Origin of the sequence: Mesorhizobium sp. M6A.T.Cr.TU.017.01.1.1, assembly GCF_004023115.1 — a bacterium.
Classification (GTDB): Bacteria; Pseudomonadota; Alphaproteobacteria; order Rhizobiales; family Rhizobiaceae; genus Mesorhizobium; species Mesorhizobium mediterraneum.
In genome coordinates this window covers 1-47,551 of sequence record NZ_RZTA01000041.1, presented here as the reverse complement: position 1 = coordinate 47,551, position 47,551 = coordinate 1, and the positions used below count along the sequence as shown (strand labels likewise).

The following is a 47,551-nucleotide window of genomic DNA, read 5'->3' as shown; positions in this document are numbered from 1 at the left end:
ACTTCGCCTGGATCCAGCTCGGTGGTCTGCGCGTCGGTAAGGACGAATCGGCCTTCGATACGTTCATCGGCTACGCCGGCAACGTCATGAACGATACGCTGGTTCCCTATGGCGGCTTCGACACCAATGTCGTCCAGTACTACTTCGATGCCGGCAACGGCTTCTCCGCCGTCGTCTCGCTCGAAGAAGGCTACGGCGACTTCACGATCGACAGCTACGTTCCGCATGTCGTCGGCGGCGTGAAGTGGACGCAGGGCTGGGGCGCGATCACCGGCGTCGTTGCTTACGACAGCAACTACGAAGAGGTGGCCGGTAAGGTTCGCCTTGACGTCACGCCGATGGAGAACCTGTCGCTGTTCATCATGGCCGGCTACGGCACGGACGACAACTACACGGATACGTCATATGTATTCGACGCCAACGGTCGCGGCATGTACAAGCTGTGGAGCGGCAATTGGGCAGTCTGGGGCGGTGGCACCTACACCATCAACGAGAAGACCTCGTTCAACACCCAGGTCTCGTATGACGAGGGCAAGAATCTCGGCGTCGTGGCGAACATCGCCTATGACATCGTCCCCGGCCTGACGATCACGGCGGAGGCCTCCTACTTCAGCTTAGGCGAGGATTCTGTCTCCAACTGGACCGGTGCGGACGACGACGACAGCTTTGGCGGCCAGCTCCGCTTCCAGCGCTCGTTCTAAGGGCTGGGCTTAAAACAAGTGAAATTCCAGCCCGGGCGCTTCAATGCCCGGGCTGTTTTGTTTCGTGACCTGGATCAAGGCAAACAGAAGGAACAGGGGGTAACGGTAGCTGAATAAGGTCCGTGGGAAGATTTCGTGGGATTCGTTGATGGCGGATGAAATCACAACTGCGTGATCAAAACTCTTGAAAGGACGCTCCCAGGCAGATAGGGCTGACCTATCCACTCCGGGGGTGTGGCAAGACAATGACAAACGAAGCGATTCAAGAGGGTGCTCCCTCTGACCATTTTTCGATGTTTTCTTCTCAAAACGCAAAAATAAAATACAGTTATAACAAGATCAGAGAAGTAAAGTCGTACAAGGTCGGGGAGCTGTTTTCAGCATACCGAGACATACTTTGGGATGATGGGCGGCATAAATACAATGTCAGCTCCTTCATCGGCGAAATAGACGAGATTCTCCTTGGGGAGCGTTTCAGCGCCTTTGACCAGAGTACCCTGGACAACCTTATCGGCACCTTGCGCCAGCGCGGCAACAGCAACGCAACCATCAATCGAAAGATGGCTGCTCTCAGCAAACTGCTGCGCAAGGCTCACAAGATGGGGGATATCCACAGCCTGCCCGAGTTCCGCCGCCAGAAGGAGCGGGCGGGACGGATTCGCTTCATCGAGCGGGATGAGGAAGCCCAGCTGTTCGCCGCCATAAAGAGACGCAGCGAGGACGCTTACCGGCTTTCGGTCTTTCTCGTCGACACCGGCTGTCGCCTCGGCGAGGCGCTGGGCTTGATCTGGAATGATATCCAGGAGCATCGCGTCAGCTTCTGGATCACCAAATCCGGCCGCAGCCGCACCATTCCACTCACTGCCCGGACCAAAGAGGTGATCAAGCTGCCGGTCACCGAGGGCCGTCGGCCCAAAGGTCCTTTCACCAAGCTCAGCCAGGCGCAGTTTCGCGCCATCTGGAACGATGCGAAGGCCGAGGTCGGTCTTGGCGCCGACGAACAGGTCGTGCCGCACATATTGCGCCACACCTGCGCCTCGCGTCTTGTCCAGGGCGGCATCGACATCAGGCGTGTGCAGATGTGGCTTGGCCACCAGACGCTTTCGATGACCATGCGTTACGCGCATCTTGCCACGAACGACCTCGACGGCTGCGTCGTCGTGCTGGAAACGCCTCGGTGCAATGGATCGGAGGCGGAAAGCCCTCTGTCTTCTGCGGAACCAAGGAGCGAGCCGGTCGCGGCGAAAGCCTCGTCCAAGGCGCCCCGGAAAAATTCGAAGTCCGCGTAAGCCAAATTCAAGTAAAAACCTCCAGGATCGAAGTCGATCCTGGAGGTTTTACTTTGAGCCGAATTGTTGTTCGGCCGTATCCAGAAAAGCGGCGATGGCGCCGGGCAGGCCGCCGGTCTCGAGGAAAGGCGCATGGCCCTGGTCCTCGACCGTGATCGTCTCGATACAAGGGTGACGCTTTCGCATCTGTTCGAGCGTCTCGGTGGACAGCAGCTTCGAATTGGCGCCGCGGATAGTGAGCATCGGCATGGCCGTCAGTGCCTCGAACTGTGGCCACAGTGCCGGCAACGGCTGGGTGAGATCGAGACCCGCCAGCGTGTCGACCAGCTTCGGGTCGAAATCCGGCACCAGCCCGTCATCCGTCTCTCGGTAGAGGGCCGATACCATGCGGTCCCAATCCGCCTCGGTCAGGGCTGGAAAGTCGCTGCCATGCGCGCCGCGCAGGGCGCCGACCGCCTCGGCATGGGTTTTCGGCTTTGGCGCGCGCTCGAGATAGGAGCGGATATGGGCGAGGCCGCCGGCCTCGACCACCGGGCCGATATCGTTGAGAACGATGGCCCTCAGGATGGTCGGTCGCATCGCGCCGAGCACATGAATGATCAGCCCGCCACGTGACGTGCCGATGAAGCCCGCTTCCTCGATATCAAGCGCCGCCAGCCCGGCGAGAACATCACCGGCCTCGACGCCGACATTGTAGTGGCCGATATCGGGGTCGTAGGCGGACTGCCCGCGCCCGCGATAGTCGAAGGCGACGATTTTGCGCGGATTTTTCGCTCGTCGCGACAGGTGCAGCGCCAGCTCATGAAAGTCGCGGCTATTGCGGGTGAGGCCGGGCAGGCAGACGACCGGCCAGCGTCCGGAGTTCGCTTCGCCGTAGATACGGGCGTGGAGTTGCAGCCCGTCCGGCGAAGCGTAGAAGAAGTCGGAAAAACCGCTCGACATTTGGACTCGATTCCTCGCCGTTGCCGGATCGTCCCGACTGCTACAGGCGAGGGCAGGTAGGGTCAAATCGACTTAGCCGTCGGCAGGACAGAGGGGGCGCGAAGGATCGCCAGCCTCTGGCTTAACCTGCCTTCCTTGGTTCAACTCCGCCCGTTCACCAGGTCGCCCACAATGTCGTATTTGCCGGAAATACGCATCTTGTAGACTTCGTAATTCTCCATCACGCGCTGGACGTAACTTCTTGTTTCCGTGTAGGGAATCCGTTCGATCCAGTCGACGACGGCGTCGATGTCCTTGCCGCGCGGGTCGCCGTATTTCGCCACCCACTGGGCGGCGCGGTTGGGGCCGGCATTGTAGCCGGCAAAGGTCAGCACGTAGGAGCCGTCGAAGCGGCCGAGCTGCTCGCCGAGGAAGGCGGCGCCCAGCGTCGCATTATAGCCGGCGTCGGTGGTCAGCCGCGCTTGCGAGAAAATCATTCCGGCCTTCTTTGCCAATTGCTTGGCGGTCCCCGGCATCAGCTGCAGCAGCCCGCGCGCGCCGGCGCTGGAGACGGCGCCGATGTTGAACTCGCTTTCCTGGCGGGCGATCGCATAGGCCAGCGCCTTGCCCGAGCCGGAAATGTTGGCGGTGTCGGGAATGACGCCGAGCGGATGCGACAGCGCGCCGACATCGATGCCGCGCGCGCCGGCGATCTTGCCGACTTTCAGCGCCAGGAAATGATTGCCCTGCTTTTCCGCCATCATGGCCAGCAGCGCCAGCTCTCCGGGACTGCTTAACTGTCCGGCGAGGTCGCGGTAAAGCGTGTCGGCATAGCGCTCATAGCCCGCCTCCTGCAGCCGCCTGATGGCGCTGACAGCTTCGCGGCCGGCGAAATTGCGGCGGTCGGTGGTATCAGGCGAGGGATAGGCGATGTTGAGCACCTGCCGGCCGACGCGCTCGCCGGCGAGTTGGCCGTAGAACGTCGTGCCATAGGCGGCGGCACGGGTGAAATGATCCTTCGCATTGCCGGGACCACCGACTTCGGCTGCACGGCCGAGCCAATAATAGGCGCGCGACAGCGATATCGGCCCCTGAGTGAGATCGGCGATCCGCGCGAAATGCTTGGCAGCGGTATTGGGGTCGTTGAGGCCGCGCAGCGCGTACCAGCCGGCATGGAACTCCGCATCCGCCGCATTGGCGGCACTTTCGGCGGCATGTGCTGCTACGATCCTGTAGGCGGTCTTCATGTCGCCCTGGTCGACCAGTTCGCGCGACAATACTCGACGCTCGGCCCACCAGGCATCCGGGTCGGCCAGCGCGTTGCGGTCGCTCGGCGCCTTCATCACCATTGCGACGGCGTCGGAAAGCTTGTCTTGCTTGCGCAGATATTGGGCTTGCGCAAAGAAATAGCCGGCCGAACGCTGCGCGGCGGGCACGGCCTTCAGCAGTTTGGCCGCGTTCTTGTCGCCCTTGGCCGCCGCCGCCCAGGCGTCGGCCAGTTGCTGGGCGTCGGCAAGGCCGGCGACGCGCAGCGCGGAATTGACCCGGTCGGCATAGAACATGCGCTCCATGCGGAAGCGGTGGTCGGCTGCGGGGATCAGCTTGCCGAATTCCTGGATGATGTCAGCTTCGTCCTTGGCTTCCAGTTTTTCGGTGCGCCAGAAAGGCGACAGCACCGAGCGCGCCGCCTTGACGTCGCCCCGCGACGCATACGAGCGGGCGAGGATCACCACGCCCTCGACTGTTTGCGGCTGGCTGCCGCCGAATGCCTGCACCACGATCTCAGGCGCGGGGTTCTCGCGATAGAGCGCGCGCTCGCTGTTCTTGCGCAAGGCGATCATGCCCGGCCAGTTCGGCAACATCTTCGCAGCATCGGCGATGTCGCCGCTTGGCACCTTGTCGCCGCCATAGAGCGCGATCGCCCAGGCAAGGATGTGCCGGTCGAGCGACTTGACCGGCAGAGCCTCGCGCACTTGACGCGCTCCGGCAACGTCGTTTGCCGCCAGCGCGTCAAGGCCGCTCTTCAGCCTGGCGACGCTGGCGGATGGGGATCTCGTATCCTGCAGGCCCGTACCCTGCAGGTGGGGCATCGGAATGGCCGACGTGACCTGCACATCGATCTTGCCGGCGGCCACGCCGCTCGGCATCAGCAGGAGGATTGCGCCAAGCAGCGCAAAAAAATGAGGCTGCTTGGTCGGCATGGTCTTCATCATTTCCTGTCTACACATTACCAACAGGCACAGATCAACTGAAGCCTAGTTGGCTGCTATGAAGAGGCCGTAAACAAAGCGCTACCAAGGTCGTTCAAATTGCGCTTGCTGGCACTACTGCCATGCTTGCCGCGCAACGGTGTCGAGACTATGGTGCGCCGCTTCGCTTTCGGCTAGAAGGCGCGCACGACAAACCCGAGAAGTCAAAACCCGAGAAGTCCCAAGGAGTTGGACGACATGCTGAGAGGCTCGCTTACCGCGCTCGTGACACCGTTCGAAAAGAGCGGTCGTTTCGACGAGAAAGCCTTTCGCGCCCTCGTTGCCTGGCAGATCGCCGAAGGCACGACCGGTTTGGTTCCTGTCGGCACGACAGGCGAGTCGCCGACCCTGTCGCATGACGAGCACCGCCACGTCGTCAAGGTGTGCATCGAGGTGGCCAAAGGCCGCGCTCCGGTCGTCGCCGGCGCCGGCTCCAACAACACCGAAGAGGCGGTTGGCCTGGTGCAATATGCCGAGAAGGCGGGCGCCGACGCGGCACTGGTCGTCACGCCTTATTACAACAGGCCGACGCAGCGCGGCCTCTATGAACATTTCGCCGCCGTCGCCAGGGCGACCAGTCTGCCGATCATCATCTACAACATCCCGCCGCGCTCGGTGATCGACATGATGCCCGAGACGATGGGCCGGTTGGCTCACGACTTCAAGAATATCGTCGGCGTCAAGGACGCCACCGGCAAGGTCGAGCGGGTTTCCGAGCAGCGTGCGACCTGTGGCAAGGATTTCATCCAGCTTTCGGGCGAGGATGCCTCGGCGCTCGGCTTCAACGCCCATGGCGGCGTCGGTTGCATCTCGGTGACGTCGAATGTCGCACCTAGGCTGTGCGCCGAATTCCAGGAGGCGACGCTTTCCGGCGACGGCGCCAAGGCGCTGGATTTGCAGGACCGCCTGCTGCCGCTGCACAAGGCGATCTTCATTGAACCCGGCGTGTCCGGCGCGAAATATGCGCTGTCGAAGCTCGGCAAGGTCGAGAACGTGCTGCGCTCACCGCTGGTCACCGTCGAGCAGTCGACCGCCGAAAAGATCGATGCGGCCATGAAGCACGCCGGCTTGATTAATTAGCGAGCCCGTTTGGAAATTCTACTCCTGCGGCCATCTGAAGGCGTCACCTGCGCTTCCGGTGCTCACGTACTATATGTACGCTCCGCTCCGGGTCTCGGTGCCACCATCATCTGACTCGCAGGAGCGAGTTTCGAAACGGACTCTAGACGTCATGAATCAAGTCAGAAAAGCCGATCCCAACAACAAGACCGTTGCGGAAAACCGCAAGGCACGGTTTTCCTATGAGGTGCTCGACACGATCGAGGCCGGCCTGGTGCTGACCGGCACCGAGGTGAAGTCGCTGCGCCAGGGCCAGGCCAACATCCAGGACAGTTACGCCTCGGTCGAGGGCGGTGAGATCTGGCTGATCAACTCCTATTTGCCAGAATATCTGCAGGCCAACCGCTTCAACCACGAGCCACGCCGGCGCCGCAAGCTGCTGCTCAACAAACGCGAGATGGCCAAGCTGTCGCAGAGCGTCGATCGCGAAGGCATGACGCTGGTGCCGCTAAAAATCTACTTCAACGACCAGGGCCGGGCCAAAGTGCTGCTCGCCGTTGGTCGCGGCAAGAAACTGCACGACAAGCGCGAGACCGAAAAGCAGCGCGACTGGTCGCGCGAGAAAGGCCGGTTGCTGAAGGAGCGTGGGTAGGCTGGGAACCACTCTTTTGAAGAACCGGATCGTTCTTTGGGGTGCGGCCAGCCTGATCCTCGTGTGCGTCGTCGCGGCCGTCGGCTATTTCTACTTCCAGACGTTTTCTCCGGACCGAAGCAAATATCCGGTCAGAGGTATCGACGTTTCCCATCATCAGCGGCAGATCGACTGGCGCCGTGTTGCCGCCGACGATGTCGCCTTCGCCGTCATCAAGGCGACCGAGGGCGGCGACCATGTCGACGACGCCTTCGCCGCCAATCTGCGTGAGGCGCGTGCGGCCGGGCTGGCGGTCGGTGCCTACCATTTCTTCACCTTCTGCAGGCCTGGCGCCGATCAGGCGCGCAATTTCATCTCCGTCGTGCCGCGCGATCAATCGCTGCTGCCGCCGGTGGTGGACATAGAATTTGTCGGCAATTGTCCGCGGCGGCCATCGCCCGAAGAATTGAATGTCGAACTCTCGGCTTTCCTGCGCCCTGTCGAGGCAGCTTTCGGCAAGACAGCGATCCTCTATGTGACCGACGAGGCTGCGCGGGTCTATGCCGGTCAGATCGTCGGCCGACCGCACTGGGTTCGTTCGCTGGCGCTGTGGCCAGGTCATGACGACTGGATCTATTGGCAGTACCACGACAGGGGTCGCGTCGACGGCATCAGTGGCGATGTCGATCTGAATGTCCTTCAGGGCGGGCAGGAGAAATTGGCCGAGCTGTTTGCGCCACCGCCCGAATCTATCTCTCCAGAAACGCGGCTATATCACTGAACACGTTGACGAACATCGTTTCCGTCAGCACGCCGGTGTTGGTGTTGTAGCGCGAGCAATGATAGCTGGAGAACAGCGTGACGCCATTGGTTTGCTGCTGTCCGCCGTGGCGGAAGGGATAAGCGGCAACACGCCCACCCAGCGCCCGCACGGTCGACTGGTGCGCGATCGAGCCCAGCGCCAGCACGGCGCGCAGGTTTTTAAACCGCGCGATCGTCGGCACCAGGAACGTCCGGCAGGTGGCAATCTCGGCGCCGACCGGCTTGTTGTCCGGTGGCACGCAGCGCACCGCATTGGTGATCGCCGTGCCGACAAGCTCCAGCCCGTCATCGGGCCGCGCCTTGAATTGGCCGCGCGCAAAGCCGTGCGCGATCAGCGTGTTGTAGAGCAGGTCGCCGGCGTAGTCGCCGGTGAAGGGACGCCCCGTCCTGTTCGCCCCACGCAGGCCTGGCGCCAGCCCGACGATCAACAGTTTAACGGCATCCTCGCCCTCGGGCGGCAGGAAGGTCGGCACCGGCGCATTGAACCAGGACGGCTCGCGCTGCCGCCATTGCGCGATAAAATCATGCAGCCGCGGGCAGAGCGGGCAGTCGCGATCAGGCTCGGGGGATGCGACCAAGGGAGCGGTCAAGACCGCCGCCGTCAATAGTCGTCCTCGTCGACTTCGGCCGGCTCGGGCCGGCGCACCGGCCGCTCGGACGGATCGCGGCCGACCTCGCTCTTCAGCGTCATCAGGTCGATGAAATGGTCCGCCTGGCGGCGCAGATCGTCGGAAATCATCGGCGGCTGTGAAGCCATGGTGGAGACGATCGAGACCTTGCGCCCGCGCCGCTGCAGCGCCTCGACCAGCGTGCGGAAATCGCCGTCGCCGGAAAAGATGACATAGTGGTCGACGACATCGGCAAGTTCCAGCGCATCGACCGTCAGCTCGATGTCCATATTGCCCTTGATCTTGCGGCGGCCGGTCGAGTCGGTGAACTCCTTGGCCGGCTTGGTCACCACCTTGAAGCCGTTATAGTCGAGCCAGTCGATCAGCGGCCGGATCGAGGAATATTCCTGATCCTCGACCAGCGCGGTGTAGTAGTAAGCACGCAGCAGGTAGCCGCGCTTCTGGAAGCTCGACAAAAGCTTGCGGTAGTCGATGTCGAAGCCGAGCGCGCGCGACGTGGCGTAAAGATTGGCTCCGTCGATGAAAAGAGCGATTTTTTCACGAGGGTCGAACATGGAAAATATTCCTTTTCGAAAATAAGCGGCCGTCTAAATGCGCGTGACTATCGGTCGGCTTGAAATAACCGGCTGACCTTCGTCATTCGAGATAACGCCGGTTTTACGGCAATCCAAGGATATGATGCTGCATAGCAAGCAATTGTGATCGGTGCCGTATCGTCGCAGGCGACGCGCGCCCAGACCACGCCTTGGCCGGCCCCGGACTTGACCCGGACCTGGCCCCGGACTGATATTGCCAAAAAGCTTGTATTTTGGCGGCGTTCAGGTTATGGACCGCGCCTGTTTTCCATTAAATCCAGGCATGAAAGGGGCAGCTCATGGCCCGCGTAACCGTTGAAGATTGCATCGACAAGGTCGACAACCGCTTCGAGCTCGTGCTCCTGGCCGGCCACCGTGCCCGTCAGATCAGCCAGGGCGCGCAGATCACCGTTCCTCGCGACAACGACAAGAATCCGGTCATCGCGCTGCGCGAGATCGCCGAAGAGACGCTGTCGCCCGACGATCTCAAGGAAGACCTGATCCACTCGCTGCAGAAGCATGTCGAGGTCGATGAGCCGGAAGCCGATGGCGAGGCGATCGCCGACCAGACCGGTGCCGCCGCTGTGGCTACCGATGCCGACGACACCGAGGACAACATCACCTTCGACCGCATGACCGAGGAAGACCTCCTGGCCGGCATCGAAGGTCTGGTACCGCCGGAAAAAAGCGACGATTATTAATCTTCGCAACGACTGCCGACACTTTCGCGTCGGCGGTTTCGTGGTTATCTATGACATGCGCCGTACGCCAGTGCGGCGCATGATTCATTTCAGCACTGCGAGATCCCGCCCATGATGCGTCAGTATGAGCTTGTCGAGCGCGTCCAGCGCTACAAGCCTGACGTCAACGAGGCGCTGCTCAACAAGGCCTATGTCTACGCCATGCAGAAGCATGGCCACCAGAAGCGTGCCTCCGGCGACCCTTATTTCTCGCATCCGCTCGAAGTCGCCGCCATCCTCACCGAAATGCACATGGATGAGGCGACCATCGCGGTTGCGCTGCTGCACGACACGATCGAGGACACCACGGCGACCAGGGCCGAGATCGACGAGCTGTTCGGTCCGGAAATGGGCAAGCTGGTCGAAGGCCTGACCAAGCTGAAGAAACTCGACCTCGTCTCCAAGAAGGCCGAGCAGGCGGAAAACCTGCGCAAGCTCTTGCTGGCGATCTCGGAAGACGTTCGCGTGCTGCTGGTCAAGCTTGCCGACCGCTTGCACAACATGCGCACGCTCGACCATGTGCCTGAAGCCAAGCGCCTGCGCATCGCCGAGGAAACGATGGATATCTATGCGCCGCTGGCCGGGCGCATGGGCATGCAAGGCATGCGCGAGGAACTCGAGGAGATCGCCTTCCGCTTCATCAATCCGGAAGCCTACCGCGCTGTCACCGCGCGGCTCGCCGAAATCTTCGAGCGCAACAAGGATGTGCTGTCCGAGATCGAGAAGGCGCTGTCCGCGCTGTTCGAGAAATATGCGATCAAGGCCGAGGTCAAGAGCCGCCAGAAGAAGCCGTGGTCGGTGTTCCGCAAGATGGAAGCCAAGGCGCTGTCCTTCGAGCAACTGTCCGACATTTTCGGCTTTCGGGTCGTCGTCGATACCGTCGAGGACTGCTACCGGGCGCTCGGCGCCATCCATACGACATGGTCGATGGTGCCAGGCCGCTTCAAGGACTACATCTCGACGCCGAAGCAGAACGACTACCGTTCGATCCACACCACCATCGTCGGGCCGTCGCGCCAGCGCGTCGAGCTGCAGATCCGCACCTACCAGATGAACAAGATCGCCGAATATGGCGTTGCCGCGCATTCGATCTACAAGGACAGCGGCGGCAAGGTGAACGGCACCGCCCATGCGATCTCGAAGGAGACCAACGCCTATGCCTGGCTGCGGCGCACCATCGAGCAGCTTGCCGAAGGCGACAATCCCGAGGACTTCCTCGAAAACACCAAGCTGGAACTGTTCCAAGACCAGGTATTCTGCTTCACGCCCAAGGGCATGCTGATCGCGCTGCCGCGCGGCGCCACGCCGATCGATTTCGCCTACGCCGTGCACACCGATGTTGGCGACACCTGCGTCGGTGCCAAGGTAAACGGCCGCATCATGCCGCTGATGACCGAACTGAAGAATGGCGACGAGGTCGAGATCATCCGTTCCAAGGCGCAGGTGCCGCCGGCGGCGTGGGAATCGGTCGTCGTCACCGGCAAGGCGCGCTCGGCGATCCGCCGCGCCACCAAGAATGCCATCCGCAAGCAATATTCGGGTCTCGGCATCCGCATACTGGAACGCGCCTTCGAGCGGTCCGGGAAGACCTTTACCAAGGAGAGCCTGAAGTCGGTGCTGCATCGGCTGGCGCGCAAGGACATCGAGGATGTGCTGGCTTCGGTCGGCCGCGGCGAACTTGCTTCCACCGATGTCATGAAAGCGGTGTTTCCCGACTACAAGGACGAGCGCGTCACGCTGGCCGCGCCCAAGCAGCGCGAGGAGGGCTGGTCGAAGATCCGCAACGCCGCCGGAATGCTGTTCCAGATTCCGGGACGCGCGGCACGCAAGGATAAGGACCAGCCAAGGGACGGCGCCGTGCCGATCCGTGGCGTGCGCGGCGACCTGCCGGTGCGCTTCGCGCCGGAAGGTGCTGTGCCCGGCGACCGCATCGTCGGCATCGTGCAGCCGGGAACCGGCATCACGATCTATCCGATCCAGTCGCCGGCGCTGCAGGCTTTCGACGACCAGCCCGAACGATGGATCGACGTGCGCTGGGACATAGACGAGCGCACCAAGGAGCGGTTTCCGGCGCGCGTCTCGGTCACCGCCATCAACGCGCCGGGCTCGCTGGCCGACATCGCGCAGGTCGTTGCATCCAACGATGCCAACATCCATACATTGTCGATGGTGCGCACCGCGCCTGATTTCACTGAAATGCTGATTGATCTCGAAGTCTGGGATCTGAAGCACCTGAACCGGCTGCTGTCGCAGCTCAAGGACAATTCGAGCGTCAGCGATGCAAGGCGCGTGAACGGCTAAAAATCACTAGCGTGCTGGAGACAAGCGTGTTGGAGACAGGGCAGAGATGAACACCGACGAAGTGCTGGGCATTTTCCGTGAAGCCGGTGCCGTTTTGGAAGGGCATTTCATCCTGACGTCGGGTTTGCGAAGCCCGGTCTTCCTGCAGAAGGCACGGGTCTTCATGCATGCCGACAAGACCGAGCGCCTGTGCAAGGCGCTGGCCGAAAAGATCCGCGCAGCTGTGTCCGGCAAGATCGACTATGTCGTCGGCCCGGCGATCGGCGGGCTGATCCCGGCCTACGAGACTTCGCGCCATCTTGGCGCACCGGCGATCTGGGTCGAGCGGGAAGGGGGCGAGTTCAGGCTCCGCCGCTTCGAGATCGCCAAGGGTTCGCGCGTCGTCATCGTCGAGGACATCGTCACCACCGGACTGTCGATCCGCGAGACCATCGATTGCCTGCGCGCGCTTGGCGCCGAGGTCGTTGCCGCCGCCTGCATCATCGACCGCTCGGCCGGCAAGACCGATGTCGGCGTGCCGTTGATAGCGCTCGCCGAATATGAGGTTCCGGCCTATCCAGCCGATAGCCTGCCGCCCGAGCTCGCCGCCATTCCGGCGATCAAGCCGGGCAGCCGCAACATATAACGGAGGCGCTGCCGTGATCGCCGGCATCGATCATTTCGTGCTGACGGTTCGCTCCGTCGATGACACCTGCGCCTTTTATCAGCGCGTGCTCGGGTTCAGGCGTCTCGACACACCGAACCTGCCGACGGCACTGCTTTTCGGAACGCAGAAGATCAACGTGCATGAGGTAGGGCGCACCTTCGAGCCCAAGGCGAAAGCGCCGACTCCGGGCACCGCAGATTTCTGCCTGGTCGCCGCCCGTCCGCTCGCCGAGATATGCGCCAGTCTGGAGGCCAATGGCGTTGCCGTCGAAGTCGGGCCGGTCGAGCGGATCGGCGCCCGTGGCCCGATGATGTCGGTCTATTTCCGCGACCCGGACGGCAACCTCGTCGAGGTCAGCGACTATGGGCTGTAGATAGCTTGCGGGTTGCTGCTGATCTCCGCGCCGAACTCGCCTCCTCAAATCCGCCGCGATTGTACTGTGTTCGAAACGGCGAAACGCCGGCGCCGCAAGGTCGCTGCAAGCGGGCGCCCGACGAGTTCCGGTTGTTCTGCGGCCGGCGTATCGCTATATCAAGGTCGTTGTTGCCTTTCGACGGCCGCAAAGCGCAAGATGTGGCTGTCACGCCCGGCCCGGGATGGTCAGAGCGGCAGCTTTGGATATCAGGACAGGAACAGAGTGCTTTTTCGACGCCGCAATCCTGATGGTTTTCTCGAGCGGGTGCGTACCTATCTGTGGCCACGCCGCTCTTTCTCGCGTTCGCTGCGATACTTTTCCAAGCGCATCCTGCGGCTGAAGGCCACTCCGCACGCCGTGGCCGCCGGTGTCGCGGCGGGCGTGTTCGCATCATTCTTTCCGCTCGGCTTTCACTTCATCATCGCCTTTGCCGTCTCTTGGCTAATCGCCGGGAATCTGGTCGCGGCAGCGCTCGGCACGGTTGTCGGCAATCCGCTGACCTTCCCGCTGCTGTGGGGCGCGTCGTGGGAGACCGGCAAGCTGGTCCTGCACGAGCGCCTGCCGGCGCATGGGCCGCCCGCGCATCTCGGCGAGATGCTGCACAATCTTTCGTTTTCGCAATTGTGGGGACCGGTGCTGAAACCGATGACCGTCGGCGCCGTGCCGCTTGGCCTGATCTTCGGCCTCTTGTTCTACGGCATCACGCGCTGGGGCATGGCCACCTTCCGCGAACAGCGGCGCATGCGCCTGGCGGACAGAGCTGGAACGGCCGGACGGGAAGTTCCTGCCGAATGATCATTGGCATCGGCAGCGACCTGATCGATATCAGACGCATCGAAAAATCGCTGGAGCGCCATGGCCAGCGCTTCATTCAGCGCATCTACACCGAGGTCGAACAGGCCCGCTCCGAAAGTCGCGGCGCCCGCGCCGCCTCCTATGCCAAGCGTTTCGCCGCCAAGGAAGCCTGCGCCAAGGCGCTGGGCACCGGTATGGCGCAAGGTGTTTTCTGGCGCGATATGGGCGTCGTCAACCTGGCCAGTGGCAAGCCGACCATGGCACTGACCGGCGGGGCGGCGGCGCAACTGGACAAAATCCTGCCTGAACGGCACAGGGCGGCAATCCATCTCACCATCACCGACGACTTTCCGCTTGCTCAAGCCTTTGTGATCATCGAGGCGTTGCCCGTCGAAGAAGCGCCATATTGATTGCATCTGACCACCGGCATGACGTTGCCCAGCGCGCGCCGAGCCCCTATACCAACCAACGCATAATCGAGGACGACATGAGCGTGGCTGAAAAATCCCAGAAGAAATCCGGCGGGCTTGGCGAAACCGTCAGCGTCATCGTCCAGGCGCTTTTGCTCGCTCTGGTCATCCGCACGCTCCTTTTTCAGCCATTTTCTATCCCGTCCGGGTCGATGCGGCCGACCTTGCTCGAAGGCGACTATCTCTTCGTCACCAAATGGTCCTATGGCTTCTCCCGCTATTCGCTGCCGTTCGGGCCGGACCTCTTTTCGGGCCGCATCTGGGGCGCCGAGCCGAAGCGCGGCGACGTGGCGGTGTTCAAGTTCCCGCCGGACCCCTCCGTCGACTACATCAAGCGCGTCGTCGGCCTGCCGGGGGACAAGATCCAGGTCAAGGACGGCCAGCTCTTCATCAACGGCGTTGGCGTGCCGCGCCAGAAGGTCGGGCAGATCGACAATCGCGACATCACCGAGGAGAGCGGGCCGGTCGACGTCTATCGTGAGACTTTGCCGAACGGCGTCAGCTATGACACGCTCGACCTGACGCCGAACTCGATCGGCGACAACACCCGCGAATTCGACGTGCCGCCCGGCCACTATTTTATGATGGGCGACAACAGGGACAATTCCTCGGACAGCCGCTTCACCGTCGGTTTTGTGCCCGACGAGAACCTGGTCGGCCGCGCCAACCTCATCTTCTTCTCGATCGGTGGCAGCGCCAGCCCGCTCGAAATCTGGAAATGGCCGTCGCTGATGCGCGCGTCGCGCCTGCTCCATTTCGTCAATTAGGATCATGGCCGCGACAAAACGGTTGACCGCGGACGCGCTCGCCAAAGCGCTCATGGAGCGCACAGGCCACGCCTTTGCCGACCACCAGCGCTTGCAGCGTGCGCTGACCCATGCCAGCGCCCGCAGCAGCCATGCCGGCATCGACTATGAGCGTTTCGAATTCCTGGGTGACCGCGTCCTCGGCCTGGTCGTCGCCGACATGCTGCTGGCGGCGTATCCGGACGCTGCCGAGGGTGAGCTTTCGCTCAGGCTCAATGCGCTGGTCAATGCCGAGGCGCTGGCGGAGATCGCCGAGGAGATCGGCCTGCCGGAGCTGATCCGTGCCGGCTCGGACGTGCGCGGCCTCGACGGACGCAAGCGCGTCAATCTACGCGCCGATGCGCTGGAATCGCTGATCGCCGTGCTCTATCTCGACGGCGGGCTGGAGGCAGCCAGCGCCTTCATCCACAAATACTGGCGGCCGCGCTCGCAGGCCATCGGTGCCGCCCGCCGCGATGCCAAGACCGAACTGCAGGAATGGGCGCATCAGGCGGCAGGCGCCGTGCCGGTCTACATAATTGACAGCCGCGAGGGACCGGACCACGATCCGCTGTTCACCATCAGCGTCAAGGTCGGCGCCTATCCGCCGGCGACCGGCAGTGGGCGCTCCAAGCGCGAGGCCGAGCAGGCCGCCGCCACCGCACTGCTGTTGCGCGAAGGCATCTGGCTAAATAAGGGGAGCGCGGCATGACCGCCACCGACGACGTCCCGCCGGCAACAGAAGCCGCCGTCACACACTCCGGCTTCGTCGCGCTGATCGGCGCGCCCAATGCGGGAAAATCGACGCTGGTCAACCAGCTGGTCGGCGCCAAGGTGTCGATCGTCACCCACAAGGTGCAGACGACGCGCGCCATCGTGCGCGGCATCGCCATCCACAACAACGCACAGATAGTTTTCGTCGACACGCCGGGCATTTTCAAGCCGAAGCGGCGATTGGACACGGCAATGGTGACGACCGCCTGGGGCGGCGCCAAGGACGCCGATATCGTGCTGTTGCTGATCGACGCCGAGCGCGGCATCAGGGGCGACGCCGACGCCATCCTCGAACGGCTGAAGGATGTCCGCCAGCCGATGGTGCTGATCCTCAACAAGGTCGACCGGGTCAAGCCCGAGGCGCTGCTGGCCCTGTCCGCGGCAGCCAACGAAAAGGTGCCCTTCAAGCGCACCTTCATGGTCTCGGCGCTAACTGGGTCGGGCTGCAAGGACCTGCTCGACTATCTCTCGGAAACCCTGCCTGCCGGCCCCTGGTATTACCCGGAAGACCAGATCTCCGATCTGCCGATGCGACAGCTGGCGGCCGAGATCACCCGCGAAAAGCTCTATCTCAGGCTGCATCAGGAACTGCCCTATTCTTCCCACATCGAAACCGAGAAATGGGAAGAGAAGAAGGACGGCTCGGTGCGCATCGACCAGACCATCTATGTCGAGCGTGACAGCCAGAAGAAGATCGTCCTCGGCCACAAGGGCGAGACGATCCGTGCCATCGGCCAGGCGGCACGCATGGAGATATCAGGTATCCTCGAACAGAAGGTGCACCTTTTCCTGTTCGTCAAGGTGCGCGAGAACTGGGGCGACGACCCCGAGCGCTACCGCGAGATGGGGCTGGAGTTTCCGCATTAGAGCATGTTCCCGAAAAGTGGGAACCGGTTTTCGAAAAAGATCATGCTCAAGCAAGAAGTCACTATCGACACAGCTCTGGTGAGCCGGCTGGTCGCCACCCAATTTCCCCGCTGGAAGGATCTTGCCGTCAGGCCGGTTGCATCAGGCGGATGGGACAACAGGACCTTTCATCTCGGAGACGATATGCTCGTGAGGCTGCCGAGCGCGGCGGCCTATTCCTTGCAAGTGGAAAAGGAACATCGCTGGTTGCCACGGCTTGCGCCTCTTCTGCCGCTGCCTGTCCCGGTTCCCCTGGCGATGGGAACCCCGGCCGACAACTATCCCTGGCATTGGTCCGTCTACCGCTGGATCGAAGGCCGCAATTCGCGGCCAGCCTGGCCCAGTTCCTGGTCGCCCTGCAACGGATCGATCTCGCCGGCGGACCGGCGCCAGGGCAGCACAACTTTTTTCGAGGCGGACCACTGAGCGTCTATGACGGTGAAACCCGGCAAGCCATTGCAGCCCTCGGCGGCAAGATTGACATACGTGCCGCGAGCACGGTGTGGGAAGCGGCGCTTGCCGCGACTTGGCACGGCGCGCCCGTCTGGTTCCACGGTGACGTCAGTTGGGGAAACCTGTTGGTCAGGCAAGGCAGCTTGAGCGCCGTGATCGACTTCGGGACTTCCGGCGTGGGCGATCCCTCGTGCGATTTGGCGATTGCGTGGACACTCTTCGAAGGGAAAAGCCGAGAGGTGTTTCGCGCGGGTCTTCAGGCCGATGAGGCAACCTGGGCGCGAGGCCGTGGTTGGGCGCTATGGAAAGCGCTGATCACGGTCGCTGGACATATAGACATCAATCCAGTCGAAGTTGAAAAGTCGCGACGCGTGATCGATGAAGTGCTTGCCGACCACCAGCGCGCGGACGGCTGAAAGCCTAATCTTGATTTCGCCACCGAAGCGGTGACAAGCTCCGTTCATGGAATGGCGCGACGAGGGAATCATTCTCGGCACCCGCAAGCATGGCGAAACCAGTGCCATTCTTGAGGTCATGACGCGTGCGCATGGCCGCCACCTCGGCCTCGTGCGCGGTGGCCGCTCGCGCAAGCAACAGCCCGTTCTGCAGCCCGGCAACCGTGTCGACCTTTTGTGGCGGGCGCGGCTTGACGAGCATCTCGGCACCTTCCAGGCCGAGGCCATCGAGATGAATGCCGCCCGTCTCATCGACAGCGCCGTCGCCATCTATGGGCTGCAGACCATGGCCGCGCATCTGCGCCTATTGCCCGAGCGCGACGCCCATGGCGGCCTCTACGAGACGCTGGCCGTGATGATCGCCCACCTCGACGATGCGGATGTCGCCGGCGAGCTGGTGGCGCGCTTCGAGCTGCTGGTTCTCGACGAGCTCGGTTTCGGCCTCGATCTCAGCCAGTGTGCCGCGACCGGCACCAGGCAGAACCTTGCCTATGTCTCGCCGAAATCCGGGCGTGCCGTGTCGCGCGCGGCAGGCGCGCCATGGCGCGATAAGATGCTGGTGCTCCCCGCCTTCCTGCAGCGCGGCTCCGGCCTGCGCGCCGATCCGGCGGCGATCGAGGACGCCTTCCGACTGACCGGCTTCTTTTTTACCCGCCATGTCTACGAGCCGCGCGGCATAGAGGCTCCCGGCGCCCGCGCCGGCTTCCTCGCCGCCTTGCGCAAGCACCACGCGCCCGGCAAGACCCTGATCGAAGAACCCGCCGCCGGAGAAATCACCAGATGAGCGAAGTGGAGCTCTATCCCGGCCGGGTCTCGCCGCTCGGCCTCGGCACCATTCCGCACGGCGACATTCTCGAGTATACCGGCCTGGAATTGCTCCAGCGCATCATCGACAACAAATACCCGGCGCCGCCGATTTCCTTCCAGCTCAGTTTCGACCTGACCGAAGTGTCGGAAGGACGTGCGGTGTTCCGCGGCATGCCGAACGAGCGCTATCTCAACCCGCTGGGTGGGGTGCATGGCGGCTGGGCCGCGACGCTGCTGGATTCGGCTCTTGCCTGTGCGGTGCAAACGCTGCTCGACAAGGGCGAGGCCTATACGACGGCGGAGTTCAAGGTGAACCTGACACGGCCGATCACGCCGAGGACCGGCGAAGTGGTGTGCGAGGGCAGGGTGGTGCACAAGGGCCGCACCCTAGCGGTCTCGGAAGCGACGCTGAAGGATGCCAACGGCAAGCTGCTGGCTTTCGGCACCGAAACATGCTCGATCTTTCCGGCCGCCAATCTGGCGGCGCGCTGACCCGGCCGGCCGTCTGGCCGCCGCATTTGTCAGTAATTACTGGCCTGGTTTGGGGGAACCGCCATGTTCGAAAGCCTGATCGGCCTAGTCGCGATCATCGCGCTGTTCGTCATTATCTCGCGCCAGCAGAGCCGCATCGGCCTGATCGAGCGCGAGCTTGGTGCGCTGCGCAGCCTCGTGCTTTCGGGCGCGCATGTGGCCCCGCCGCAGCCCAAGCCGGTAGAACAGGCCGCAAACGACAGCAAGCCAGCGGGCGCGGCAGTTGCGGCAGTGACCGAAATTGCCCCGCCATCGGCGGGCGAGGCTGAGGGAAAGCCGTCCACAGAGGTTGAAGCCGGCGAGACTGCATCCGGACCGTGGGCTGCGGGCGAAGCGGCGCCGGCTGGATCTGCACCTGCGCAACCGGCCGCAGCGACGGCGAAAGCGGCTCAAAAACCCGACATTGAAACGGCGCTCGGCACCCGCTGGGCAGTCTGGGTCGGCGGCATCGCGCTGGCGCTGGGTGGCTTGTTCCTGATCCGCTACACCATTGAGGCGGGTATCTTCGGTCCCGGCGTGCGGCTGAGCATGGCAGCAATGCTCGGGCTGGTGCTGGTTGCCGTCGGCGAGTTCATCCGCCGTACCGGCTTCAGGGTGCCGGTGCAGGGCGTCGCCGGCGCCTACATTCCGGCGATCCTGACGGCGGCCGGTGCTTTCATCCTGTTCGGCACGGTTTATGCCGCGCATGGCGTTTACGGCTTCATCGGGCCGGCGCTTGCTTTCACGCTACTCGGCGCCATCGGTGTGGCGACCATCGCAGCCGCCCTCATCCACGGCCAGGCGCTGGCCGGCATCGGCCTGCTCGGCGCAGTGGTGACGCCGATGTTGGTCGCTTCGCAGGCGCCCAATCCCTGGGCGCTGTTCGGCTATCTCGCGATCGTGCTCGCCGCCACCAGCGTCATCGCCCGCCTGCGCGACTGGAAATTGTTGATGGCGGCAGCGTTCGTCGGCACCGGCCTCTGGACCGTTCTCTACATGACCGATGCGCCGGGCGCCAACCTGCCTGTCATCCTCTTTATCAATGCGGTGACCCTGGCCGTGCTTGCCTTCGTCTGGCTCGGCCGTCGCGGTGGCGAAGCTGAACCCGCGGGGGGCTTCGACTGGCCGTCGATCGCACCGGGCTTCTTCGTCGGCCTTTCGGCAATGGCGCTGTTCGTTGATCCGGCATACGCTGCCAGCGATGCTCTGCCGGGAGCAGCCCTTATCACAGCCCTGGTCGCAGTGGCGCTCTATAGGCCGCTGGCGCTGGCGCTTCTGCATGCCGCAGGGCTGGCGACGGTGCTGGTCTATCTCGGCATCATTCCGCCAACCTCGATTGCTTCAGACCTTTCCGGCGGCCTGGGTATCGATGGTCTGACGGCGGCAATATCCGATACGCTGATGCTCAGGATCGGCATCGCACTCGGGCTTGTCTTCATCGGTGCCGGCTTCTGGGCGGCGCGCAGATTTGCAGCATCGGCTCACATCCGCGCCGCCTCATGGGCGGCATGGGGCGTTATCGCACCGCTGGTCATTTTGTTGGCGCTCTGGTTCACTTTCGGCAATCTCGACCGCGATCTAGCCTACGCGGCGGTAGCAGCCCTTCTGGTCGTGGTCTTCGCCGCCGGCGCAGAGTGGATCGCGCGGGGCGAGGAGCCGCCGCTGCAGGGCGCTGCGGCCGTCTCGTTCGCGCTTGGCGGGGCAGCAGTCGCCGCCTTGCTGATGGTCTACATGGCCTTTGGGTCCGGCTGGACCACCATCGTTCTGGGTGCTGCGGCCATCGTGCCGGCGCTGGCCACCCGCTGGCGCGCCTATCCGGTGCTTGGCTGGATTTCGGTTGGCGCTGTCATCGCGGTGCTCGGCCGTGTCGCCTTCGATCCGACAATCGTCGGCGCCGAATTCCTGTCGACGACGCCGGTGTTCAACTGGCTGCTGCCGGGATACGGCGTGCCGGCGCTCGCCTTCGGCTTTGCCGCCTGGCAACTCGCTCGCACCACCAATGGCCGCCCGCGCCTCGCCATGGAGGCGGGCGCTGCGCTGTTTGCGCTGCTCACCATTGCCATATTGGTGCGCCACGCCATGCATGACGGCGTCATCGGCACGGGTTCTGCGACGCTCGCCGAACAGGCGATCTACACGCTGATCGCCCTCGGCGCCGGCGCCATCCTGGTCGCCATCGACATGCGCTCGCCAAGCTCGGTGCTGCGCTATGGTTCGCTTGCCGCGGGCGTGGTCTCGTTCGCCTTCATCATCGTTCAGCATTTCCTGGCGCTGAACCCGCTGTTTACTGACGAATCGACCGGCCGGATCCCGGTGTTCAACCTGCTGTTCCTTGCCTATCTCTTACCGGCCATCGCCGCCGGGGGGCTCGCGCTCTATAGCAGAGACAAGCGGCCAAAATGGTACGCCGCGATGCTGGCGCTGGTGGCGGCACTGCTTGCCTTCGTCTATGCGACGCTGTCGGTGAGGCGGCTGTTCAAGGGCGAGTTCATCGGCCTGTGGAGCGGCCTCGGCCAGCTCGAGACCTACACCTATTCAGCCCTGTGGCTGATCATCGGCGTGGCGCTGCTCACCGCCGGTGTCGGGCTGAAGTCACAGGTGCTGCGCATCGCGTCGGCCGCGCTGATCTCGGTCGCCGTGCTGAAGGTCTTCCTCTTCGACATGTCGGAGCTGGAAGGCGTGCTGAGGGCGCTGTCCTTCATCGGCCTCGGCGCGGTGCTGATCGGCATCGGCCTGTTCTACCAGCGGCTGCTGACACGGGCGGCCAAATCCGAGCCCGGATAGTATTCAGGCCAGATCGGTTTGCAAAAAATCATTGCCCTTGTAGAGCAGGGGTACCCGGTAGGCCTTGGCACATGCATAGCTGAAGCAGTCGCCGAAGTTCAGCTTGGCGGGATGGCCGACATATCGACCGTAGTCGCGGGCGGCTTTGACTGCGAGTTCGCGAATGGCGGTATCCAGCGGAACTTCCACGGCCTTGAGTTCGGCCAGGAAGCCAATGACAATCGTTTGGCATTGATCGATCAAAGCAGGCGGTGTCGCGGCTTGATCGCCGCTTTCAGCTACAGATTTTCTGCGGGCTATCCCCAGGATCGCTTCAAACGCGGAACTCGGCGAGAAATAAAGCGTCTCGGCAGTTTCAATCCCTCTCAGCAGACGATCCGCATCTGCCTCTCTCAAAATCAGCGCAATAATGGCGGAAGCATCAAGAAACATCGGGTTCCCCCCAGGCCTCGTCCATGAATTTCTTCATATCGAAGGTGGGGTCATCGGGACCAAGTGCGCTCGCGGCATCCTGATATTTTTTGATACGCTCTCTCAGCGGAAGGACAGAGTTCGCTCGTTCAAGCTCGCGCTTGAGAGCGATCCGCACTGCTTCAGTCTTCGTGGGGGCCTTGATGGCGGACTGTAACTGACGAGCCAGGGCGTCGACCTCATTATCGCGGATGTACAGAGACATATCAATTTCCCCGAACGTATATTCCAAGTCGAATATACCAAATATATGACTTTGAATATACATCCTTTAGGATGCGTTTTCAACCTCAGGCTTCTCATTCATGGCGTGCGGCGCCTTGACAGGTTGGCCTAGCCCGGCCGGGAATAAACCGGTCCGCGCCAGCGTTATTGCATTGCTTGGGTGACCGGGGCGGCGGACCGCTTCGCGCCGGCCACTTGCGCCGCGCCGTGAAGGCGCGTTCAATCGGGATGAACAAGGCACCTCAGAACCAGCGGTCATGGACGCAAAGAAGGCAGCAATCCTTGGCGAAATACCGCGTCTGCGCCGTTATGCGCGCTCTCTGTTGCGCGACCGCGATTCCGCCGACGACCTGGTTCAGGACTGTCTCGAACGGGCGCTTGTGCGGCTCGACAATTGGCAGACTGGAGAAAGCCCCAGGAGGTGGCTGTTTACGATCATGCATCATTTGTTCATCGACCAGATGCGTAAGGTGAACCGGCGCGGCGAGGGAGCGATGCTGCCGCTGGAAGCGGGCGAGGCGCAGGCAGCGCCTGCCGAGCAGGTGGAGAGCATCGCGTCACGCGAGATTATCGACGCATTGCAGGCGATCAGCCCCGACCGGCGCGCAGCACTCGTCATGGTCGCCATCGAAGGCTTTTCCTATGCCGAGGCCGCCAACATCCTCGGCGTGCCGGCCGGCACGCTGATGTCGCGCATCGCGCGCGGCCGTGATGAGTTGCGCGGGCTGTTGGATGACGCCGCGCGTCGCCGGGCGATAAGGATCGTCGAGAAATGACCCGGCGCGATTTCTCCGAACGCGACATCCACATGGCCCTCGACGGCGAGTTGCCGGTTGACGAGCACGTGGCTTATGATGCTTGGCTCGATGCCAATCCCGAAATGAAGGCGAGGGGCGCCCGCTATGTCGCCGACCGCGCAGCGCTGCGCGCCGCCTTCGCCGGCGTGCTCGACGAGCCGGTGCCGGCGCGGTTGCAGAAGGTCGTGTTCGGTGAGGCGCCGGTCAAGGCGGCAGTATCGCGCTCGCGCTGGTGGCTTGCGGCCGCCGCAGCCGCGGTGCTGGCCATTGGCGGTGTTGGCGGTTACGTCGCAGGCATCGGCCATTTTGGTCTGGAAGACCCGGCCAAGGACCAACTCGCAGAGCAGGCGATCGCAGCCCATGTCATCTATGCCGCCGAAAAACGGCATGCGGTGGAAGTGCCCGCCAGCGACAAGGATCATCTGCAGACCTGGTTGTCCAATAGGGTCGGCCTGAAGCTGGTCGCACCGGATCTGGCGGCGGAAGGATTCCAGCTCGTCGGTGGCCGGCTGCTGCCTGCAGGCGAGAACAAGGCCGCGATGCTGCTTTATGAAGACGAGAAGGGCGAGCGCATCTCGCTGTTCGTCACGGCTGAATCGGCCGAGAAGGCCAAGGGCACTTATGGGTCGGAAGAAGGCGGCCCCGAGGCGATTTACTGGCTGGACAAGGGCTATGGCTGCGCCGTCGTCGGCTCGCTGCCGCGCGCGCAGATGACTGCGGTGGCGAAGAGCGCCTACAGCCAGCTTCTGGCCGGGCTGGCCAGCTGAACCGCGCCTGTTTTCCGAAGCTGACGCCACGGTCAAAACAGAGATCCTCTTCAAGCCTTTGCACTGATCTACAGGGCCACGTGCCCTCATGCGCCGGGCTGAAACTGTCACAATTCGGCCCGAATCGAGGTGCGATAGCGCTTGACGGATGCTGGCGCTTCGGCTGGTGTTATCAACGTTTCGACCAGGGCCTTCTCCACAACCCAATCGAGGTTTTCCGAGCCCGCATGCCTGCCGAGATTCGCACGGCCCGCGCGTCCGACGTCGATGACCTCGCCGTCATCGAGAAGGCTGTTTTTGCGACCGACCGCATTTCCCGCCGCTCCTTTCGCCAGTTGATCGAACGCGAAAGCGCCGAGCTGCTGGTCGCCGAAAACGACGGCCGCGTCGCCGGCTATGCGGTCGTGCTGTTCCGCAAAGGCAGCGGCGTCGCGCGGCTATATTCCATCGCCATCGGCCCTTTTTTCGGCGGGCTCGGCATTGGCCGCATGCTGTTGGCATCGGCGGAAGAGACCGCCTTCAAGCACGACCGCATGATGCTGCGCCTCGAGGTGCGCGAGGACAACGGCCGAGCCATCCGCATCTATGAGCAGAGCGGCTACCGCAAGATCGGCCGCGAACCGGGCTATTACGAGGACGGCGCCACGGCGCTGCGCTACGAAAAGACCTTGCGTGGCGACATTCCGGTCGCCACCAAGGTGCCGTTCTATCAGCAGACCTGCGAATTCACCTGCGGCCCATGCTGCCTGATGATGGCGATGGCCAATTTCGATCCCGGCTTCGTGCCCGATCCGGTCATGGAGATCCGCTTGTGGCGCGAGGCGACCACTGTTTTCATGATGTCGGGGCCGGGCGGCTGCGAGCCGTTCGGTCTCGCCGTTGCCGGTCACGAAAGCGGGCTCTCTGCCGAGATATATGTATCCTTCCATGGCGCGCTGTTCCTGCAGTCGGTGCGCAGCCAAGACAAGCGCCGGGTCATGGAACTGGCGCAGGTCGACTTTCGCCGGCGCGCGGAACGTTACGGCATCCCGGTGAATTACCGTCCATTCGCCATCGACGATATCCGCACCGCGATCGCAGAAGGAAAACTGGTGTTGGTCCTGATCAGCGGCTTCCTGATGTTCGGCAAGAAGGTTCCGCACTGGGTGCTGGCCATCGGCGACGACGGCGACCATATCCTGATCCACGATCCCTGGGTCGAGGACGAGAGACAGGAGACCATCCTTGATGCCGCCAACATTCCCGTGCCTTACGGCATCTTCATGAACATGGCGCAGTTCGGCCGCGACGGATTGCGTGCCGCCATCACCCTCGGAAAGCGCGACAGACAATGACCTGGGTCATCCTTACCGGCAGGCAGAACGATCTCGATCAGGTGGCGACACCGCACAAGATCATCACCAACCGCGATTATCTTGCGCATCCGGCGCTGTTTCGCGGCCAGCGGCCGAAGGTCATCAACCTGTCGAACAATTACGGCTACCAGAGCCGCGGCTACTATGCCTCGCTGCTCGCCGGCTCGCGCGGCCACAAGGTGATCCCGACGGTCGAGACGATGATCGACCTGTCCGAGCGCAAGCTCTACGAGCATGCGCTACCGGAGCTGGAGTTGGCGCTGAACAAATGCCGCAAGGATCTGGGCGGCGCCTTTCCGCAAAAAGTCTGCATCTTCTTCGGCATCGGCCCGTCGAAGATATGGGATCGCTTCGCCAAGCTTCTGTTCGACTGGTTCCGAGCGCCGGCGCTGGAAGTCCACATCACCGACAGCGCCGAATGGGCGTCGATCCGCAAGATCGGCTTCCATCCGCTGGCCAGGATGACCGAGGAGGAAGAAAAGCGCTTCCTTCAGTGCCTCGAGACCTACACCAACCGCGAATGGCGCGACACCAAGGGCCGCACGCCGGCGCGCTACACCTTCGCCACGCTGGTCGATCCGCATGAGGAACTGCCGCCGTCGGAGATTTCGTCGCTGCGCTATTGGGCCAGGATCGCCGAAAAGATGGGCGTCGAAATCGAGCCGATTACCAAGAAGGATCTGGCCAAGCTCGCCAATTACGACGCACTGTTCATCCGCGAGACCACCTCGATCTCCAACCATACCTACCGTTTCGCCCGCCGCGCCCAGCAGGAGGGTATGCCGGTCATCGACGATCCGCTGTCGATGATCCGCTGCACCAACAAGGTCTATCTCAACGAGTTGATGACCTACAACAAGGTGCCGGTGCCGCCGACGGTGATGATCGCCGGCACGTCCGACCTTGAGGTGGCGGCGCAGACGCTGGGTTTCCCGCTGGTGCTGAAGATCCCGGACTCGTCGTTTTCGCGCGGCGTCAAGAAATGCGCCACCTTCGAGGAGCTGAAGACGCTTGCCACCGAATGGCTGGAGGATTCTGACCTTCTGATCGCACAGAAATTCATTCCGACTGAATATGACTGGCGCGTCGGCGTGCTCGGCGGCCAGCCGCTGTTTGCCGTGCACTATCTGATGGCCAAGAAGCACTGGCAGATTGTCAACCACAAGGCCAATGGCAAGCCCGACCAAGGCGGCATCAAGACCTTCACTCTGAAGGAAGCGCCGGCCCATGTCGTGGAGACGGCGGTGAAGGCGGCGCGCTGCATTGGCGATGGCCTCTACGGCGTCGACCTCAAGGAGACCAAAGACGGTGTCTTCGTCATCGAGGTCAATGACAATCCCAACCTTGACCATGGCTGGGAGGATTCCGGCGAAAAAGATGAGGTCTGGGTGCGGCTGACGCAGTGGTTCCTGGAGCGACTCGACCGGCCGGGGCGGTAGACTTACCGCTCGCACCGTTCACGGGCGCAAATGAGGGGGGCGGTTTGTTCAGATATATTTACCTGATAGTTTGGTCGACTGTCCTGATGCTATATGTTAGGATAGTGATTTCGGATGTTATTTTCTATTCGCGCATAGGTTGGGATTTTGGTCGGGATAACCCGCTTAAGGAAAGTAACGAATTTTATTGGGGAGAAGGAAAAGATCCATTTCACAGAATTGGAAATAAAACTAGAGTTTTGGTATTTCACCCGTTAATAACTGCGTTCCTTTCGACTGTGCTCTACGTGCTAATTTTTCTATTTTAGATTACAATTTACGTCCGGCCTGTCGCACTCAGCCTGATTGCCTGATCCCTGCGCGCGACTCCAGCAAGCGAGCGATATCCGCCGCCTTCGACGGTATGCCTATCAGGTAACCTTGGGCCTCGACGCAGCCTTCCTTTCTCAGGAACTCAAGTTGCGCTTCGGTTTCGACGCCTTCGGCGGTGACGGTCGTTCCAAGCTGCGCACCGAGCCCGATGACCGTGCGCACAATCGCGGCCGTGTCGCGGTTGTCGATGTCGCGGATAAAGGAGCGGTCGATCTTGATCTTGTCGACCGGGAAGCGGCGGAGATAGCCGAGCGACGAATACCCGATGCCGAAATCGTCCAGCGCGATACGGACGCCGAGATCGCGCAACTGCCTGAGCGTCTTGAGCACTGTATCGCTCTCGTCCATCAGCACTGTTTCGGTGATTTCCAGTTCAAGCCGATTGGCCGGCACGCCGGAAAATGCCAGCGCGGAGATGACGCTGCGGGCAAAGGTGCCGCTTTTGATCTGCACAGCCGAGACATTGACCGCGATACGCAGCCCATGCGGCCAGCCCGCCGCAACCGTGCAGGCTTTCCTCAGCGCCCATTCTCCCAGCGGCACGATCAGCCCAATCTCTTCGGCGACCGGAATGAAGTCGTCTGGCGGCACCAAGCCGCGTGCCGGCGAGTGCCACCGCATCAGGGCTTCGGCGCCGACGATTTCGCCGGAGGCGATGTTCATGATGGGTTGGAAATCGAGCTCGAATTCCCGCCGTCGCAGCGCTGCCTCCAGATCGGTTTCGAGCGCGCGTCGTGCCCGCACCATCGCATCCATGCCGGGCTCGAAGAAACGATAGACGTTGCGTCCTTCGCTCTTCGCCCTGTAGAGGGCCATGTCGGCGTTTTTCAGCAGCGTGTCCGCATCCCTGCCGTCATCGGGGGAAAGGGCGATGCCCACGCTGATGCCGACATGCATGTCGCGGCTTTTGTCGCGAAAGGGTTTTCCGATGATGTCGACGATGCGTTTTGCCAGTTTTTCCGCATCGCCAGCACCTTTGGGATTGAACTGGATGATGACGAACTCGTCGCCTCCGAAACGAGCGACCACATCCGTTTCGTTGCGTAGGCAACGTTGCAGCCGCTCGGCCACGCATTTCAGCAGCCAGTCGCCCGCCGGGTGCCCCCAGGTGTCGTTGACGGCCTTGAAGCGGTCGAGGTCCAGAGAGAATATCGCCAGGTCCGTGGCCTCGCCCAAGGCCTGGTCGAGCCGTTCGCGGAACATCGAGCGATTGGGCAGGTTGGTCAGAGTGTCGTGATGCGCAAGGTGGGTCATGCGCTCTTCGACGCGCCTGCGCTCGGTGACGTCGTCGAACGTTGCGACCCAGCCGCCGCCACTCATCGGCTGCCGTACCACCAAAAGGGTCCTGCCATCGGCAAGATGGCGGTAGGTCGACCGCATTTCCCCGGCTTGAAGGCAGGCTGCGGTTTTCGAGATTTCGCCGTCGATATCGATTTCTGCATAGATACCCAGGCGGGCGAGCTGCTCGAGCGCGTCGCGGTGGCTCATGCCAAGCGGAAAATCGGCCGGCGTCACGTGGTAGAGTTCCAGGAAACGTTCGTTGCGGACGATCAGCCTGCCGTCGGCATCATACATCAAAAGGCCTTGCGACATGTTGGCCAGTGCTGCGTCGAAGCGGCGGTGCTGCTCCTTCAGCTCCTGCTCGGCACGCCGTTGCTCGGTAATGTCCTCATAGATCGACACCCAGCCACCCGAAGCCAGCGGCCGGTGCGAGATGTTGATAATGCGGCCATCCGACAGCGTTTCTTCGTAGGTCGAGGGTTTCGCCCGGTCGATGTAGGGCTTGCGGATGGCGTAGAGTTCTTCGGCGCTGTGCGAGGCGACACCGATGTCGACGCTGTGCTGAAGGATGTCGAAAAACCGGATGCCGGGCTGCACGATCTCGGCGTTGAGGCAGAAGATGCTGATATAATTGCCGTTGCAGATGATCATGCGCTCGTCGGCATCGAACATGCACAAGCCATGCGACATGTTCTCGACGGCGGCCGAAAAACGATCATTCTGCTTACGCAGTTCGTCCTCTATCCGCGGCAGGCCTACGCCTTCGGCCCTCCGTCCGCGGACGGGCGAACCAGCCTTGACATGAGCGACGGACATGAGGCGTGCCTGCAGACCGTGATCGAACAAGGCACTGTTATCCCTTCCGGTTAATTTACCGTTTTTCAGTCGGCGGGCTGCACCGTTTGGCGCCGTGATTTCTCGATGGTCGCATACCGTTTGAGGAACGCGTCTTGCGCCCAGGTCACCGAACGCGGGGTGAAATCGAAGCGGTCGGCATTGAACCCGCGCGGCCGGCCGAAGAATTCGGTCGCCTCGGCGGTCGAAAAGCCGGCAAGCATTGTCGCCTCGAAATAGGCGGCGATCTGGTCGGCGCGCTTGATCTCCTTGCGCAGCTCTGCATCTGGTTCGACCGGCAGCGAAAAGCGCAGGTGGATGGCGCGCTGCAGCCTCAGTTCGCACTCCTTGTAGCTGCCGCCCATCACCGATTTGAACGGTGAGATCATGTCGCCGATGACATATTCCGGCGCGTCGTGCAGCAAAGCCGCCAGCCGCGCATCGGGCGGAGCGTCCGGCACCAGCTCGCTGAAAAGCGCCTCGACCAGCAGCGAATGCTGGGCGACGGAAAAGGCGTGGTCGCCGCTGGTCTGGCCGTTCCAGCGGGCGACGCGCGCAAGCCCATGGGCGATGTCCGAAATCTCGATGTCGAGCGGCGAGGGGTCGAGCAGATCGAGCCGCCGGCCCGACAGCATGCGCTGCCAGGCGCGCGGCGGCGCGCCGGGACGATCGGCCGCCATCAGGCCCCCTCCGTGCCGACGGGTTCCTGCGGGCCAGCAGTTTCCGGCGGAAAAGTGAACTTCGCCCAGGCGGGGATGGTGAGCGACACAGGGACATCATCCGCCATGATCGGCTGGCCGGCGTCGAGCGCTGCCTTGACGCGGTCGATACGGGCTACGGCGAGGCCTGTCTTGCCGGCGGTGGTGCCAAGCGTGCCGACCGGTCGCCCGGCAACGGTCAGTTCGGTGCCAGGAGCGGGCAGGGGCCGTTCTGCCCTGGCGATCAGCACCCGCCGTCTGGCAGTGCCGCGATGCTGCATGCGCGAGACCACCTCCTGGCCGACATAGCAGCCCTTCCTGAAGCCGACGCCGCCGGTCTCGTCGAGCAGCACATCGTGCGGGAAGGCATCGCCGAGCTGGTAGTCGCTGCCGCTCTCGGCGATGCCATGGGTAATACGCAAGCCCTGCCATGCGGCGAGGTCGCCGTCGTCTGCACCGCTCCCATAGAAGCGGCTGACGGCCACATCGCTGAAGCGCGCATCGGCAACCCTGGTTGAATCAAATTGTAAAGCGGTTGAATCAATGCCCCAGGCAACAGCGACAAGCCCTTGGTCGGCCTTGGCAATTTCGACCTTGGCGCGCAATTTGTAGAGCATCAGCCGGCGCACAAAATCGTCGGCGACATCGGCGCGACATTCGAGGTGGAAGGCATTGTCGCCGGCGCGCGAGATCAGGAAATCGAACAGGATCTTACCTTGCGGCGTCAAAAGCGCGCCTGGCTTTGCCTGGCCGGAAGCAAGCGTATCGAGATCGGTGGTGAGGATGTTCTGCAAAAAATGCTCGGCATCCGGGCCTGACACCGAAATGAGCGCACGGTCTCTAAGCAGGGAAAAGGGCATGGGCTGGAAAAAACCTGATCTTGCAAAACGGTCGGCCTTTACGTAAGCCGGCGACACTCCCCCCGCAAGAGACCGGATCGGCATGGCCACGACCTACGACCTCATCCTGACAGGCGGTATCGTGGTCAACCACGATGGCGAGGGTCGGCGCGACATCGGCATCAACGGCGGGCGCATCGCGGCAATGGGCAATCTCGGCCAGGCGTCGGCAGGCGAGACCATCGACTGCCGCGGCCTGCACGTCCTGCCGGGCGTCATCGACAGCCAGGTACATTTTCGCGAACCGGGGCTGGAGCACAAGGAGGACCTGGAGAGCGGCTCGCGCGCGGCGGTGCTCGGCGGCGTCACTGCTGTGTTCGAGATGCCCAACACCAACCCGCTGACCACCAGCGAGGCAGCCCTTGCCGACAAGGTGCGGCGCGCCACCGGCCGCATGCATTGCGACTTTGCCTTCTGGGTCGGCGGCACCCGCGAGAATGCGAGGGATGCCGGCGAGCTCGAGCGGCTGCCGGGCGCGGCCGGGATAAAAGTTTTCATGGGCTCGTCCACGGGCGACCTCTTGGTCGAGGACGATGAGGGCGTCGCCTCGATCCTGAGGAACACGCGCCGTCGCGCCGCTTTCCATTCCGAGGACGAATTCCGGCTGCGCGAGCGGCTTGGCGAGCGCATCGAGGGCGATCCGTCCTCGCATCCGGTGTGGCGCGACGAGATCGCGGCTCTGCGCTGCACCGAGCGCCTGGTGCGCATCGCGCGACAGGCCCGCGCCCGCATCCATGTGCTGCATATCTCGACCACGGAGGAGATTGCCTTCCTCGAACAGCATAAGGATGTCGCGACCTGCGAGGCGACGCCGCATCATCTGACGCTGAGCGCGGATGATTACGCTCGGCTTGGCACGCTGATCCAGATGAACCCACCGGTACGGGCAGTGCGCCACCGCGACGGCATCTGGCACGGCGTTGCGCAAGGTATCGTCGATGTGCTGGGTTCCGACCACGCCCCGCACACGCTGGCCGAGAAGGCAAAACCCTATCCGGCCTCGCCGTCGGGCATGACTGGCGTGCAGACACTAGTGCCGATCATGCTGGATCACGTCAATGCCGGCCGGCTGACGTTGCAACGTTTCGTCGACCTCTCCAGCCACGGTCCGCAGCGCATCTTCGGCATGGCCAGGAAAGGCCGCATCGCCGCCGGCTATGACGCCGATTTCACGATTGTCGATCTGAAGCGCCGCGAAACCATCACCAATGCCCAGGCCGGCTCCAAGGCCGGCTGGACGCCTTATGACGGAAGGAAAGTGACTGGCTGGCCGGTCGGCACAGTCGTGCGCGGCCGGCGCGTGATGTGGGAAGGCGAGATCGTCACCCCCAGCCAGGGCAGAGCGGTGGAGTTTTCGGAGGCGCTGGCGGTCTAGGCGGGCTTGTGGGCAGGGAGGGTGATGCCGCTCAATCCCCTGCGACGAAGAACGTCCACTGTCCGGCGGGCGTGATGCCGACGCGGTAGAAGATGTAGGCGCCGAACTGCTTCATGCTGTCATAGTCGCCAGCGGTGACGATCTTGAAAAGCTCGACCCGCTGCCTGGCGTCGAGCTTGTCCAGCGGCAGCGCGAAGAAATATGGCCAGACATAGAGCTCCTGCGGCGTGCCGGCATCGACATGGACATAGCCGGCATTGAGCACCTCTTCCAGGATGGCGAGGATCTCTTGGCCTTCCGCGTCGCCCGAAAGACCTTTCAGGAAGGTGATCGGGTCGCCTTCGATCTCGCTCAGCGACAATTGAGTCATCGTGTCGCCCTTGCCGATCAGTGGCCGGAGCCTTTCGATGTCGCCGCTCTTGCAGGCCTCGACGATCAGATCGTGCATGCGCCTGACCGGCTCCGGCAGCTTGCCGAGATCATAGACGACCTCGGGCAAGGGTTCATCCGGATCGGCATGCGGATTGGCCATGCCACCATCGTTCGTTGGTCCCTCTGGTTCGACCTGTTCCGGCTCGTCGGGCTGCGTCGGCTGGCTGGCCGCGGGCGGCGGCGTGCCGAGCGGGTCGGGCATCGGCACCGTCGTTCCGGGCGGCGATATGTCGTCATCGGCGGGCGGCGCGACCGGCGAAGGAAGGTCCTCGCGCTTGATTTCACTCAGCGTATAGGCGGGGCTGCTTGCGAGGCAAAGCGTGAGCGGAGCCGCGGCGCAAAAAGCAGCGAGCCGGATGCTGAGGGCCAAGCCACGCGGCTGGCCTGACATCGAAAAATTCACCGCCTGCCTCTCCATGATTCCCGGGCCCTTAGAGGAGCCCCAGGCCCTTACAGGTGCCACAGGCCCCTTACAGGTGCCCCGGCCCTTACAGGTGCCCCGGGGCAATGATGCCCAAGCGGCACGTCCTCGTCAAAGAGCCTGATGCCGGTTCAGTGCCGCAGCCGTCCTGGTTCGAAGGCCCCGGCTATCACCTTTTCTCGCATGCGGTCGAGCAGGGCAAGGGCTGAGGTCTCGCCATTGGCGCGCAGCATTTCGCCGAAGGCGGTTTCGAGGGCCGCCTCGGCGATGATTTCCGGCTCGATTCCGGCCGAAAGCCCTTCCGCCCAGGCCTCGCTGTGGCTTTCCACTGCGGTCAGGCGCTTTTCTTCCCTGACCAGCGCGTCGATGTCGTTGACGCCATGTTCCATTGCGATGTCCACCCCTTTTCAAGCGGCGATCCGACAGATGCGGATCAGGCTTGGGCTGTCCTTTTTTACACGCAGGTTAAGTAAGTACTTGTAAATACGACATTTCTAGGGTCGCTTCCGACAAGTCTCGTCGCGTTTTGTAAACCTGCGCTCGATCCGATTCAAAACTTAGCCGATTAGGCCGGCGAGCGGGACGAAAACCTTCAGTTTGAGTTAATTCCACATCCGCGCGGTAACGTTTCGTTAATACCGTTGCAGAAGTGCAACACAAGGATTGCACTAAGATGCCACCGGACACAAGCAGGCCGGACACAAGCAGGCAGGTGTCAAGGTCAGTTGCCGTAGCGCGAGGCGATGTCGCGCGACAGCGTCTCGCCTTCCTTCATGTAGCGGCTGATGGCTTCGGTCGCCGAGGCGGTGCACTGCGTGTAGGTGCTGCCGAACGAGCGGTAGCCGCGGTTGAAGCTGGCGATGAAGCGGGCGCGCCGCTCTGGGTCCGGGTTTTCCGAAGCAATCAGCTTCTCCATCTCGACCCGCCACTGGTCGCCCTTCTCGCCGCATAGATTACGCAGAAAATGCAGCGACCCCAAAACCTCCGCCAGCCGCATCAGCCCCGGCTCGAATGGCGACTCGGCGGCCAGAGCCGGCTGCGGCCCGATCGCCGTGCTGGCGGCGAGGCAAGCTGCAAGGAAAAACGAGGCGCGGATCATAAGTCCTTGTGGCGAAACATACTGTCGCCTGCAAGGCGATTTTCGAGGCTATGCCCCTTCGTTCCTGAGCAATCCGTCGGCAACGGCAAACACCGAAGCGGCAAGCGGCAGCGCCGTCATTTCGCTGAGCGTATAGAAGGCGGCGGTCTCGGCGTCGTCGCTGGCCACGGGCTCGCCGCCGGCATAGGTGGCGCCGAACACCGTCAGCAGATAGTCGACCGGGTGCCCGTCGCTGTTGCCATCGATGTGGATTTCCCGAAGGAGGCGGTAGTTGTGCGCCTGCAATCCGGTTTCTTCCAGCAATTCGCGTTGCGCGGCTTCCTCCAGCGTTTCGCCGGCCTCGACCTTGCCGCCTGGAAACGCGTAAAATCCTTGCGAAGGCTGCCGCGCCCGTTTGACCAGCAGCACGGTGTCGCCGCGGACGATGGCGACTGAGACAGCCGGGAGTATTTTACGCATCTCGTCCATGGATCTCCGATCGTCATTTGCTGTGTCCGTTGTGGACCGGCCGGCGAGAAGAAGCATTAGCGGTTGCGCAACGCCGGTTCCATCGCCACCTTCGCATCCGACCAACTCAACGAGTTTTTAGCTTATGTGCGGACGCTTTGCCTTGACCGCCACGCCGGACCAGACCGCCGCTTTTCTCGGTCTGGCGGAGCTGGAGGATTTTCCGGCCCGCTACAACATCGCGCCGACGCAGCCGGTGCTGATGGCGATCGCCGGTTTGCCGAAGGCGCCAGGCTCGAATTTGCCCGACCGCCAGCCGATGCTGGTGCGCTGGGGGCTGATCCCGGCCTGGGTGAAGGACACGCGTGAGTTTCCGCTGCTGTTCAACGCCCGCTCGGAGGGAGCAACGGAAAAGGCCTCGTTTCGCACCGCTATGCGCCATCGCCGCGCTTTGGTCCCGGCCTCCGGTTTCTACGAATGGCGTCAATCAGGCGGCAAGAGGGGGCAGCCCTATTGGGTGCGGCCGAAGCATGGCGGGCTTGTCGCCTTCGCCGGGCTGATCGAGACCTATGCCGAGCCGGGCGGCTCGGAAATGGACACCGGCGCCATCCTGACCGTCAACGCCAATGCCGACATCGCCCATATTCACGACCGGATGCCGGTGGTGATAAATCCGCAGGATTTCGCCCGCTGGCTGGATTGCCGCACGCTGGAGCCGCGCGATGTGGCCGACCTGCTCAGACCGGCACAGCTCGATTTCTTCGAGGTTGTCCCGGTTTCCGACCTGGTCAACAAGGTCGCCAACACCGGACCGGAGATTCAGGAAAGGGGCGTCGTGGGACCGGAGCCCGAGAAGGCCAGGCGCCAGAAGCCCGGCGCGGACAACGGGCAGATGACTTTGTTCTAGCTGCTATTTTCCTGGCACCTTTCGGCACCCTCATTGCCGGCGCATGGCGTCGGCTGACGTCACATCAGGCAGCGCGCGGCGATGTGATCTTCTGCGCCGGCTTTTTCTTCTTCGCGGTATGGAGAAGGGCGGCGACGATCGCGGCCGGGCCGATCGCCCGGTATTGGTTGGCGAGCGCCGGTTGCTTGGCGCTGCTGGAGTCCTGCTTGGTTCGGGGCATTTTTCTCTTCCCTGGTAACGTCTTCGTGTCCGCGTTTGCTGGTCGAATCCGACCAAATCGTGACATCTGGTGATCTAGCCGGCGAATGTTTCATGACTGTGCCGACATGTTTAATAAAATGTTTCACCGCGTCATTACCTGTGATCCAGCGACTCTTTTGCCGAAAGTTGCGACTTGACGGCAACACTGGGTGAAGCGATAAAGCCGCTCATGAGAACGTCTTTCGCCATTTGTGGCATTTGCATTATTGGCTAGCCTCGCGCTGGTCCGGACGTTTTCGCCTATCTTCCTTCTAGAGTGGACAAACGCCCCGGCCAGCAGGCTGGAGCCTGATTTGCGTCCCGGCGCTAGGAAGGCCCCAGCTCAAACAAGAGCATCGCACCGGGAAGGCACGGAATGTCTGACGCATCGAAGGGCCTGCGCCTCTACAACACGCTAACGCGGACAAAGGAGGACTTCTTCCCGATCGATCCGCGCAATGTGCGCATGTATGTCTGCGGCCCGACGGTCTACGACTTTGCCCATATCGGCAATGCGCGGCCGGTGATCGTCTTCGACGTGCTGTTCCGTCTGCTGCGCCAACTCTACGGACAAGCGCACGTCACCTATGTGCGCAACATCACGGATGTCGACGACAAGATCAACGCCCGCGCCTTGCGTGATTTCGGCGGCGAGATTGCCTCGGGAAAACTGTCGCTGAACGAGGCGATCCGTCGGGTCACCGAAAAGACCGCCGACCAGTTCCACAAGGATGTGGCGACGCTCGGCTGCCTGGAGCCGACAGTCGAGCCGCGCGCCACCGAATTCGTCGAGCCGCGCGCCGACGGCAAGGCCGACATGATCTCCTTGATTCAACGCTTGATCGAACGCGGCCATGCCTATGTCGCGGCGGGCGAAGTCCTGTTCGACACCGCCTCGATGCCGGACTATGGCCAATTGTCGAAGCGCAATCTCGACGAGCAGCAGGCCGGCGCCCGCGTCGCCGTCGATGCGCACAAGAAGAACCCTGGCGATTTCGTGCTGTGGAAGCTGTCCTCGCCGGAAGAACCGGGCTGGGACAGCCCGTGGGGCAGGGGCCGGCCGGGCTGGCACATCGAGTGCTCGGCGATGTCGGCCGCCTATCTCGGCGAGGTCTTCGACATCCATGGCGGCGGGCTCGACCTGATCTTCCCGCACCACGAGAACGAGATCGCCCAGTCGCGCTGCGCCCACGGCACCGAAACGATGGCCAAGGTGTGGATGCACAACGGCTTCCTGCAGGTCGAAGGGCAGAAGATGTCCAAGAGCCTGGGCAACTTCTACTCGATCAACGAGTTGCTGGAGACGGAGACCTTTGGTGGCCGCAAATGGCCGGGCGAGGTGCTGCGGCTGGCGATGCTGATGACGCATTATCGCGAGCCGATCGACTTTTCCGTGCGCAAGCTGGAGGAGGCGGAAAACACGCTGCGCAAATGGAAGCGGGCAGCGGACCTTGCGCCGGCGGCGGCAAAGCAATTGCCAGTGGACGTGGTGGAAGCCCTGTCGGACGATCTAGCAACCTATTCTGCGTTCCAGGTGCTGACGCAGTTGGCCGGCGAGGCGGCAGAGGGCAACGATGCCGCCGCTTCGCTGAAGGCGTCGCTATCGTTCCTCGGCTTCGATGTCGGCGCGGCCAAGGTAGATGAAGGCGAGATCGCCAGGGCGATCGCCAAGCGCCTGGAACTGGTCGCCGCCAAGAACTGGGCGGAGGCCGATCGCATCCGCGACGACTTGCTGGCGCAGGGTGTTCAGTTGAAGGACGGCAAGGATCCAGTCACCGGCGAACGCGTAACGACGTGGGAGGTCAAGCGGTGAGGATGGTGCCAAGCGCCCCCCTCTGGCCTGCCGGCCATCTCCCCCTCAAGGGGGGAGATTGGACGTCACTTCGGCTTTCGCCAATCGCCTACGTTGATGATTGGGCGCTGTCGGCGAAGCCGCCGATCTCCCCCCTTGAGGGGGAGATGGCCGGCAGGCCAGAGGGGGGCACACTGCGATGACGCATTTCCCGGTACCCGCCAACAACCGCAGCAATGCGCGCAAGATGCGCAGGGCTATGACCGACGCCGAGCTGAAGCTTTGGAATGAGATTAGAGCGCACAGGCTGATGGGACTAGCCTTCAGGCGCCAGATGCCTATCGCCGGCTACATCGTCGATTTCGCCTGCCCCACCAAAAAGTTGATCGTCGAACTCGACGGCTCTCAGCACGCTCGGGCCGAAGCTTCAGCATCCGACGCTGCGAGAACAGCTAAGCTTGAGGCGCTGGGCTGGATCATCCTGCGCTTCTGGAACGACGACGTCATCCGCGATATCGACAATGTCTGCCAGCACATCGTGATCGAGGCCGGTCTGGCCCGTGCCGAAATGCCGGCCGACGAACATAGGAGGGAGGCAGTTCCATGATCGATCATCTCGGCATCACCGTTTCCGATTTTGACACCTCCAAGGCCTTTTACGACAAGGCGATGGCGCCGCTCGGTGCGTCACTCCTCTACATGGTGCCGCAGGAATATACCGGCGGCGCCAAGGTCGGGGGCTATGGCCGCGACCGGCCGGTGTTCTGGCTGCATGCCGGCAAGGACAAGCCGAAGGACCGCCAGCACGTCGCTTTCACCGCGCGCAGCCGCGCCGAGGTCGATGCCTTCCACTCAGCCGCCATCGCCGCCGGCGGCAAGGACAACGGCGCGCCGGGCCTGCGTCCGCACTATCATGCGAACTATTATGGCGCCTTTGTCTTCGATCCCGACGGCAACAATGTCGAAGCCGTCTGCCATGTTCCGGAGTGATCGATGATGAGCCTCGACAACAGACCGGTCTACACAGGCGGTTGCCAGTGCGGCGCCGTGCGCTTCCGTATCGAAGGCGCTCTGGGTGACGCCTCCGTGTGCCATTGCCGCATGTGCCAGAAGGCGAGCGGCAATTTCTACCTGCCGCTGGTGTCCGTGCGTGACGCAAAACTCGACTGGACGCGCGGTGAGCCCAAACGCTTCCGCTCGTCCAATGCCGCATTGCGCGGTTTTTGTGCCGATTGCGGCACGCCGCTGACCTTCGAGGCGCCCGACGGCATCGCGCTCGCCATCGCCGCCTTCGACGACCCGGAGGAGATCGCGCCGACCATCCAATGGGGCATCGAAGCAAAACTCCCCTATGTGGATCACATCCACGAATTGCCCGGCGAGGACACGATGGCCGACGTCTCGTCGGCCTCCTATCTTGCCGATCTCGTCTCTTACCAGCATCCCGACCACGACACCGAACAATGGCCGCCGGAGGAAAGATCATGACCGAAACCGTTCGAACCGGCGGCTGCCAGTGCGGCGCCGTCCGTTTCCGTATCCGTGGGGCACTCGGGCGCCCGTCCATCTGCCATTGCCGCATGTGCCAGAAACAGTTCGGTTCCTTCTTCGGCGCGCTGGTGACGGTGCCGAAGGACGGCGTCGAATGGGTCCGTGAGGAGCCGAGTTATTTCCAGTCGTCTGTCAACATCGATCGCGGCTTCTGCGCCCGATGCGGCACGCCGCTGACCTACAGGCAGCCCGGCGGGCTCGAGATCGCTATCGGCGCTTTCGACGACCGTTCCGACCTCGCACCGCAGATCCAGGTCAATTACGCCGCGCGGCTGCCCTGGGTGGAGAAGATCTTCGACGCGCCAGTCCACGAGGATCCTGACTACTACACCCGGCAGGAATCGATCATCTCCTTCCAGCATCCGGATCACGAGACGGCCAACTGGCCGCAGCAGGGCCTGAAATTATGAGCAGTGAACTCCGCAACCTCTATCCCGAGATCGAGGCCTTCGAGTCCGGCATGCTTGATGTAGGCGACGGCCATCAGGTCTATTGGGAGCGTTCCGGCACAAGGGGTGCCAAGCCGGCTGTGTTCCTGCACGGCGGACCGGGCGGCACCATTTCGCCGAAGCATCGGCGGCTGTTCGATCCTAAGCTTTACGACGTCATCCTGTTCGACCAGCGCGGCTGCGGAAAATCGACGCCGAACGCCTCGCTCGAGGCCAACACCACTTGGCATCTGGTCGCCGACATCGAGCGCCTGCGCGACATGTGCGGCTTCGACAAATGGCTGGTGTTCGGTGGCTCGTGGGGCTCGACGCTGGCGCTGGCCTATGCCGAGACACATCCCGAGCGGGTCAGCGAATTGGTCGTGCGCGGCATTTACACGCTGACGCGCGCGGAGCTCGAATGGTATTACCAGTTCGGCGTCTCGGAAATGTTCCCCGACAAATGGGAACGCTTCCTGGCGCCGATCCCCGAGGCCGAGCGCGGCGACATGATGGCCGCCTATCGCAAGCGGCTGGTCGGCAGCGACCGCAAGGCACAGGTCGAGGCGGCCCGCGCCTGGAGCCTGTGGGAAGGCGAGACGATCACGCTATTGCCCGAGCCTGAAACCAGCGCCCCGTTTGGCGAAGACGACTACGCAGTCGCCTTTGCCCGCATCGAGAACCACTATTTCGTCAATGCCGGCTGGCTGGAGGAAGGGCAGCTGCTGCGCGATGCGTTCAAGCTGAAGGACATCCCCGGCACCATCATCCACGGCCGCTATGACATGCCGTGCCCGGCGCGCTATGCGTGGGCGCTGCACAAGGCGTGGCCGAAGGCGGATTTCCACCTGATCGAGGGCGCCGGCCATGCATATTCGGAGCCGGGCATCCTCGACCGGCTGATCCGGGCGACGGACCGGTTTGCGGGGAAATGATGATGGCTATTCGTGCTCTACGGCGCCCCCCTCTGCCCTGCCGGGCATCTCCCCCACTTGGGGGGAGATCGGCAGCTTCGGCCTTGCCGCTTGTCCTGCAACCTCGAAGGTTTGCGAAAGCAGACGGGACAGCCAATCTCCCCACCCGTGGGGGAGATGTCCGGCAGGACAGAGGGGGGCGCGACGGATCGCGGCCTTTCGGGCTATTGCCATGAAAAAACAACGCCTCTATCTCTTCGACACCACTCTGCGCGACGGCCAGCAGACGCCCGGCATCGACTTTTCCGTCGAGGACAAGATCGCCATCGCCAAGCTGCTCGACGAGTTCGGCATCGACTATGTCGAGGGCGGCTATCCCGGCGCCAATCCGACCGACACCGCCTTCTTTGCCGAGCACCGCACGACTAGCGCCAAATTCGTCGCCTTCGGCATGACCAAGCGGGCAGGGGTGTCGGCTTCGAACGATCCCGGGCTTGCCGCACTTGTTCAGTCGAAATCGGACGCAATCTGCTTTGTCGCCAAGAGCTGGGACTACCATGTCCGCGTCGCGCTGGGCTGCACCGACGAAGAAAACCTCGAGGCGATCAAGGCCTCGGTCGAGGCGGCGGTTGCTGCCGGGAAGGAAGCGCTGGTCGACTGCGAGCATTTCTTCGACGGCTTCAAGGCCAATCCCGATTATGCGCTGGCCTGCGCCAGGACCGCTTACGACGCCGGCGCGCGCTGGGTGGTGCTGTGTGACACCAATGGCGGCACGCAGCCCTCGGAAGTGCGCGCCATCGTCGAGAAGGTCATCGCCTCAGGCATTCCCGGAGACCATCTCGGCATCCATGCCCATGACGACACTGGCCAGGCCGTGGCGAATTCGCTGGCGGCCGTCGAGGCCGGCGTGCGTCAGATTCAGGGCACGCTGAACGGCATCGGCGAGCGCTGCGGCAACGCCAATCTGATCTCGATCGTGCCGACCCTGGCGCTGAAGCCGGCCTTTTCCAGCCGCTTTGAGACAGGTATTTCGGCCGAAGCATTGGCTGGGATATCGCGCCTATCCCGCGCCTTTGACGAATTGCTGAACCGTGCGCCGGAAGCGCAGGCGCCCTATGTCGGCGCTTCCGCCTTCGCCACCAAGGCAGGCATCCATGCCTCGGCGCTGGCCAAGGAGCCTGCCACCTACGAGCATGTGCCGCCGGAAGCGGTCGGCAACCGCCGCCGCGTCATGGTCTCGGACCAGGGCGGCAGGGCCAATTTCCTCGCCGAGCTGAAGCGGCGCGGCATCGACATGCCCCGGGACGACCACCGGCTCGATGCGCTGATATCAGTGGTCAAGGAGCGTGAGGCCGAGGGCTATGCCTATGAAGGCGCCGACGCCAGCTTCGAGCTTCTGGCGCGCAAGATGCTGCACGGCCTGCCGGAATTCTTCAGCGTCACCTCGTTCCGCTGCATGGTCGAGCGCCGCTTCGACGCCAACGGCCAGCTGAAGACGGTCTCCGAGGCGATCGTCAAGGTGATGGTCGACGGCGAGGAAAAAATGTCGGTGGCGGAAGGGCACGGCCCGGTCAACGCGCTCGATATCGCGCTGCGCAAGGATCTCGGAAAATTCCAGGACGAGATCGCCGACCTCGAGCTTGCGGACTTCAAGGTGCGTATCCTCAATGGCGGCACCGAGGCGATCACCCGCGTGCTGGTTGAATCGCATGACGGCACCGGCGCCCGCTGGTGGACGGTCGGCGTCTCAGAAAACATCATCGACGCCTCGTTCCAGGCGCTGATGGATTCGATCGTCTACAAGCTGATGAAGAACCGAGAGATGGCCGGGCTGGTAGCGGCGGAGTAAGATTGAACCATCAGCGAAAGTCCATTGATCCATCAGAACTTTGCGATGGTCTTGGCACGGCGGCTGGCGCATAGCGTTGGGCCATGGCCACGCAAGCAATTCAGCTCGAAGCAGACTCAAAGGCCCGGCGTGGCTTTCTGCTGGCGCTGGGCGCCTATCTCCTGTGGGGGTTGCTGCCTTTCTACATGAAGGCGGTCGCGCATCTGCCGCTGGCCGAAGTCATCGCGCACCGCATCGTCTGGTCTGTGCCGATCGCTGCGGCCGTTTTGGTCTGGGCCGGCCGCACGGCGGACTTCAAGGCCGCAATCCGTTCGCCGCGCATCATTTCGATGGCGGTGCTGACGGCAGCGCTGATTTCAGTCAACTGGGGCATCTATGTCTGGGCTATCGCGGTCGACCGTACCATCGAGACCGCGCTAGGCTACTACATCAACCCGCTTGTCAGCGTTGTTGTCGGCGCGCTGCTGCTCGGCGAACGGCTCGACCGGCTGCAGATCGCGGCGGTGGTGCTGGCGGCGATCGCGGTCGCAGTGCTGACGATCGACGCCGGCAAGCTACCCTGGGTATCACTGGTGCTGGCGTTTTCCTTTGCCGCCTATGCCTTCTTCCGCAAGACGCTGCCAATCGGTCCGAGCCAGGGCTTTCTGCTCGAAGTGCTGTTGTTGTCGGTGCCGGCGCTCGGCTACATCATCTTCCTCATCGTCACCGGGCAGGACCATTTCGTCTCCAGTTCCCTGGACGATACGGCGCTGCTGATCGGCTGCGGCCCGGTCACCGCCATACCGTTGCTGCTGTTTGCCTTCGGGGCCAAGCTGCTGCGTCTCTCCACCATCGGCATCATGCAGTATATCGCGCCGACCATTGTGTTCCTGATCGCCGTGCTGATTTTCGGCGAACCCTTCGGCAGCACCCAGGCCATCGCCTTCGGCCTGATCTGGACGGCGCTGGCGATCTATTCCTGGTCGATGTTCCGCGGTCGCGAGATCCGGCCGGCAGTGCGTTAGGGGGATTTTCGATGTACTTGCTGCACATAGCAAACAAGAATTATTCCTCGTGGTCGCTGCGGCCCTGGGTGCTGATGCGGACATTGGACGTCTCCTTCGAGGAGCGGCTGACTCCGTTTCCGACCGGATCGAGCTGGAGCCTCTACCGGCCGTTCTCGCCCAGCGGCCGCGTACCTTGCCTGATCGACGACGGCTGGGCGGTTTGGGATTCGCTCGCCATCGCCGAATATCTGGCCGAGCGCCACGCCGGCGTCTGGCCTGCCGACGCGAAGGCGCGAGCCTGGGCGCGGTCGGCTGCGGCCGAAATGCATTCGAGCTTCACCGCCTTGCGCGGCTCCTGTCCGATGAACTGCGGTGTCCGCATCGCGCCGGTGCCGATCTCCGATGAGCTGAAGCACGACCTCTTCCGTCTCGGCGATCTCTGGGACGAAGGGCTGCGCCGCTTCGGCGGACCGTTCCTGGCTGGCGATCGCTTCACCGCCGTTGACGCCTTCTTTGCCCCGGTGGCGTTTAGGGTTCAGTCCTACGGACTGCCTTTCGAGGGCGCAGCTGCCGCCTATCCGGCGCGATTGCTTGCTCTGCCGGCGATGCGCGAATGGTACGCGGCAGCCCTTGCCGAGACGTGGCGCGAGCCGAACCACGAAGCGGAGGTGCGCGCCGCCGGCACTGTCGTCGAGGACTTTCGCGCAACCTTGTAACGGTTGCCGCTACATCCCGCGCCCCAGCCGCCTGACGAACAGGTAGACGACCGCCGCGACTGCCAGCGATATCGCCGACGCCACCCAAAAACCCATCGGCGTGTCGACCAGCGGCAGGCCGCCGACATTCATGCCGAACAGGCTTGAGATGATCGTCATCGGCAACAGCACCGCCGTCATCACCGACAGCATGTAGAGCAACTGGTTCGACTGCGTCGTCAGCTTGGCCATCAGCTCGTCCTGCAAGAGCCGGGCACGCGCCTGCAATTGCTCGCCGTCATGATGCAATGTATGAGCGCGGTGCGAAAGCCGTGCCGCCATGTCGTTGATTGTGTCGGGCAAATCGTTGCGATGCGAATGGTCGAGATGACGGAACAGGCTGGTCAGCGTCGCCATCTGCCGGTGGATCACCACCAGATGCCGGCGTGCATCGACCAGCGCCTGCCGCTCATTGTGCCATGCATCGCAGACGATGCGATCCTCGATCCCGTCGAGCGTGTCGCCAAGGCCACCGAGCTCCGTCGCCATGCCGTCGAGCGACTGGCCCATGACAGCCTCGATGAGTTCGGCAGGAGAGCGGAATTTGCGCGACCCATTGTCGATCGCCTTACGGACATTGTCGACCAACTGCAGCGGTTGCTTGCGGCCGCCGATCAGCATCGTGTCGTTGAAAGCGAAGCGGAAATGGCCGAGCCCACGTGCCTCGGCTGAATAGTCGTGGCGCAGGTCCGGCAGATCGCCATAGAGCCAGTCGCCCTCAAGGTCGATATGGCAGCCATGGCCGGCCGACAGGAAGGCATCGCGCACCGGCGGCGGCAAAGCCTGATCGGCGGCGATCTCGTGGCGGGCACGCATGTCGGAAAGCTGATAGCTGCGCCATGTCCAGTGTGCGGCGGCCGGGTCTTTGGTTCGCGTGCCTTCGGCGGTGAAGTGATAGATGAAGAACAACCCATGCTCGTCGGGCAGGTACGGCGACAAGTCGGTGCCTTCCGGGTTGAGGGCGATGTTCATGGTCGCTTGGCCAGCTTTTTGAAAACAACGCCGCGCGGCCGCAGCGGCCGGTGATTCCTAGCACGGGCGCTCCCGGTTTCGTGTGACGGTTTCTTGACAGTTTGACCGTGGTCCGAGGCGCACACACGAACGCCGCTGTTTGGAGGCAATTTGGAATAATACGTCGTTGACTGGCGTTTACGCAAAGAGCACGACGCAAATCCATGCGGAGGACGTCCGATGCATGCCGGCTTCCCACGAAGCATATTCATAGCGGTATTGGGAGCCGTCATGGCGAGCTGCGCCGGCTTTCCAGCGCAGAAAACGGAGGCAATAACCGGCTATGGCCCCAACCCCACTTTACCGAAGCCAAGACCGACGCTGATTCCGACCGTCAACATCGCCGAGGCGAAAGGCTGGCAGGAGGGTGGTATGCCGACCCCGGCGAGGGGGCTGACGGTGAACGCCTTCGCCACCGGCCTTGACCATCCGCGCTGGCTGCATGTGCTTCCGAACGGCGACGTGCTGGTTGCCGAAACCAACGCCCCTGCCAAGCATGACGAAGGCTTCAGCCTTAGAAAGGTCTTCATGGATCTGGCTATGAAGCGGGCCGGCGCCGCGACCAAAAGCGCCAACCGCATCACCCTCCTGCGCGACACCAATGGCGACGGCGTTGCGGATGTGCGCAGGACGTTCGCGGAAGGCCTCAATTCACCCTTCGGTATGACGCTGTCCAAAGGCAAGCTCTACATCGCGAATACCGATGCGCTCGTCGCTTTCCCCTACTTCAATGGCCAGACCCGAGTCACCACGCCGCCGGAAAAGATCATCGACTTGCCGGCCGGAGACCTCAACCATCATTGGACCAAGGACGTGATCGCAAGTCCGGATGGACGCAAGCTCTATGCCACCGTCGGGTCCAACAGTAACGTTGGAGAAAACGGCATGGCCGCGGAGAAGAACCGCGCCGCCGTCCTTGAAGTGGATTTGTCCACCCGCCGCACCCGGGTCTTCGCCTCGGGCCTGCGCAACCCGAACGGGCTCTCCTGGAATCCTGAAACTGGCGAGCTTTGGGTCGCCGTGAACGAGCGTGACGAGATCGGCGACGATCTCGTGCCGGATTACATGACCTCGGTTCGTGACGGCGCGTTCTACGGCTGGCCTTACAGCTACTACGGACAGAACGTCGACGAACGCGTCAAGCCGCAGCGCCCCGATCTCGTGGCGAGGGCGGTCAAGCCCGACTATGCCCTGGGTTCGCATACCGCCTCGCTGGGACTGACTTTTTCCAAAGGCGCGTCGCTCGGTCCGGCCTACGGCAACGGCGCCTTCGTCGGCCAGCACGGCTCGTGGAACAGAAGCGTGCACAGCGGCTACAAGGTGATCTTCGTGCCGTTCCGCGGTGGTAAACCGAGCGGTCCCCCGAAGGATGTGCTCACTGGCTTCATTGGGCATGATGGCAAGGCGATGGGCCGTCCGGTCGGCGTTGCTATTGATCAGACCGGCGCACTGCTCGTCGCCGACGATGTCGGCAATGTCATCTGGCGGGTAGGGCAGTAGGGCAGTAGGACAGTAGGACAGTAGGGCAGTAGGGCAGTAGGTAGGGCAGTAGGGCAGTAGGGCAGTAGGGCAGTAGGGCAGTAGGGCAGTAGGGCAGCGCCTCATGAGCGCGGCATGCACTACATACTGCCCTACTCCCTTACTGCCTTACTCCCCTAAAGCTTGTCGATTACCGACTGCACACCCTCGGTCGGCGCATCGACCGACGATCCAGCGACCATGATGGCGGCGACGATTGCTTCGGGGTCGTCAACCACCAGCGGCTTGACCCGCTGCGCGGTGTGGATGAAGCCTTCGGCCATCATATGGTCGAGCAGCGCCAGCATCGGGTCCCAGAATCCCCCAACATTGCCGAAGACGATCGGCTTGCGATGATGGCCGAGCTGCGCCCAGGTCATGATCTCGATAATTTCCTCGACCGTGCCGATGCCGCCCGGCAGCGCCACAAAGGCGTCGGATTTCTCGAACATGGCGTGTTTGCGCTCGTGCATATTATCGGTGATCACGAGCTCGTCGAGCCGGTCAAGCGCGGTTTCGGTGGCCTCCCTGTTGATCAGGAAGCGCGGAATGATGCCCGTCACCTTGCCGCCGGCTCGCAATGCGCCTTCGGCAACGGCTCCCATGATGCCCCTGGTGCCGCCGCCATAGATCAGACGCAGGCCGGACTTGGCAATCGAGCGCCCGAGCAGGTGCCCGGCCTTGGCATAGGTCTGATCGCGGCCCGGCGATGAGCCGCAATAGACGCAGACGGATCGAATCGTGTTCATGAGATGATTGGTGATTGGGTCTTTATTCGTGGTCAAGCCCGGGGCGGGCTTTTTCTTGTCTGCCCGTTTTTCTTGTCTGCCCGTTTTTCTTGTCGGTATGGGCAAAACAGGCTAGACCGGCATTAGGTGGCTAAGGGCAGGGAAATATGGCAATTAATCCATTGAAGGCGTTTTTGTTCGCCGCCGGCGGCTCCGTCGCCGCGGCGGGAACAGCCTATGTGT

Annotated in this window: 49 protein-coding genes and 1 pseudogene; 34 read left to right on the top strand and 16 right to left on the bottom strand. The window is 62.7% G+C overall.

Annotated elements, in window-relative coordinates; all coding sequences use genetic code 11:
* Both EOB36_RS15630 and EOB36_RS15625 read left to right on the top strand, forming a co-directional pair.
* A partial coding sequence (locus EOB36_RS15630) for a porin (protein ID WP_164759171.1) occupies positions 1-701 on the top strand: 701 nt, incomplete at its 5' end.
* A gap of 245 nt (positions 702-946) precedes the next feature.
* Entirely contained in the window at positions 947-1,990 is a 1,044-nt protein-coding gene (locus EOB36_RS15625) for a site-specific integrase (RefSeq protein WP_095483129.1), read from the top strand.
* Between the two features lie 48 nt (positions 1,991-2,038).
* On the opposite strand, the gene EOB36_RS15620 is transcribed toward EOB36_RS15625, so the two are convergent.
* Positions 2,039-2,932, bottom strand: a complete 894-nt coding sequence (locus tag EOB36_RS15620; protein WP_095483130.1) for an alpha/beta hydrolase — start codon at positions 2,930-2,932, stop codon at positions 2,039-2,041.
* A 140-nt stretch (positions 2,933-3,072) separates the two neighbouring features.
* Positions 3,073-5,112, bottom strand: a complete 2,040-nt coding sequence (locus EOB36_RS15615; RefSeq protein WP_128285180.1) for a lytic transglycosylase domain-containing protein — start codon at positions 5,110-5,112, stop codon at positions 3,073-3,075.
* Between the two features lie 246 nt (positions 5,113-5,358).
* On the opposite strand from EOB36_RS15615, the gene dapA reads away from it, so the two are divergent.
* The 3 genes from dapA to EOB36_RS15600 all read left to right on the top strand — a co-directional run bounded on the left by dapA (position 5,359) and on the right by EOB36_RS15600 (position 7,631).
* Positions 5,359-6,240, top strand: coding sequence for a 4-hydroxy-tetrahydrodipicolinate synthase (dapA, locus tag EOB36_RS15610; RefSeq protein WP_095483131.1), 882 nt, complete (start codon positions 5,359-5,361; stop codon positions 6,238-6,240).
* 151 nt (positions 6,241-6,391) lie between these two features.
* Positions 6,392-6,871: an SsrA-binding protein SmpB gene (gene smpB / locus EOB36_RS15605; RefSeq protein ID WP_023719895.1), complete on the top strand. Its 480-nt coding sequence runs from the start codon at positions 6,392-6,394 to the stop codon at positions 6,869-6,871.
* A 16-nt stretch (positions 6,872-6,887) separates the two neighbouring features.
* Positions 6,888-7,631 carry a GH25 family lysozyme gene (locus EOB36_RS15600; RefSeq protein WP_095483132.1) on the top strand — a complete coding sequence of 248 codons (744 nt, stop codon included), beginning with the start codon at positions 6,888-6,890 and terminating at the stop codon, positions 7,629-7,631.
* Here EOB36_RS15600 and EOB36_RS15595 read toward each other — a convergent pair.
* Together EOB36_RS15595 and EOB36_RS15590 are read right to left on the bottom strand one after the other, a co-directional pair.
* Positions 7,600-8,262, bottom strand: a complete 663-nt coding sequence (locus EOB36_RS15595) for a uracil-DNA glycosylase (protein ID WP_164759170.1) — start codon at positions 8,260-8,262, stop codon at positions 7,600-7,602. The genes EOB36_RS15600 and EOB36_RS15595 overlap by 32 nt on opposite strands.
* An 11-nt stretch (positions 8,263-8,273) precedes the next feature.
* On the bottom strand, positions 8,274-8,855 hold the full coding sequence (locus EOB36_RS15590; protein ID WP_095483134.1) for an NYN domain-containing protein: 582 nt from the start codon (positions 8,853-8,855) through the stop codon (positions 8,274-8,276).
* 320 nt (positions 8,856-9,175) lie between these two features.
* On the opposite strand from EOB36_RS15590, the gene rpoZ reads away from it, so the two are divergent.
* The 13 genes and pseudogenes from rpoZ to EOB36_RS15525 all read left to right on the top strand — a co-directional run bounded on the left by rpoZ (position 9,176) and on the right by EOB36_RS15525 (position 21,717).
* Entirely contained in the window at positions 9,176-9,577 is a 402-nt protein-coding gene (gene rpoZ / locus EOB36_RS15585) for a DNA-directed RNA polymerase subunit omega (RefSeq protein ID WP_095483135.1), read from the top strand.
* A 111-nt stretch (positions 9,578-9,688) separates the two neighbouring features.
* Positions 9,689-11,917, top strand: coding sequence for a bifunctional (p)ppGpp synthetase/guanosine-3',5'-bis(diphosphate) 3'-pyrophosphohydrolase (locus EOB36_RS15580; protein ID WP_095483136.1), 2,229 nt, complete (start codon positions 9,689-9,691; stop codon positions 11,915-11,917).
* A gap of 46 nt (positions 11,918-11,963) precedes the next feature.
* A complete protein-coding gene (gene pyrE, locus EOB36_RS15575; RefSeq protein ID WP_095483137.1) occupies positions 11,964-12,542 on the top strand; it encodes an orotate phosphoribosyltransferase in 579 nt (192 codons plus the stop codon).
* A gap of 13 nt (positions 12,543-12,555) precedes the next feature.
* Positions 12,556-12,936 (top strand): VOC family protein, encoded by a 381-nt coding sequence (locus EOB36_RS15570; RefSeq protein WP_206072912.1) that lies wholly within the window; start codon positions 12,556-12,558, stop codon positions 12,934-12,936.
* Between the two features lie 264 nt (positions 12,937-13,200).
* Entirely contained in the window at positions 13,201-13,773 is a 573-nt protein-coding gene (locus EOB36_RS15565; protein ID WP_095483139.1) for a DUF2062 domain-containing protein, read from the top strand.
* Positions 13,770-14,183, top strand: a complete 414-nt coding sequence (gene acpS, locus EOB36_RS15560) for a holo-ACP synthase (protein WP_127205200.1) — start codon at positions 13,770-13,772, stop codon at positions 14,181-14,183. The genes EOB36_RS15565 and acpS overlap by 4 nt, the downstream gene beginning before the upstream one ends.
* 77 nt (positions 14,184-14,260) lie before the next feature.
* Entirely contained in the window at positions 14,261-15,010 is a 750-nt protein-coding gene (gene lepB / locus EOB36_RS15555) for a signal peptidase I (protein ID WP_095483289.1), read from the top strand.
* Between the two features lie 4 nt (positions 15,011-15,014).
* Positions 15,015-15,740, top strand: a complete 726-nt coding sequence (rnc, locus tag EOB36_RS15550; RefSeq protein ID WP_095483141.1) for a ribonuclease III — start codon at positions 15,015-15,017, stop codon at positions 15,738-15,740.
* The gene (gene era, locus EOB36_RS15545) at positions 15,737-16,669 is read left to right on the top strand and encodes a GTPase Era (protein ID WP_095483142.1); all 933 of its coding nucleotides are present in this window, start codon (positions 15,737-15,739) and stop codon (positions 16,667-16,669) included. Before rnc ends, era begins: the two co-directional genes overlap by 4 nt.
* Positions 16,670-16,711: 42 nt before the next feature.
* Positions 16,712-17,577: pseudogene (locus EOB36_RS15540) on the top strand (aminoglycoside phosphotransferase family protein).
* A gap of 46 nt (positions 17,578-17,623) precedes the next feature.
* Positions 17,624-18,400, top strand: a complete 777-nt coding sequence (gene recO / locus EOB36_RS15535; protein ID WP_126107169.1) for a DNA repair protein RecO — start codon at positions 17,624-17,626, stop codon at positions 18,398-18,400.
* Positions 18,397-18,915, top strand: a complete 519-nt coding sequence (locus tag EOB36_RS15530) for a PaaI family thioesterase (RefSeq protein WP_095483144.1) — start codon at positions 18,397-18,399, stop codon at positions 18,913-18,915. Before recO ends, EOB36_RS15530 begins: the two co-directional genes overlap by 4 nt.
* Before the next feature lie 63 nt (positions 18,916-18,978).
* Positions 18,979-21,717, top strand: coding sequence for a DUF2339 domain-containing protein (locus EOB36_RS15525; protein WP_128285179.1), 2,739 nt, complete (start codon positions 18,979-18,981; stop codon positions 21,715-21,717).
* A gap of 3 nt (positions 21,718-21,720) precedes the next feature.
* Here EOB36_RS15525 and EOB36_RS15520 read toward each other — a convergent pair whose 3' ends face one another.
* Complete coding sequence (locus EOB36_RS15520) at positions 21,721-22,149, bottom strand: type II toxin-antitoxin system VapC family toxin (protein ID WP_128285178.1); 429 nt, start codon at positions 22,147-22,149, stop codon at positions 21,721-21,723.
* Complete coding sequence (locus tag EOB36_RS15515) at positions 22,139-22,393, bottom strand: type II toxin-antitoxin system VapB family antitoxin (RefSeq protein ID WP_127295269.1); 255 nt, start codon at positions 22,391-22,393, stop codon at positions 22,139-22,141. Before EOB36_RS15515 ends, EOB36_RS15520 begins: the two co-directional genes overlap by 11 nt.
* Before the next feature lie 277 nt (positions 22,394-22,670).
* Between EOB36_RS15515 and EOB36_RS15510 the strand changes: the two genes are divergently transcribed.
* The 4 genes from EOB36_RS15510 to EOB36_RS15495 all read left to right on the top strand — a co-directional run bounded on the left by EOB36_RS15510 (position 22,671) and on the right by EOB36_RS15495 (position 26,771).
* The gene (locus EOB36_RS15510; protein ID WP_095483148.1) at positions 22,671-23,189 is read left to right on the top strand and encodes an RNA polymerase sigma factor; all 519 of its coding nucleotides are present in this window, start codon (positions 22,671-22,673) and stop codon (positions 23,187-23,189) included.
* Complete coding sequence (locus EOB36_RS15505; RefSeq protein WP_127295267.1) at positions 23,186-23,977, top strand: anti-sigma factor; 792 nt, start codon at positions 23,186-23,188, stop codon at positions 23,975-23,977. Before EOB36_RS15510 ends, EOB36_RS15505 begins: the two co-directional genes overlap by 4 nt.
* A gap of 227 nt (positions 23,978-24,204) precedes the next feature.
* Positions 24,205-25,311, top strand: coding sequence for a peptidase C39 family protein (locus EOB36_RS15500; protein WP_128285177.1), 1,107 nt, complete (start codon positions 24,205-24,207; stop codon positions 25,309-25,311).
* On the top strand, positions 25,308-26,771 hold the full coding sequence (locus EOB36_RS15495; RefSeq protein ID WP_128285176.1) for a RimK family protein: 1,464 nt from the start codon (positions 25,308-25,310) through the stop codon (positions 26,769-26,771). The genes EOB36_RS15500 and EOB36_RS15495 overlap by 4 nt, the downstream gene beginning before the upstream one ends.
* Positions 26,772-27,107: 336 nt before the next feature.
* Here EOB36_RS15495 and EOB36_RS15490 read toward each other — a convergent pair whose 3' ends face one another.
* The 3 genes from EOB36_RS15490 to EOB36_RS15480 all read right to left on the bottom strand — a co-directional run bounded on the left by EOB36_RS15490 (position 27,108) and on the right by EOB36_RS15480 (position 30,816).
* Positions 27,108-29,240 carry an EAL domain-containing protein gene (locus tag EOB36_RS15490; protein ID WP_095483290.1) on the bottom strand — a complete coding sequence of 711 codons (2,133 nt, stop codon included), beginning with the start codon at positions 29,238-29,240 and terminating at the stop codon, positions 27,108-27,110.
* A 65-nt stretch (positions 29,241-29,305) separates the two neighbouring features.
* Positions 29,306-29,938: an HD family hydrolase gene (locus EOB36_RS15485; RefSeq protein WP_095483152.1), complete on the bottom strand. Its 633-nt coding sequence runs from the start codon at positions 29,936-29,938 to the stop codon at positions 29,306-29,308.
* Positions 29,938-30,816, bottom strand: coding sequence for a folate-binding protein YgfZ (locus tag EOB36_RS15480; protein ID WP_126107164.1), 879 nt, complete (start codon positions 30,814-30,816; stop codon positions 29,938-29,940). Before EOB36_RS15480 ends, EOB36_RS15485 begins: the two co-directional genes overlap by 1 nt.
* A gap of 82 nt (positions 30,817-30,898) precedes the next feature.
* Between EOB36_RS15480 and EOB36_RS15475 the strand changes: the two genes are divergently transcribed.
* On the top strand, positions 30,899-32,230 hold the full coding sequence (locus tag EOB36_RS15475; protein WP_095483154.1) for a dihydroorotase: 1,332 nt from the start codon (positions 30,899-30,901) through the stop codon (positions 32,228-32,230).
* Between the two features lie 31 nt (positions 32,231-32,261).
* On the opposite strand, the gene EOB36_RS15470 is transcribed toward EOB36_RS15475, so the two are convergent.
* From EOB36_RS15470 to EOB36_RS15455, 4 genes are all read right to left on the bottom strand, one after another.
* Positions 32,262-33,065 carry a hypothetical protein gene (locus EOB36_RS15470; RefSeq protein WP_164547248.1) on the bottom strand — a complete coding sequence of 268 codons (804 nt, stop codon included), beginning with the start codon at positions 33,063-33,065 and terminating at the stop codon, positions 32,262-32,264.
* Positions 33,066-33,214: 149 nt separating this feature from the next.
* Positions 33,215-33,472: a hypothetical protein gene (locus tag EOB36_RS15465; protein WP_077381793.1), complete on the bottom strand. Its 258-nt coding sequence runs from the start codon at positions 33,470-33,472 to the stop codon at positions 33,215-33,217.
* Positions 33,473-33,804: 332 nt separating this feature from the next.
* Entirely contained in the window at positions 33,805-34,182 is a 378-nt protein-coding gene (locus tag EOB36_RS15460) for a TIGR02301 family protein (protein WP_095483155.1), read from the bottom strand.
* 48 nt (positions 34,183-34,230) lie between these two features.
* A complete protein-coding gene (locus EOB36_RS15455; RefSeq protein ID WP_095483156.1) occupies positions 34,231-34,650 on the bottom strand; it encodes an NUDIX hydrolase in 420 nt (139 codons plus the stop codon).
* Positions 34,651-34,774: 124 nt separating this feature from the next.
* Between EOB36_RS15455 and EOB36_RS15450 the strand changes: the two genes are divergently transcribed.
* Positions 34,775-35,536, top strand: a complete 762-nt coding sequence (locus tag EOB36_RS15450) for an SOS response-associated peptidase (protein WP_128285175.1) — start codon at positions 34,775-34,777, stop codon at positions 35,534-35,536.
* Positions 35,537-35,600: 64 nt separating this feature from the next.
* On the opposite strand, the gene EOB36_RS15445 is transcribed toward EOB36_RS15450, so the two are convergent.
* Positions 35,601-35,756, bottom strand: coding sequence for a hypothetical protein (locus EOB36_RS15445; RefSeq protein ID WP_095483158.1), 156 nt, complete (start codon positions 35,754-35,756; stop codon positions 35,601-35,603).
* 396 nt (positions 35,757-36,152) lie between these two features.
* Here EOB36_RS15445 and cysS point away from each other — a divergent pair, with 396 nt between their 5' ends.
* The 9 genes from cysS to EOB36_RS15390 all read left to right on the top strand — a co-directional run bounded on the left by cysS (position 36,153) and on the right by EOB36_RS15390 (position 44,012).
* Entirely contained in the window at positions 36,153-37,589 is a 1,437-nt protein-coding gene (gene cysS / locus EOB36_RS15440) for a cysteine--tRNA ligase (protein ID WP_128285174.1), read from the top strand.
* A 178-nt stretch (positions 37,590-37,767) separates the two neighbouring features.
* Positions 37,768-38,175 carry a DUF559 domain-containing protein gene (locus tag EOB36_RS15430; RefSeq protein ID WP_126107543.1) on the top strand — a complete coding sequence of 136 codons (408 nt, stop codon included), beginning with the start codon at positions 37,768-37,770 and terminating at the stop codon, positions 38,173-38,175.
* Complete coding sequence (locus EOB36_RS15425; RefSeq protein WP_095483162.1) at positions 38,172-38,558, top strand: VOC family protein; 387 nt, start codon at positions 38,172-38,174, stop codon at positions 38,556-38,558. The genes EOB36_RS15430 and EOB36_RS15425 overlap by 4 nt, the downstream gene beginning before the upstream one ends.
* A gap of 6 nt (positions 38,559-38,564) precedes the next feature.
* A complete protein-coding gene (locus tag EOB36_RS15420; RefSeq protein ID WP_095483293.1) occupies positions 38,565-39,056 on the top strand; it encodes a GFA family protein in 492 nt (163 codons plus the stop codon).
* Complete coding sequence (locus EOB36_RS15415) at positions 39,053-39,529, top strand: GFA family protein (RefSeq protein ID WP_126107160.1); 477 nt, start codon at positions 39,053-39,055, stop codon at positions 39,527-39,529. The genes EOB36_RS15420 and EOB36_RS15415 overlap by 4 nt, the downstream gene beginning before the upstream one ends.
* On the top strand, positions 39,526-40,482 hold the full coding sequence (gene pip / locus EOB36_RS15410) for a prolyl aminopeptidase (RefSeq protein WP_126107159.1): 957 nt from the start codon (positions 39,526-39,528) through the stop codon (positions 40,480-40,482). Before EOB36_RS15415 ends, pip begins: the two co-directional genes overlap by 4 nt.
* Positions 40,483-40,693: 211 nt before the next feature.
* Complete coding sequence (gene cimA, locus EOB36_RS15400; RefSeq protein ID WP_128285173.1) at positions 40,694-42,310, top strand: citramalate synthase; 1,617 nt, start codon at positions 40,694-40,696, stop codon at positions 42,308-42,310.
* A gap of 83 nt (positions 42,311-42,393) precedes the next feature.
* A complete protein-coding gene (gene rarD / locus EOB36_RS15395) occupies positions 42,394-43,314 on the top strand; it encodes an EamA family transporter RarD (RefSeq protein ID WP_127205990.1) in 921 nt (306 codons plus the stop codon).
* Between the two features lie 11 nt (positions 43,315-43,325).
* The gene (locus tag EOB36_RS15390; RefSeq protein WP_127205991.1) at positions 43,326-44,012 is read left to right on the top strand and encodes a glutathione S-transferase family protein; all 687 of its coding nucleotides are present in this window, start codon (positions 43,326-43,328) and stop codon (positions 44,010-44,012) included.
* 9 nt (positions 44,013-44,021) lie between these two features.
* Here EOB36_RS15390 and EOB36_RS15385 read toward each other — a convergent pair whose 3' ends face one another.
* On the bottom strand, positions 44,022-45,023 hold the full coding sequence (locus EOB36_RS15385) for a transporter (RefSeq protein WP_127205992.1): 1,002 nt from the start codon (positions 45,021-45,023) through the stop codon (positions 44,022-44,024).
* Positions 45,024-45,242: 219 nt separating this feature from the next.
* Between EOB36_RS15385 and EOB36_RS15380 the strand changes: the two genes are divergently transcribed.
* Positions 45,243-46,562: a sorbosone dehydrogenase family protein gene (locus EOB36_RS15380; protein ID WP_127205993.1), complete on the top strand. Its 1,320-nt coding sequence runs from the start codon at positions 45,243-45,245 to the stop codon at positions 46,560-46,562.
* Positions 46,563-46,717: 155 nt separating this feature from the next.
* Here EOB36_RS15380 and EOB36_RS15375 read toward each other — a convergent pair whose 3' ends face one another.
* Complete coding sequence (locus tag EOB36_RS15375; RefSeq protein ID WP_095483169.1) at positions 46,718-47,329, bottom strand: TIGR00730 family Rossman fold protein; 612 nt, start codon at positions 47,327-47,329, stop codon at positions 46,718-46,720.
* Between the last annotated feature and the right edge of the window lie 222 nt (positions 47,330-47,551).

Bases quoted from the DNA above. Each gene is read 5' to 3' on its own strand.
- EOB36_RS15420 (WP_095483293.1), top strand. From the start codon at position 38,565: ATGAGCCTCGACAACAGACCGGTCTACACAGGCGGTTGCCAGTGCGGC.
- EOB36_RS15505 (WP_127295267.1), top strand. From the start codon at position 23,186: ATGACCCGGCGCGATTTCTCCGAACGCGACATCCACATGGCCCTCGAC.
- EOB36_RS15390 (WP_127205991.1), top strand. From the start codon at position 43,326: ATGTACTTGCTGCACATAGCAAACAAGAATTATTCCTCGTGGTCGCTG.
- EOB36_RS15375 (WP_095483169.1), bottom strand. From the start codon at position 47,329: ATGAACACGATTCGATCCGTCTGCGTCTATTGCGGCTCATCGCCGGGC.
- EOB36_RS15510 (WP_095483148.1), top strand. From the start codon at position 22,671: ATGGACGCAAAGAAGGCAGCAATCCTTGGCGAAATACCGCGTCTGCGC.
- EOB36_RS15530 (WP_095483144.1), top strand. From the start codon at position 18,397: ATGAGCGAAGTGGAGCTCTATCCCGGCCGGGTCTCGCCGCTCGGCCTC.
- EOB36_RS15590 (WP_095483134.1), bottom strand. From the start codon at position 8,855: ATGTTCGACCCTCGTGAAAAAATCGCTCTTTTCATCGACGGAGCCAAT.
- EOB36_RS15495 (WP_128285176.1), top strand. From the start codon at position 25,308: ATGACCTGGGTCATCCTTACCGGCAGGCAGAACGATCTCGATCAGGTG.
- EOB36_RS15450 (WP_128285175.1), top strand. From the start codon at position 34,775: ATGTGCGGACGCTTTGCCTTGACCGCCACGCCGGACCAGACCGCCGCT.
- dapA (WP_095483131.1), top strand. From the start codon at position 5,359: ATGCTGAGAGGCTCGCTTACCGCGCTCGTGACACCGTTCGAAAAGAGC.
- EOB36_RS15455 (WP_095483156.1), bottom strand. From the start codon at position 34,650: ATGGACGAGATGCGTAAAATACTCCCGGCTGTCTCAGTCGCCATCGTC.
- rnc (WP_095483141.1), top strand. From the start codon at position 15,015: ATGGCCGCGACAAAACGGTTGACCGCGGACGCGCTCGCCAAAGCGCTC.
- EOB36_RS15525 (WP_128285179.1), top strand. From the start codon at position 18,979: ATGTTCGAAAGCCTGATCGGCCTAGTCGCGATCATCGCGCTGTTCGTC.
- EOB36_RS15415 (WP_126107160.1), top strand. From the start codon at position 39,053: ATGACCGAAACCGTTCGAACCGGCGGCTGCCAGTGCGGCGCCGTCCGT.
- EOB36_RS15490 (WP_095483290.1), bottom strand. From the start codon at position 29,240: ATGTCCGTCGCTCATGTCAAGGCTGGTTCGCCCGTCCGCGGACGGAGG.
- EOB36_RS15580 (WP_095483136.1), top strand. From the start codon at position 9,689: ATGATGCGTCAGTATGAGCTTGTCGAGCGCGTCCAGCGCTACAAGCCT.
- acpS (WP_127205200.1), top strand. From the start codon at position 13,770: ATGATCATTGGCATCGGCAGCGACCTGATCGATATCAGACGCATCGAA.
- EOB36_RS15380 (WP_127205993.1), top strand. From the start codon at position 45,243: ATGCATGCCGGCTTCCCACGAAGCATATTCATAGCGGTATTGGGAGCC.
- cimA (WP_128285173.1), top strand. From the start codon at position 40,694: ATGAAAAAACAACGCCTCTATCTCTTCGACACCACTCTGCGCGACGGC.
- rpoZ (WP_095483135.1), top strand. From the start codon at position 9,176: ATGGCCCGCGTAACCGTTGAAGATTGCATCGACAAGGTCGACAACCGC.
- EOB36_RS15460 (WP_095483155.1), bottom strand. From the start codon at position 34,182: ATGATCCGCGCCTCGTTTTTCCTTGCAGCTTGCCTCGCCGCCAGCACG.
- EOB36_RS15480 (WP_126107164.1), bottom strand. From the start codon at position 30,816: ATGCCCTTTTCCCTGCTTAGAGACCGTGCGCTCATTTCGGTGTCAGGC.
- EOB36_RS15475 (WP_095483154.1), top strand. From the start codon at position 30,899: ATGGCCACGACCTACGACCTCATCCTGACAGGCGGTATCGTGGTCAAC.
- rarD (WP_127205990.1), top strand. From the start codon at position 42,394: ATGGCCACGCAAGCAATTCAGCTCGAAGCAGACTCAAAGGCCCGGCGT.
- pyrE (WP_095483137.1), top strand. From the start codon at position 11,964: ATGAACACCGACGAAGTGCTGGGCATTTTCCGTGAAGCCGGTGCCGTT.
- EOB36_RS15485 (WP_095483152.1), bottom strand. From the start codon at position 29,938: ATGGCGGCCGATCGTCCCGGCGCGCCGCCGCGCGCCTGGCAGCGCATG.
- EOB36_RS15465 (WP_077381793.1), bottom strand. From the start codon at position 33,472: ATGGAACATGGCGTCAACGACATCGACGCGCTGGTCAGGGAAGAAAAG.
- EOB36_RS15520 (WP_128285178.1), bottom strand. From the start codon at position 22,149: ATGTTTCTTGATGCTTCCGCCATTATTGCGCTGATTTTGAGAGAGGCA.
- EOB36_RS15515 (WP_127295269.1), bottom strand. From the start codon at position 22,393: ATGTCTCTGTACATCCGCGATAATGAGGTCGACGCCCTGGCTCGTCAG.
- era (WP_095483142.1), top strand. From the start codon at position 15,737: ATGACCGCCACCGACGACGTCCCGCCGGCAACAGAAGCCGCCGTCACA.
- EOB36_RS15385 (WP_127205992.1), bottom strand. From the start codon at position 45,023: ATGAACATCGCCCTCAACCCGGAAGGCACCGACTTGTCGCCGTACCTG.
- recO (WP_126107169.1), top strand. From the start codon at position 17,624: ATGGAATGGCGCGACGAGGGAATCATTCTCGGCACCCGCAAGCATGGC.
- pip (WP_126107159.1), top strand. From the start codon at position 39,526: ATGAGCAGTGAACTCCGCAACCTCTATCCCGAGATCGAGGCCTTCGAG.
- EOB36_RS15500 (WP_128285177.1), top strand. From the start codon at position 24,205: ATGCCTGCCGAGATTCGCACGGCCCGCGCGTCCGACGTCGATGACCTC.
- EOB36_RS15445 (WP_095483158.1), bottom strand. From the start codon at position 35,756: ATGCCCCGAACCAAGCAGGACTCCAGCAGCGCCAAGCAACCGGCGCTC.
- EOB36_RS15620 (WP_095483130.1), bottom strand. From the start codon at position 2,932: ATGTCGAGCGGTTTTTCCGACTTCTTCTACGCTTCGCCGGACGGGCTG.
- EOB36_RS15425 (WP_095483162.1), top strand. From the start codon at position 38,172: ATGATCGATCATCTCGGCATCACCGTTTCCGATTTTGACACCTCCAAG.
- smpB (WP_023719895.1), top strand. From the start codon at position 6,392: ATGAATCAAGTCAGAAAAGCCGATCCCAACAACAAGACCGTTGCGGAA.
- EOB36_RS15625 (WP_095483129.1), top strand. From the start codon at position 947: ATGACAAACGAAGCGATTCAAGAGGGTGCTCCCTCTGACCATTTTTCG.
- EOB36_RS15430 (WP_126107543.1), top strand. From the start codon at position 37,768: ATGACGCATTTCCCGGTACCCGCCAACAACCGCAGCAATGCGCGCAAG.
- cysS (WP_128285174.1), top strand. From the start codon at position 36,153: ATGTCTGACGCATCGAAGGGCCTGCGCCTCTACAACACGCTAACGCGG.
- lepB (WP_095483289.1), top strand. From the start codon at position 14,261: ATGAGCGTGGCTGAAAAATCCCAGAAGAAATCCGGCGGGCTTGGCGAA.
- EOB36_RS15615 (WP_128285180.1), bottom strand. From the start codon at position 5,112: ATGCCGACCAAGCAGCCTCATTTTTTTGCGCTGCTTGGCGCAATCCTC.